Raw genomic sequence first — 55,859 nt, 5'->3', positions numbered from 1 at the left:
CGTAAGCCACAGATGCGGTCGAGCCGACCACCTGCCCGTTCAGCATCACGGCCTCACCACCATGGCCGTCTTCGACACCGTCGGGTTCGATCTCCAGATAGGCGCAGACCCAAGGCAGATCGGTGTTGAGCGTCTTGTCCTTGCCTAAGTACTCTTTGTCCTGCCGGGCAAAGCGCAACACATCGGCCTCGGCCAGTGTGACCTCGTTGGTCAGCTCACCTGCACCTTTGAACCCTTTTTCCATCCGCAGGGAGTTCATCGCGAATGAGCCATAGTCGGTGATGCCATGCACCTCACCTGCGGCCCAAAGCGCGTCGTAAACGGCAAGGGTGTTTTCGCGGGGGATGTGCAGTTCCCACCCCAGCTCACCCGCATAAGACATTCGGAAAGCCCAGAGTTTGTGGCCTGCGACCTCGATCTCTTGCGCGGTGAGCCATTTGAACCCGGCGTTGGACAGGTCCACATCGGTGCAGGCCGTCATCACGTCGCGGGCGGCGGGGCCATTGACTGACAAAGCAGCCCAGTCGTTGGACCGCAGGATGATCTCGGCATCCTCTCCATCACGCTGCTGTTCAAGATGATCCAGCAGGCGCTGCTCAAAGAAGGCGGCACAGACGAGGTAGTACCGCCCCTCGTCCAGCTTCACGACCGTTGTTTCCAGCTCGATCCGGCCCCGGCGGTTGAGCATGTGGGTCAGCGCAATCCCCCCGACCTTTTGTGGCAGGCGGTTGGCTGTCAATCGATCCAGCAGTGCCTTGGCATCCGGACCCGCAACCTCGACCTTGGTGAATGCCGAAATGTCCATGATGCCGACGGCCTCGCGCACGGCCTTGCACTCACCCGCGACCATGTCGTGCACCGCGTTGCGCGTGAACGAATAGTGATCGCGCTGCTCGACGCCGTCTTTGGCGAACCAGCGGGGACGTTCGTGACCATAGACCTCTTCATAAACCGCGCCTTTGTCCTTGAGCCGGTCATAGAGCGGCGAGGGTTTGATCGGGCGCCCCGCAAGGCGGTTGAAATGTGGGAACGGGATTTCGTGGCGCAGGCAGTAGTCTTCCTTGGCCTTGGTGACCTGCCAATCCTTGGTGGCATAGCTGCCGAAACGGCGCGGATCGTATTCGCGCATCGAGATGTCGGCAGATCCGTGCACCATCCAGCGCGCCAGCTCGCGTGTCAGGCCCGGGCCCCAGCCGATGCCGATCTGAGTGCCGCAGCAGCACCAATAGTTGCGCACACCCGGCGCAGGGCCGATCAGCGGGTTGCCATCTGGTGGATGCGAAATGGCACCGTGCACGTCGCGGGAAATCCCCAACTCAGCAAAGATCGGCATACGGTTCAGGCTCTCTTCGAGCCAGGGCATGACACGGTCATAGTCAGCTTCAAACAACCAGTTTTCATAGTCCCACGGGCATTCATCCAGCCAGACCGCGTTCGGGTTGGCCTTTTCGTAAATGCCGATCAGGCCGCGTTTCTGCTCCATCCGGATGTAGCCCGAGACCTTTTTGTCGTCGCGGATGACGGGGAGTTCCTTGTCCAGCCCCTCGAATTCGGGCACGGGGTCGGTGACAAAATAGTGGTGCGTCATCGAGGTCATCGGCAGTTGCAGGCCGGACCATTCGCCCATCTGACGGGCATAGGTGCCGCCCGCATTCACCACATGCTCGCAAGTGATGGCGCCCTGCTCACTTTCCACCACCCATTCACCGGTCGGTCTTTGAGTGATGTTGGTGGCGCGGCAGCGGCGGACGATCTTGACGCCCAGCGCGCGTGCACCTGCCGCCATCGCCATCGTCACATTGGTTGGATCAACGTGACCGTCATCTGGCGTGTACAGCGCACCCAAAACCCCGTCGAGGTTGTAGAACGGGTGCAGCTCGGCCACCTTCTCGGGCCCAACAAGTTCAATGTTGAAGCCCAACGACCGGCCCACAGACAGGGTGTGGCGCAGCCAATCCATCTCATCCTCGGTATATGCCAGGCGGAACGAACCACAACCATGCCATGTCACGGCCTGCCCTGTCTCGACCTCTAGCGCACCGGAATAGAGTCCGATGTTGTAGTCCACGCATTTGCCCAGACCAAACGAACTGGTCGAATGGGTGATCTGTCCGGCGGCGTGCCAGGTCGAGCCTGATGTCAGCTCCCCCTTCTCCAGCAAGACGACGTCGGTCCAGCCTTCGTGCGCCAGGTGATAGGCAAGACCCACACCCATGACCCCCCCACCCACGATGACAACGCGGGCGTGCGACGGCAGTTTATTCTCGGACATGATTTTTCCACTTCATGCATCACGATTCTGCTCGACAGGCTAATTCCACATTTGTACCATCGTCAATCATGAATGACACAAATGTATCATCAATCGTTCTGAACCGGCTGACCGAGGAATGGGATGCCCTGACGCCCGAGGCGCAGAAGGCCGCGCGTTACGTTCTGGAAAACCCCACGGATGTGGGGGTTTCGACCGTGCGCGAGATTGCCGAAGCCGCCAATGTGAAACCCAACACCTTTGTGCGCATGGCCCGCCAAGTGGGTTTTGATGGGTACGAGGATTTCCGCGCCCCATTCCGCGACGCGATCAGGCGGGGGACCGTGTCCTTCCCGGATCGCGCTCGATGGCTGCAGGATATTGGGAAGTCCGGCGAGCTTGGCGGGCTGTATGCCGATATGGTGGGCGCTGCGATCCGCAATATCGAAGAGACATTTGGTGGGATCAGCGAAGAAGCCCTGAAGGCGGCCGCGACGGACATTTGGAATTCGCGACAGATCTATACCCTGGGCGTAGGCGTCAACAACTCGAACGCGCGCAACTTCACTTATCTTGCCTCAACAGGAATGAAGCAGTTTCACGCGATCCCGCGACCGGGGTCCACGGCAATCGACGATTTGGCCTGGGCGGATGAGCAGGACGTGCTGATCGCCATCACCTGCCATCCGTATCGCACCGAGGTGATCGAAGCGATCAAGCTGGCACGCGAGCAAGGGATGACAGTGGTGGGTCTGTCAGACAGCCCGGCGAGCCCAGTGATCTTGAACGCCAATCACGGATTTGTCGTTGCTGCCGACACGCCGCAGTTTTTCCCCTCGTCCGTGTCGACAATCGCACTGTTGGAAACGCTGCTGTCCTTTGTGATCGCCGTCTCCAGCGACGAGATCGTCGAACGGGTCGAGCGGTTTCATCGTCGTCGCCATCAATTGGGCCTATATGCGGAGGAGCCTGAATGAACGCACCCCTGACGCAGTCTCTGGACGCGCGCTATTATACCGATCCTGCGATTTTCGAGCAGGAAATGCAGGGTCTTCTGGCCCGCACCTGGCAGTTTGCGGGCCATATCGCTCAGGTCCGCGAAATCGGGGATTACTTTGCCTTCGAGATCGCGGGCGAGAGCCTGTTCTGCATCCGCGGCCGCGATGGTGAGATCCGAACTTTCTATAACGTCTGCCAACACCGCGCGCATGAAATGGTCACCGGTGCGGGCAATACGCGTGTGGTCGTGTGCCCATACCACTCGTGGACCTACGAGCTGTCAGGCGAGCTGCGCGCAGGGCCCAACATCAAGTCAGTGCCGGGATTTGACCGCTCGGCCATTTGCCTGACCTCGGTCCAAACCGAAGTGTTCAACGGCTTCATCTTCGTCAATCTTGATGACGATGCGGCACCTATGGACGACTGGTATCCCGGCGTGCGCGAAGAAATCCGCGCCTATGTGCCCCACATCGACGCGCTTGAACCGTTGGAATGGGTCGAGGTTCCAGAAAACTGTAACTGGAAAGTCAGCATCGAGAACTATTCGGAGTGCTATCACTGCCCGACCAACCACCCCACCTTTGCCGAAGGTGTGGTCAAACCCGAGACCTATGACATCAAACCCGACGAGGGTGGCGGCTATGTCCTGCGCCACACCACCGAGTGTCAGGCCCTCGACAAGATGACCTATCCCATCGACATGTCGGTGCCCCATGCGGGTGACTATCAGTCGTGGTTCCTGTGGCCGATGTTTTCGTTTCAATGCTATCCGGGCAATGTGCTCAACACCTATCACTGGCGCGCCCAGGGCACCGATCACTGCACTGTCTGGCGCGGTTGGTTCACCGAGGGCGGGTCGGAAAGCGCGGTCATCCGGCAACTTGCAGTACAGGACCGCGAAACCACTGTGGAGGAAGACATTCACCTTGTGGAATCGGTCTATCGCGGCCTTAAATCGCGAGGGTATCGTCCGGGTCCGCTGGTACTGGACCCATCGGGTGGCGTGATGTCCGAGCATTCCATTGCCAGGTTACAACAATGGATGCGTGAGGCTGTCGACCCATAGCCGGGCATCAGCAACCGGGGGCGCTGCCCGTTGTCCGACCACCGCTCCTTTGACGCAACGCCCGCCCAGCGATAGAACACCACGGCTTGCAGGGAACGACCCAAACCGGGCCATCTGACAACCGCCCAACAGCCAAGACCGATACGGAGAAATTATGGCCGATTTGTTCAACGAAGATCTGTTCCTCAAAGGCCTGGAACAGCGCAAGGGCACTCTGGGTGCCGAATACGTCGAAAAGAACCTGGCCGCGGCCGATGACTTCACCCGCCCCTTTCAAGAGGCGATGACCGCCTGGTGCTGGGGCTTCGGTTGGGGCGATGACGTGATCGAGCCCAAGACACGCTCGATGATGAACCTCGCCATGATCGGCGCACTTGGAAAGATGCATGAGTGGGAGATTCACTGCCGCGGCGCGCTCAACAACGGTGTCAGCAAAGAGGAAATCCGGGCCATCATCCATGTGATCGGCATCTATTGCGGGGTTCCACAGTCGCTGGAGTGTTTCCGAGTGGCTCGCAAGGTACTGGAAGAAGCCGGACAGCTTTAAACCTAAGGCCTGAGCTGTTGACTTAAGCTCGCATTCAAACGTTAGAATGCCTCCAGTTGATCTGGAGGTACTTTCATGAAGATATTTCGCAGTCTCCTGATAGCGGCCGGTCTGACATGTTCTTTGTCGTCCATTGCCGCAGCCCAGGACAAACCCAACATCGTCTTCGTCTTTCTGGACAATTTCGGCTGGGGTGAACCCGGGTTTAATGGCGGCGGTATTATCCGCGGAACCGAGACACCTTCAATGGATGCGCTGGCCGCCGAAGGCCTGCGGTTGACCAATTTCAATGTCGAAAGCCAGTGCACCCCGTCGCGCGCCGCCACGATGACAGGCAGATACGGCATTCGCAGCGGCAATCACACAGTGCCACTTGGCGGCGGTGTTTACGGTCTGGTGCAGTGGGAAATCACGATGGCCGAGATGCTGAAAGAGGCTGGTTATGACACCGCAATGCTCGGCAAATGGCATCTGGGCTGGACCGAAGGGCGGTTCCCAACAAGTCAGGGTTTCGACGAGTTTTATGGCGTCGAAACAACGGATGTCACGGTTTGGCGCACACTTAGTGGATTTGCCGAGGCCGACATGGAAGCCCCTGTTGTCATGCAAGGCGTGGCCGGGCAGCCAGCCACCGTGGCCCGGGATTATGACATCGAGTATCGCGGCCTTATCGATGGGGACCTGACCGACAAGGCCGTCGACTTCATCAACCGCAAGAGCGAGACAGACGATCCGTTCTTCCTGTATCTGGCCTATACCAACACGCACTATCCAAACATCCCCCATCCAGAGTTTGACGGTGAAACCGGGAATGGTGTTTGGGCGGATATCCTGCTTCAGACCGATACCTATGTTGGTCGTGTGACCGAGGCCTTGGAAAAGGCTGGTGTCAGCGACAATACCGTCGTGATCTTTACTGCAGACAACGGCCCAGAGGCATTGCCGGTCGGAAGTTCCAACGTGTCCCCCACGCCTGCCGTGCAAGGAACCGCTGGCCCATTCCGTGGCACCCTTTTCACCAGCCTTGAAGGCAGCATGCGCGTCCCATTTGCGATCAAGTGGCCCGGCAAGATCCCTGCCGGATCGGCCAGCAACGAGGTGGTGCATTCTATGGACTTGTTTCCGACCCTCGCCGCCTTTGCCGGGGGCAAGGTTCCACAAGACCGGGCCTTTGACGGGATCGATCAATCTGCGTTTTTTCTGGGCCAACAGAAGAATTCGAACCGGGACGGCGTGATCGTTTACATGGGAGAGCAGATCTTTGGCGTGAAGTGGCAGGATTGGAAAGTTCTGTTCAAGGAAAACGCGACGATCTTCAGTCCGACGGAAACCTCTGACACCCCTCGGGTCTACAATCTGCTGAACGATCCCGGTGAACGCGATAACGTGCTGTTCCCTTACACCTGGGTTGCTGAAAAAGCTCTGCCACAACTGGGTGAGCATCTGGCTACGTTCCAGAAATACCCCCCCATCGCACCGGGAACGCCAGATCCCTACACGCCACCTTCGGACTGAAGAACGCAACATACGACGCCACCTGAATGTCCGAAGGCAACATAAGCTCTGAGATTTTGAGCTATCAGGCCTTCAAGCTTTGGCTCGCCCATTATGTTCCGATCGACCGGGACATTCTGCATGTCTTGCTCGGCATGCTGTGTTGATCTCGGTCCTCGCATTGTCCCGGCGCAAGCCGGGGCTGCGACCTGGCCTGCAGGCGCTGGCGATTTCATTTGCTTTGGCCGTGGCAATGGAAGCGCTGGACCTGCGCGACGATTTGAAAACGTTGTCCCGCTGGCGATGGCAAGAGAGTCTGGCTGACATATTGCGCACGATTGCAATCCCACTGCTGGCCTGCGGATGGATGTGGGCGTTTCGGCGAAACGGTCGCCGCTGACCCACGCCAGGCGTTCATGACATCCATATGTTACCATTTTTACCGACTTTCTAAAAATGTGTTACATTTTACTTGCCGCGAATCATATTCACACGTATTACCCGACCAAGCGGTCACCTTATGGTGCAGACAACAATTGGAGACTATTCTGAATGGACGCCTTCATCTGCGACGCACAACGCACCCCAATCGGACGCTACGGCGGGGCCCTGTCCGGGGTTCGGACCGATGATCTGGCTGCGCTGCCAATTGCCGCCCTGATGGAACGCAACGTCGATGTGGACTGGGCCAGTGTTGACGACGTGATCTTTGGCGACGCCAACCAGGCTGGCGAAAGCAACCGCAACGTGGCGCGGATGGCCGGGCTGCTGGCGGGTCTGCCAATCGATGTCCCGGGCACCACAGTGAACCGCCTGTGTGCCAGCGGCATGGACGCGGTTGGCATGGCCTCGCGCGGGATCAAGGCCGGTGACTATGACATGGTCATCGCCGGTGGCGTCGAAAGCATGAGCCGCGCGCCTTTTGTGATGCCCAAGGCCACCAACGCCTTTAGCCGCGCCAACAGTGTTTATGACACCACCATCGGCTGGCGTTTCGTGAATAAGAAGATGCACGCGATGTATGGCACCGACACGATGCCGCAGACCGCTGACAACGTGGCCGACGACTTTGGCGTCAGCCGGGCTGACCAGGATGCCTTTGCCGCGCGCAGCCAGGCCCGTTGGGCTGCGGCTGATGCAGCCGGTGTGTTCAAGGACGAAATCGCGCCCGTCACAATCCCGCAGCGCAAGGGTGATCCGATCGTGTTCGACACCGACGAGCACCCCCGCCCCGGCTCAACCATTGAAAAGCTGGCAGGGCTCAAGGGCATCAATGGCCCCGACAAGACCGTGACCGCAGGCAACGCCTCGGGCGTCAATGATGGCGCAGCGGCGATCCTGATGGCCAACGAAGCTGCAGCGGCCAAGAACAGCCTCAAGCCGATGGCCCGCGTGGTGGGCATGTCGGTAGCGGGCGTGGCGCCGCGCATCATGGGCATCGGCCCGGTGCCTGCCTGCCGCAAGGTGCTGGCCCGCGCAGGTCTGACCATCGAGCAGATGGATGTGATAGAATTGAACGAAGCTTTTGCCAGCCAGGGTCTTGCCACCCTGCGTGAGCTTGGCGTGGCCGATGATGCACCCCATGTTAACCCCAACGGTGGTGCGATCTCGATCGGGCACCCGCTGGGTATGTCGGGCGCACGTCTGGTGCTGACGGCGGCCTATCAATTGCAACGCACGGGTGGGCGCTATGCGCTGTGTACCATGTGTGTTGGCGTCGGTCAGGGTGCTGCCCTGATCCTGGAACGAGTTTAAGGAGGGAACTGCCATGTATGCACAGATGGTCAAATCCGAAGCGTCACAGGAAGATCCTGAAAAGCTGGCAGCCTTTCAGGCCCGCATTGACGCAGGCGAAAAGATCGAACCCAAAGACTGGATGCCGGTCGGGTACCGCAAGACACTGATCCGTCAGATCGGTCAGCACGCCCATTCCGAGATCGTCGGCACCCTGCCCGAAGGCAACTGGGTCACCCGCGCGCCCACATTGGAGCGCAAGGCGATCCTATTGGCCAAGGTGCAGGACGAGGCGGGCCATGGCCTCTACCTCTACTGTGCGGCCGAAACACTGGGCGTCACCCGGGACGAGGTCACCGAAATGCTGCTGGACGGTCGCATGAAATACTCGTCGATCTTCAACTACCCATCGCTGAACTGGGCCGACATCGGTGCCATCGGTTGGCTGGTGGATGGCGCGGCGATCATGAACCAGGTGCCGCTGCAGCGGACTTCTTACGGTCCCTATTCCCGCGCGATGATCCGCATCTGCAAAGAAGAGAGCTTTCACCAGCGTCAAGGCTATGACGCCATCCGCGCCTGTGCCGAGGGCACGCCTGCGCAGAAGAAAATGGCTCAGGATGCGCTGAACCGCTTCTGGTATCCGTCGCTGATGATGTTCGGCCCACCGGACGGGGACTCGGTGCATTCGGAACAGTCGATGGCGTGGAAGATCAAGATCAACACCAACGACGAGCTGCGCCAGAAATTCGTGGACCAGACCGTGCCGCAAGCCGAATTCCTTGGCCTGACCGTCCCGGACGAAAATCTGAAGTGGAACGAAGAGCGCGGGCATTATGATTTCAGCCAGCCCGACTGGTCCGAGTTCTTTGACGTGATCAAGGGCAACGGCCCCTGCAACGTCGACCGTCTCGCCGACCGCAACAAGGCCTGGGACGACGGTGCCTGGGTCCGCGAAGGTATGCTGGCCCACGCCCGCAAAAAGGCTGCGGCCAGGGTGGCTGCCGAGTGAGGCACCTCGCCCAGATCAACGTTTCGCGTCTGAAGTATGACGTGGACGATAGACGGGTGCAGGATTTTGTTCGGGGGATCCGCCGGGTGAACCACCTGGCGGACCGCAGCCCGGGGTTTCAGTGGCGATATGCGGACGACAATGGTGTCGCCATGCAAACTACGGTTCCGGGGCAACCGAACATGATCGCCAACCTGTCGGTCTGGGACAGCATTGAGGCGCTGGAAACCTTTGTCTGGGGCACCGTGCACCGGCAATTCTTTGACCGCCGCGCCGAGTGGTTTGATCTGCTCGACACGGCCCACGCCGCCATGTGGTGGGTGGACACGGGGACGGAACCCAGCCTGCAAGAGGCTCTGGACTGGCTCGACCACCTGCGCGCCCACGGCGACACAGATACCGCCTTTGGCTGGGCCTACCTGCCCGAGGCAACGCGATGGCGAGCCACATCCGGCACAAGCGCCACCGCCTGAACAGTTTGAAACAGATCGTCGGTCACGCGACCGGCAAGGCGCGTTGCGCCGAGCCAGGAGGAGTACTGAGCTATGAACAACGAATGGCCCCTTTGGGAAGTTTTCATCCGCGGCCAGCACGGCATGAGCCATCGCCACGTGGGCAGCCTGCATGCACCCGACGCCGAAATGGCGATCAAGAACGCCCGCGACGTCTATACCCGTCGCAACGAAGGCGTGTCGATCTGGGTGGTCGAGGCCGTGAACATCGCCGCCTCGTCGCCGTCGGACAAAGGCCCGCTTTATGAACCCAGCGAAAGCAAGGTTTACCGTCACCCGACCTTCTTTGACATTCCTGATGAAGTGGGGGCCATGTGATGACTCGCAACGAGGCTCTGTTCGAGTTCCTCCAGCGTATGGGGGACAACACTCTGATCCTGGGTCACCGGATCAGCGAATGGTGCGGGATGGCCCCGGTCCTGGAAGAGGACATCGCGCTGTCGAATACCGCATTGGATTTCATTGGTCAGACCCAGTTCTGGCTGGGCTATGCGGGCGAGGTTGAAGGTGAAGGTCGTGATGCGGACCGTCTGGCGTTTCACCGCGACGCCTGGGATTTCCGCAACGTGCTGCTGGTTGAAATGCCGAACGGCGATTTTGGCCAGACCATCATGCGCCAGTTCCTGTTCGATGCCTGGCATTCGATCTACATCGCGCGCCTGCTGAAAAGCAGTGACACCCGCGTGGCCGAGATTGCCGAAAAGGCCAGCAAGGAAATCGCCTATCACCTGGAACGCTCGGCCGACACGGTTGTCGCGCTTGGTGACGGGACCGAAGAAAGCCATGCGCGCATGCAGAAGGCGCTGGACTATCTCTATCCCTACGTGGGTGAGATGTTCCTTTCCGACGAAGTGGACGTCGATATGGCAGCAGCAGGTGTAGCCCCGGATCCAAGCAGCCTGCGCGAAGAATATGACGCGCTGGTGCAGAAGGTGTTGGACGAGGCCACGCTGAGCGTGCCCGGCAATCGCTTTGCACAAAAGGGCGGCAAGACCGGCACCATGCACACCGAGCATCTGGGACACCTGCTGTGCTCGATGCAGTGGCTGCAGCGGGCCTATCCGGACGGAAACTGGTAACGGACCATGGAACAGCCAAGCGTCAAACAGGTTTGGGAATGGCTGGATGCCGTTCCCGACCCCGAGATCCCTGTGATCTCGCTCGTGGATCTTGGCATCATCCGGGACGTCGCGTGGCAAGACGACACGCTGACCGTCACGGTGACGCCAACCTACTCGGGGTGCCCCGCCACATCCGTGATCAACATGGACATCGAGACAGCCCTGCGGGACCACGGCATCGAAAAGCTGCAACTCAAGCAGCAGCTTAGCCCGGCCTGGACCACCGATTGGCTGACCGAGCGCGGCAAGGCCCGACTGGAAGATTACGGGATCGCCCCACCGCAACCTGCGGGCGGTCCAGAGCGGTGCCCAAACTGTGGCAGTAAAAACGTGCAAAAGGTCAGCCAGTTCGGCTCGACCCCCTGCAAGGCGCATTGGCGCTGCACCGACTGCCTGGAACCGTTCGACTATTTCAAATGCATCTGAGCCCCAGATAAGAGGAGACGCCCCATGGCGCGCTTTCACGATCTGACCGTCACAGACGTTCACAAAACCATCCGCGACGCTGTCGTGGTCACGCTGCAGCCCGTCAACGGCGCAGCCGAAGAATTCGATTTCACCCAAGGCCAATACCTGACCTTCCGCCGCGATTTCGACGGCGAAGAGCTGCGCCGGTCCTATTCGATCTGCGCCGGTAAGGACGAAGGTATCCTGCAGGTGGGCATCAAACGTGTCGACGGGGGTGCCTTTTCGACCTGGGCCAATGAAGAGCTGAAGGTGGGAGACACCATCCAGGCCATGCCGCCCATGGGGGGCTTCTTTACCGCGCTCGATGCGGATGCCAGCAAACACTATCTCGGCTTTGCCGGCGGCTCGGGCGTGACCCCGGTTCTGTCGATCCTGAAGACCACCCTGGCGCGCGAACCCAAGGCGCGGTTCACGCTGGTCTATGCCAACAAGGGCGTGAACACGATCATGTTCCGCGAAGAGCTGGAAGACCTCAAGAACCTCTACATGGGCCGCCTGAACGTGATCCACATCCTGGAAAGCGACGCGCAGGACATTGACCTGTTCACCGGTCTGGTGACACAGGACAAATGCGCCGAGCTGTTCAAGCACTGGATCGACATCAAGACCGTGGACACCGCATTCATCTGCGGGCCAGAGCCGATGATGCTGGGCATTGCCGCTGCGCTGCGCGATCACGGGCTGGACGATGCCCAGATCAAGTTCGAGCTTTTTGCCAGCGCCCAGCCGGGTCGCGCCAAGCGCAAGACTGTTTCGGGTGATGCTGCGAGCAGTGCAAACCAGACCAAGGCAGCCATCACGATGGACGGCTCGACCCAGACGATCACCCTGCCCAAGGACATGTCGATCCTGGACGGTGCGCTCGAAAACGCGATGGACGCACCTTATGCGTGCAAGGCAGGAGTTTGTTCAACATGTCGCTGTAAGGTGCTCGAGGGCGAGGTCGAAATGGTCGCGAACCATGCGCTGGAGGACTATGAAGTCGAGAAAGGCTATGTCCTGTCCTGCCAGGCCTTCCCGCTGACGGACACCGTCACAGTCGACTTTGATCAGTAAGGAGAGGGATCATGGCAGAAGATATGACAATCGAAAGCTACCTGGCCGCCGGCGGGGTGCTGACCAATCCCACCAACGTGCCACCGCGCTATCGCGCCGAGCTGATGAAACTGATGGCGACCTTTGTCGACAGTGAACTGGCAGGCGCGGCAGGTTTTGCCGATGTGATCAACGCAGGCCCCGGCATCAAGGAACGTATTGCCGCTGCCAAGATCGTGCTGGAAAAGACCGACAATGCCGACCGTGTGCTTCGGATCATGGGTGATTTCGGCGCGGATGCAGATCGCTATGCAAACAATCACCCTTGGACCACACGTTTGGAACGGGACGCAGACATCGGAACCTCGCGTACGGACCACGACATGCGTTTGGCGGTGTTCAACTACCCGCTTGACGGCTGGGTAGACGCAGTGGCGATGAATCTACTGATGGGCCGGGCAGTAGTCATCCAACTGACCGAGTTCTCGATGATCTCGTACCAACCGCTGGCCGAAGCGTTCCGCACGATCACCCCGATCGAAACCCGTCATGCGGAACTGGCTGCCGAAGGTGTGATCAAGCTGATCGAAGAAGGTGAAACCGCTGCCTTGCAAGCTGCCGTCAACTACTGGTGGCCTCGTGTAGCTGCAAGTTTTGGCTCCAGCTCATCCACCAAGGCCGAGAGCCTGAAGGAAATGGGCCTACGCAAGTCGACCAACGCAGAGCTGAAAACCCGTTGGGAAGCAGAAGCGACCACGTTGCTTGAGAGCTTTGGCCTGGACGTCCCGTCCTGAGCATTGGCTTTTGCAAATTGGATTAGAATGGCCGCAGCTTTGTCTGCGGCCGCTTGCATATTCACTTTCGCCACATTGACAGGGTGTCATCTCCTGCAACATAAGATCGCATACTAATTTTCGACATTTAGTCCTTTGGTTCCAGAATAGTGAAACCCTCTACTCAAAATCTGACTATGGTGCGGAAAGTTGTGCGTCCTGCGCTGCATTTTTGTCGGCACTACACGCAGCATGTTCTGGTCCACATGGTGTATTACGCCCGCCTTCTCAAAGGAGGGGAACGATGGCGCCCAATCCGACCGAAAAACGCGCAGATGCATTCGATTGCTCCCGATCTGCCCGAGATTTTGTTGGTGGACTACGATCTTTTGACAACGCCTGTCGTCGGGCAGCATCCGGTGCTGTCACCACCAGAGGGATGGCATCCGCAAACGTCGTTGTCCTTGGAGGAGGCCCTGCCTTTCCCCTGGTCCAAGACCTACACGGATGAATATGGGCAGCTGTTTCAGCCCGTCGTTTTCTGGCGGAACGCCATCGCGCTGGACGAATACCTGAAATCTGAACAGGATCCAGCCCGGCAACTGGCCGCCCTTACACTGGCAAACCTGCTGCTGGAACGGTTGCGCGCTTTCACTGTTCGCGATGGTGATGCGGCATTTATCGAAAATCGCTTTGCCCTGAATTCGACGTCACCCGCGTTGGACGCGCCTTGGGTCAGCGCCATCTCAAACGCCTTTGCGATCCTTGGTTGCCTACGTCTTTCCAAACATCTTGCCGTGGACGAGGACCTTTTGATGTACGGCCGCGCGTTTCAAGGGATCCATACCCAAGGAGGTGTTGCTCCGGGTCGTTGGATTTCATTTCGGGATCGTGCCGGATATCTTTGGTTCGATGAATACCCTCTGCCCAACGGGCGCGCTACGCGGGTTCAAAACGGTCATATTTTTGCGGTTCTGGCGCTGCATGAACTTTCGCTGAACTTTCCAGGACGGGATTTCGGAACTCTCACGCGGGCCGGAGCAACCACAATCGAAGCAACCGTCGCGTGCTTCCGTCGTCCAGGCACCTATAGCCGGTACGCTCTGGGACGTTGGTTCGAAGGGGATTACTTACCGGGTCGGGCCATTCGGCAGCTCTATCAGCTTTATGAACTGACAGGGGCACAACGTTTTCTGAGCTACGGCGATCTATTGTTGAAGGATACGCGTTCCGACCTATCCCAAACCTATCTGGATACTGTCACGTTCGCACGAAAGGCCGCCCTGCGGCGGCGCCCGCAATCCGTGTCAGAGTGAGCCGACGCCATTCAACGTGAGTTTGGTCACCAGATCGGCATAGTCCTCGCGCGCCTGCGTTCCCGCGCCGGTATTCCACATGTAATACCAGTTCAGCATGCCGAATATCGACATTGTAGTGGACCGAAGCTTGCCAGGGCTATTTTCAAAGGTACCGGGGGCAACTTGGCACAGGATGTCGCTTAGGTAGTCAACCATATCACGCTGATAACCGCGTAAAACCTTTTGCTGTTCTTCAGGCAAAGCGGACATGCCGCTGATCTGAACACGGTGCTCGTCGTCCACACCCTGATAGGCCAGCAAGATCTCGGCAATCACCATGCGCAAACGGGCCGCGTCATCCAAGCCGGACAAATCGATACCGCAAATCAGATCCCGCAGTTCGCGCAGATAGATTTCCAGGATGTCATACAGGATGGCATCCTTGCTGTCGTAGTAGTGATAGATGTTCGCCTTTGATATCCCGCATTCCCGCGCCAATTGGGTCATTGACGCGCGATCGAACCCCTCGCGCGCAAAGACGCGCGCGGCGGATTTCAGGATCTGAGCCCGTTTCTGATCATGGTCTTTTGCAATCGTGCGGGCCAAATTCTATTCCTTGTCTCGGTTGTCGACGACGCGCTTGGCTTTGCCTTCGGAGCGCGCCACCTCTCCGGGATCGCCTACGATGATTTCTGTTGAAACGCCCACGATGTCCTTGATCCGCTTGCTCAGCATCCGCGCGGCGGCGGTCTTGCTGAGCTCGTCAGCCGCATCGGGGTTGGCTTCGACAAAGACCCGCATAGCATCCATGCGCCCGGATTTGTAGAGTTCGATCTGGAAATGCGGGGCCAGCCCGCCGGTGGCCATCAGCTGTTCTTCGATCTGTGTCGGGAATACGTTGACCCCACGCAAGATGATCATGTCATCAGAACGGCCGGTGATCTTCTCCATCCGCCGCAGCGAACGCGCTGTGCCCGGCAGCAGTCGCGTCAGGTCGCGGGTGCGATAGCGGATCATCGGCAGGCCCTCTTTGGTGAGCGTGGTAAACACCAGTTCGCCCATCTCGCCATCAGGCAGCACTTCGCCAGTTTCGGGATCAATCACCTCTGGATAGAAGTGATCTTCCCAGACGTGCAGTCCGTCTTTGGTTTCGACACATTCGTTCGCGACGCCCGGCCCCATGATCTCGGACAGCCCATAGATATCAACTGCATGCATGTCGAATGCCTGCTCGACCTCATTTCGCATCGCGTTGGTCCAGGGTTCGGCACCGAATACACCGACCGACAACGAGCTTTCGCGGGGGTCCAGGCCCATCTTGTGGAACTGCTCAAGGATGTTGAGCATGTAAGACGGGGTCACCATGATGCCGTCGGGCTTGAAGTCGTTGATCAGGCCCACCTGCTTTTCGGTCTGGCCGCCGCCCATGGGCACCACAGTCGCGCCCAGACGTTCGATGCCGTAATGCGCGCCCAGACCGCCCGTAAACAGGCCATAGCCATAGGCGTTGTGCACCATGTCGCCCTTGCGCAGGCCCGAAGCCCGCAGCGAACGCGCCAGCAAATCGGCCCAATTGTTGATGTCATTGGCTGTGTAACCCACGACGGTCGCCTTGCCGGTGGTGCCGGACGAGGCGTGCAGGCGGATGATCTGTTCGCGCGGGACGGCAAACAGGCCAAATGGATAGTTGTCGCGCAGATCGTTCTTGTATGTGAACGGGAACTTGGCAAGGTCCGACAGGCTTTGCAGATCGTCGGGATGCACGCCCGCCTCGTCGAACCGCTGCTTGTACATCGGTACATTGTCATAGGCGTGGCGCAGCGACCACTTCATCCGCTCCAGCTGTTTAGCGCGGATCTCGTCGATCGAGGCGATCTCGATCGGGTCCAGGTCGGCTTTGTTCGGGGTCAGGTCCTTCATGGCGTCCTCCACACCTTAATCTTCATCAAACAGGGAGCCTTTGATCGCCCGGGAAAAACCCCGGAATTCGGCGATCTGTTGGCCGTCCTTATTGGTCACAGTTACATCATAAATTCCGCTGCGCCCGGTCAGGCTCAGCTCGGTTGCGGTGGCAATCAGCCGGTCGCCCAGGTGTCCGGGCGCGATGAAGCTGATCACATTGTGTTGGGCAACAGTCGATTGGTTGCGACTGTTGCAAGCAAAAGCAAAGGCGCTGTCAGCCAGCATGAAGGTCACGCCGCCATGACAAATACCATGTCCGTTACAGTGATGCGCCTCGACGGTCATCTCAAGTGTCGCGGTCGCCTCATCAATATGGGTGATTTCCATCCCGGCCCATTTCGAGGCCTGATCCCCATCCCACATGGCCTGGGCGGCGCGTTCGGCGCGGGTCTTTGGTGTCATTGTCACTTGCCTTGAAACTTGGGGCTTCGTTTTTCCAAAAACGCGATGACACCTTCGGCGTAATCCGCGCTTTCGCCACAGGTTTTCATGGCATCGGCTTCCATTTCAAGGTGCTCGATCAGATCATCGGTCGCGGCCGCCTGAATGCACTGCTTGGTCAGGCCCATTCCCAGCGTCGGGCCGTTTGCGAACTGTTCAGCCAGCGCGCGGGCCTCGGACATCAATTCGTCGTCCGGAAGGGCCTTCCAGATCAGCCCCCAATCCTCGGCCTGTTTCGCAGGAAGGGGCTGCGCCGTGAAAGCCAGCCCCTTGGCGCGCGCCTCGCCCAGCAGGCGCGGCAGATGCCACGAGCCGCCAGTGTCCGGGATCAAGCCGACCTTGGAAAAGGACTGAATGAACTTGGCGCTCTCGCCCGCCAGCACCATATCGCAAGCCAAGGCGATATTGGCCCCTGCCCCCGCTGCAACGCCGTTGGCGGCGCAGATGACGGGGAAGTTCAGCGACCGAATGAGTGTGACCAATGGCGCATAGAATGTCCGCACTGTGTTGCCCAGATCAGGGGGGCCGTCCATCTTTGACGGGTCGCGATCGCCCAGATCCTGACCCGCACAAAACCCACGACCAGCCCCGGTCAGCAGCACCGCACGAGCACCAGAATCGCGTGCATTTTCCAGCGCAGAGCGCAGCGCATAGTGCATTTCGTCGTTGAAACTGTTCAGGCGATCTGGACGGTTCAGGGTGATTTCCACCCAATTTCCATGGTCTTGCGCAAGAATCGTATCGCTCATGTCAGGCCCGCTTTGCAGATGTTTCTACAAAACAGTTGCATTAACCGAACGGTTGGTCAATAAATTTTTTGAATATGACGAATCTCTGACTTTGAGGACAAGGCACATGACGGACAGCACGGTTGTTACGGTCACGCAAGAGGGCGACATCGCCTGGGTTGAGATTGACAATCCCCCGGTGAACGCAACCTCAACCGCGGTGCGTGCAGGCCTGGCCGCCGCCGTGCATCAGGTCCAAGGCGCGCGTGTTGCCATCCTAACCTGCGCTGGTCGCACCTTTGTGGCAGGCGGCGACATGTCCGAGTTTGACTGTACGCCCGAGGAGCCGCACCTGCCTGATGTGGTGCAGATGATCGAGGACAGCGAAACGCCCTTTATCGCGGCGATGCACGGCAACGTTCTGGGTGGCGGGTTCGAGATCGCCATGGGCTGCGCCTGGCGGATCGCTGCACCCGGCACCAAGTTTGGCCTGCCCGAGGTGAATGTGGGTCTGGTCCCCGGTGCAGGTGGTACGCAACGCGCGCCACGCCTGATCGGGATGCAGGCCGCCATAGACATGGCATGCTCGGGTAAGATCCTGATTGCCGAGAAGCTGCTGGAACTTGGTGGGGTGGACCAGATTGCGCAGGGCGATCTGAATGATGCTGCCCGCGCTTTTGCCCAAACCCTGCCCGAACGCCCTGTGAAAGTGCGGGACCGCACAGTCGCGGCATTGCCGTTGGACGAATATACCGCAACCGAAGCTGTTTTGAAAAAACGCGCTAAAGGTCAGCACTCTCCGGTTCTGAACCTCGAGGCGCTGCAATGGGCTGCGCTGCCGTTTGAACAGGGTCAGCCGGTCGAGCGCACCTTGCACCTGAAGCTGCGCCACTCGGTCGAAAGCCGCGCTTTACGCTATGCGTTTTTTGCCGAGCGCGCCGTCAGCAAACCCAAGCTGATCGACGGCGTTGAACCGCACCCGTTGAACCAGATCGCCATCGTCGGTGGCGGCCTGATGGGCGCGGGGATCGCCATGGCCTGCCTAAGCGGAGGTTTGTCGGTGACACTGATCGAACGGGACGCCGGTGCTGCTGACGCGGCAAAAACGCGAGTGTCCAGCTTGATCGAAGGTGGCGTGAAACGCGGGAAGTTTTCGACAAATCACCACGCCGAAATGCTTACGCGCCTGACAACAACAGATAGCTACGCAGATGCTGCAGACGCCGATCTGGCGATCGAGGCCGTGTTCGAGGATCTGGACGTAAAACGCGATGTGTTCCGCCAACTGTCAGCGGTCATGGAGCCGGATGCGATCCTGGCGACCAACACGTCATATCTGGACCCGAGACTGATCTTTGACGGCGTCCCCAACCTGTCCCGCTGCCTCGGCCTGCACTTTTTCAGCCCCGCGCATGTGATGAAACTTCTCGAGATCGTCAAAACACCCGACACCGACCCGCAGGTCATCGCCACGGGTTTTGCCCTGGGCAAACGTCTACGCAAGGTCTCGGTCCTGTCAGGCATCTGCGACGGGTTCATTGGCAACCGGATGCTGGCCGCTTACCGGCGCGAGGCGGAGTACCTGCTGGCCGATGGGGCCTTGCCGTATCAGGTTGACGGGGCCATGCACGCCGCTGGACTGCCCATGGGGCCGTTTGAACTGCAGGACCTCACCGGGCTTCAGATTGCTTGGGCCAACCGAAAACGTCAGGCCGCAACACGTGACCCGAACGAAAGGTACGAGCGCATCGCTGACACGCTCTGCGAAATGAATCGCCTGGGCCAGCGTAGCGGTAAGGGTTGGTATCGCTACGAAGACGGATCGCGCACGCCGATCCGCGACGTAGAGGTCGAAGAACTGATCGTTGCCTACTCAAAAAACAACGGTTTGACTCGCCACACTTTCACTGCCGAACAGATCTCGGACCGGCTGTTGGACGTGCTGGCGCGTGAGGGTCAGCAGATCGTAAGCGAGGGAATCGCCGAGCGCGCCGAAGATGTGGATGTGGTGAAACTTTTTGGCTACGGGTTTCCGCGCTGGCGCGGAGGACCGATGTTCCTGGCCTCATCCAAGCAGGAAAAAGCTGCATGAAATCTGCATCTTAACGAAATCCTGAACACACCAGATACACCCCAAATCGGAAAAATGAACCGATCATAAGACCACCCACAATGCGTTGATGGTTACAAAAACAACCATTATCCGCGTTCATCAACACCATTCTGCGAGGGAGGAAACCCAATGGTAAAATTCACGAAACTGAGCACTCTGCTGGCCTCGGCGGCCTTGGCCGTATCTGGCGCGGCAGCGTTTGCAGCCGACTACACCCTGACGATTTCAAGCTGGGCACCGCCGACCCACGGCATCAATGCCAAGATGTGGCCCAAGTTCGTCGAGATGGTTGAGGAAGCCACCGACGGCAAAGTCACAGCCGAGCTGAAACTGGGCATCGCCCCGCCCCCCGCGCAGATGGACCTGATCCAGGACGGCGCCGCTGATGCCTCGATCATCTTCCACGGTTACCAGCCCGGCCGCTTTGTCACCACCAAGCTGATCGAACTGCCCGGCTACGAAGGATCGGCCGAGGCCGCTTCGGTGGCTTACTGGCGCGCCTACGAGAACTACCTGTCCAAGGCCAACGAGCACCGCGGCGTCAAGCTGATCGCGCTGCACACACATGGCCCCGCGCAGCTGCATTCGAACGCGGCCGTCACCGACATGAGCCAGATCTCAGGCCTCAAGGTGCGGATCCCCGGTGGTGTGGGCGGCGACGTTGGTGCGGCCCTGGGTGCGACCGGCATCAAGGTTCCGGCGCCCAAAGTCTACGAAACGCTGGCCTCGAACGCCGCGGATGGTGTTGTCATGCCGTTTGAATCCCGCAAGGGTTTCAAGCTGACCGAAGTTGCCAAGAACGTCTATGAGGTTCCCGGCGGCCTGTATCGTGGCTCGTTTGCCTTCATCATGAACGAAGACACCTTTGCCGACCTGCCCGCCGACATCCAGGCCGCGCTGGACGAGAAGGTCTTTGGTGAACCGCTGAGCCGTGAGATCGGCAAGATCTGGGACGAGATCGACGGTATCGGCCGCGAAGCAACCCAATCGACCGATGGCAACGCGATCAACGCGGCTTCGGACGCGGATCTGGAGAAGTTCAACGCCATCGCCGAAGAGGTGCGCGCCAAAGTTCTCGCCGAAGTCGCTGAGGCTGGCATCGATGCGCAAGCCGCATACGACCAGATCAAATCGGACATGGCTGCAAACTAAAGCGGTTCGATGTTGGCCCGGCGCCTTTGGTGCCGGGCTTGTTGCCAGTTTTCCTGTTTGACCCGAAATCGCTCAACGCCAGTCCTTGGGGCGGCGGGTCTTGCCGCCCCACCCTTCGGACCCCTGCAAAGGAGCCCACATGTCTCCCCTTCTCAAGCTCGCCCGCAGCGCCAGCATCGTGCCCATCGTGGTCGCTTGCATCGCCCTGTTCATCCTGATGATCATGACGTTTGCCGATGTCATCCTGCGGTCGGTGTTCAATTCACCCATTGAGGCCGCAACCGAACTGACCCGTATCCTGATGGCCGTTCTGGTCTTTTCTGTGCTCCCCATTATCTCGGTCCAGAACGGGCACATTGCTGTTGACCTGACCGACGGTCTGTTCAACCGCTTTCGCCTCAGCCGTCTGCGCGACGGGCTGCTCAACGTCTTTTGCGGCGCGATCCTTTATTGGCCGGTTCAGCGCGTCTGGATCCTGGCGGAGCGTGCGCGCGACTATGGGGATGTGACCGAATATCTGGCGATCCCTGTTTTCTACGTCGGCTGGTTCATCACCCTTACTGTCGCCGTTTCGGCCATCGCGATGATCATCAATGGCCTGATCCTTCTCTTTGCCCCCAACCTTCTTGCGGAGCCGACCCAATGACCGCTGCCCTGATCGGATTTTTCCTTGTCCTGGTGCTCGTGCTTGTGCGGATGCCAATCGTTTTCGCCATGGGCCTTGTGGGGACACTTGGCTTTGCCTACGAGCGTGGCGGCTCGATCTTTGACGAACGCGGCCTCAAGGCAGCGATGTCGATGGTTGGCCGTCAGATCACCGATACCGCGCAGGACTATGGCCTGTCGGTTGTACCGCTCTTCATCCTGATGGGTCTGTTCGTAAACAAAGGCGGCATGGCGCGCGAGCTTTATGCAGTATCGAACGCCTTTCTGGGTCACATGCGCGGTGGTATTGCCATGGCAACAGTTGCGGCCTGTGGTGGCTTTTCCGCAATTTGCGGCTCTTCGCTGGCCACTGCAGCCACCATGTCAAAGGTCGCGATGCCGGAAATGCGCCGCTATGGCTATTCCGACGAGCTGTCGACCGCGTCTATCGCGGCTGGCGGTACGCTTGGCATCCTGATCCCGCCGTCAGTGATCCTGGTGATCTATGGCCTGCTGACCGAGACCTCGATCGGCAAGCTGTTCATGGCCGGCATCATTCCCGGTATCCTGGGCATCCTGTTCTACCTGTTCGCAGTTCGCTGGACCGTTTGGCGCAACCCGGATTCGGGCCCTGCTGGTGAACGTGCCAGCTGGGCTGAGCGGTTCAAGGCGCTCGGCTCGGTCTGGGCGGTACTGCTGTTGTTCTTCCTGGTGATCGGCGGGCTTTATGGCGCGTTTGATTTCGAGCCGCTGAACCTGACCTTCTCGCCAACCGAGGCGGCAGGCATGGGCGCTGCAGGTGCGTTCTTGATCGCACTGTTCCGGGGGGGGCTAACCATCGGGTCGACCTTTGAGGTTCTGAAAGAAACCACCTTCACCGCAGCAGCGCTGTTTGCAGTTCTGATCGGGGCGCAGATCTTTTCGAACTTCATCAACCTAGCGGGTCTGCCCGAAGCACTGATCGCCATGGTCACGGCTTATGACGTCGCGCCCTTTGTGGTCATCCTGATGATCCTGGGCATCTACATCATTCTGGGCTGCGTGTTTGAATCGCTCTCGATGCTGCTGTTGACCGTGCCGATCTTCTTCCCCCTGGTGACATCGCTCGGCTATGATCCGATCTGGTTCGGCATCGTCGTTGTTGTGGTGACCGAAATCTCGCTGATCACACCACCGGTGGGGCTGAACGTCTTTATCCTCAAGGGCGTTGTGGGCGACGTGTCCACCGGCACGATCTTTCGGGGGGTGACCCCCTTCTGGATCGCGGACATCTTCCGCCTTGCCCTGATCGTTCTGGTTCCCATCGTGGTGCTCTATCTGCCTCAACAAATGGGCGCTTTGGGCCACTGAAAAAATTGGCCGGATGCCATCGCGTCCGGCCTATTCCCGCTTCGGCGGATTTTTTTGACTCAATTAATTGACCGATCATTCGGTTAATCATAACATGAGAAAAACCGGGCGCGACTCTGCCTGATCGACACCAAGGAGACTTCCGATGAGTTTGCAGCAGATTTCCAGCTTTGCCGCCGGTGAATGGATCGCACCAGGAACCGGTGCCCGCACCATCGCTTCGGCCATCACGGGTGAGGCATTTGCCAGTGCCGGGAACAGCGCGCTCGATGTTCAGGGCATGCTGGATTACGCCCGCAACGTTGGCGGACCTGCGTTGCGCCAAATGGGATTCCACGACCGTGCCAAGATGCTCAAGGCCCTGGCCGGTGCATTGGGCGCACGCAAACAAGAGCTCTACGACCTGAGCTTCAACACAGGCGCCACGCAAAGCGACCACATGATCGACATTGATGGCGGCATCGGCACGATGTTTGTGTTTGCGTCCAAGGGCCGCCGCGAAATGCCCGACGGGCAGGTTTATCTGGACGGCGATGTCGAACAGCTTAGCCGCAATGGCACCTTTCTGGGTCAGCACATCTGCACCCCACTGCACGGTGTTGCAGTCCACATCAACGCCTTCAACTTTCCGGTCTGGGGCATGTTGGAAAAGCTCGCCCCCACCCTGCTGGCGGGTGTGCCTGCGATCGTGAAACCGGCGACCAACAGCTGTTATGTCACGGAACTGGCGGTCAAGATCATGCTCGACAGCGGCATCCTGCCCGCCGGTGCTCTGCAACTGGTCTCGGGCGGTTTGGGCGACATGCTGGACCGCCTAGGCATGCAGGATGTGGTCAGCTTTACCGGTTCTGCCGACACCGCGCTAAAACTGCGCCAGACGCCTGCGATCGTGAACAACGCGGTGCGCTTTGTGTCGGAACAGGACAGCCTCAACGCCTCGATCCTTGGCCCTGATGCCGAGCCCGGTACACCCGAGTTTGATCTGTTCGTCAAAGAGGTCAGCCGCGAGATGACCGCCAAGGCGGGTCAGAAATGCACCGCCATCCGCCGCATCATCGCGCCCGAAACCTCTGTCCAAGCGGTGATCGAGGCCCTGTCCGCGCGCCTGTCGAAAACTCTGATCGGCGATCCGCGCTTGGAAACCACCCGCATGGGTGCCCTGGTGTCGAACGGGCAGAAACAGGACGTTCTGGAAAAGGCAGCGATCATCGCCCAAGAGGCCGAGCGCGTCTTTGGCGATCCCGAAAACTTCTCTGTCGAGGGCGCGGACAAGGACAAGGGCGCGTTCCTGCCGCCGATGCTGTTCCACTGCGCCGACGCGGACAAGGCAGAACGCATTCACGACACCGAGGCCTTTGGGCCCGTGTCCACCATCATGGGCTACCGCGGTCTGGACCATGCGATCAACATCGCCAACCGTGGCCAAGGCTCGCTGGTGACATCCGTGATCACCAACGATGCGGATGTGGCACGCGGCGTGGTGTTGGGATCGGCGGCCTACAACGGCCGGATCTACATCAACAACCGCACCTCGATGAAGGAATCGACCGGCCACGGCTCCCCCCTGCCGCACATGGTTCACGGCGGCCCCGGCCGCGCAGGTGGCGGCGAGGAGATGGGCGGCGTGCGCGGTGTGAAACACTATATGCAGCGTACCGCCATCCAAGGCTCACCCGAGATTTTGAGCGCCATTGGCGGCACATGGGTGCCCGGCGCGCCCGAGGTTGAAGGATCAGCACACCCCTTCACCCGCAAGTTCGGCGAGCTGTCGATTGGCGAAACACTGCACACCGCTTCGCGCACTGTCACAATGGACGATATCGAGCTGTTTGCGAACTTCACCGGCGACACCTTCTATGCGCACATGGACGACGACGCCGCCAAACGGAACCCGTTCTTCCCCGGTCGTGTGGCGCATGGTTACCTGCTGCTCAGCTTTGCGGCTGGTTTGTTTGTCGAACCAAACGAAGGTCCAGTTCTGGCGAACACCGGCTTGGACAACCTACGGTTCATGAAGCCGGTCAGCGCTGGTGACAGCATCAAGGTGCGCCTGAGCGTCAAGAAAAAGACCCGCCGCACGGATGAATACGGCGAGGTGCGCTGGCACGTGACACTGACCAATCAGGATGACGAAATGGTTGCAGAATATGAACTGCTGACCATGAACGCTTACTAAGTCAAATGGCGCGCGGATTGCCTCTGCGCGCCTTTTCTCAAGCCATGGCCGTGGCCTCGATCTCGAACAACAGACCGGGGACAGCCAGCCGCGTGACACCCAAAAGGGTCATCGGCGGCACAACCTTATGCGGACCAAACCGCATCCCCATCAGATCAAAGTTCTTCAACGCCTCGTCCACATCCGTGGCATAGACCCCTAGCCGGATGATGTTACTCAGGTCCATCTCGGCGTCTGACAAAACCGCCTCAAGATTATCCAGCGCCAGGCTGATCTGAGCCCGCATGTCACCCGGATGCTGCGGTGCGCCTGTCGCATCCACAGCGGTCTGCCCCGCGCAGATCAACTGGCGTGTGCCACCTTGGATCATTTCGGCCTGGTTGTAGCCCAGGTTAAGTGACCAATCCCACGGATTCACGGGGGTACGTTTCATTTCGATGCTCCTTGTTTCGCGTTGCTGAAACCCGGATAAATCAAAATAGTGCCAAAAAATGTCACCATTAATGCTATGATTGCCAAATGAATATTCGCACCCGCCATGATGCCATCGTGCGCAGCCTGCGCCGCAACGGGACAGCTACGGTTGATGACCTGGCTGGCGAAGTTGGCGTTTCTCGTCGTACTGTCCTGCGCGATATCAGTGCCCTGCGGGATGAAGGGTTTGTCATCCATTCCGACGTGGGGCGCGGCGGCGGCTTGCAGCTTGATCCGCAATCCTTGCAAACCACCGCACGACTGTCCGTACCCGAGGTCTTTGCCCTGTTGATCAGCGTGGCGGCGATGCGAGCGGCGGGAAACCTGCCTTTCTTTGACCTGGCCGACGCCGGATTGGCCAAGATCGAAAAGGCGTTGCCTTCTGACAAGATCAAAGAGCTGCGCGCTTTTCTGGACCGTTTGTACATAGGGCAACTCTCGCCGCTGCAGGATCTGTCCGGCATGGGCGTGATGGATCCGGACCTGTTACCTGTGTTTCAAAGCGCCTTTCTGGATCGCCACCTTATCCGGTTCGACTATCGTGACGCCAACGGTCGGAAAACCAAGCGAGAAGTGGAGCCGCAAGCCATGCTGATCCTACCGCCGCTTTGGTACCTGGTGGCATGGGATCCAAATCGTTCGGACTTCCGGCATTTTCGCATGGACCGGATCAGCGCGCCACAAACCATCGATGCCACCACCTTTAGACTCCGCCACGTGCCATTCGAAGACGACGTTTGCCCGTTCGCCGAATTGGGCTCTTAGAAACCTTGCGCGCCCTTTTTGCGTGGCCTTGCTGCCGCTTGCGTCGTAAACTGACGCCATGACAGCTCAAGACCAATGGTTCGACAGTGCGATCACGCATCTGGCGGACCCTCAGAACCAGCGCGTGTGGTCGATCATCGTCTCCCTGTTCGGTGATCTTGCGCAAGGCCCCGACGACCGGATCAGCGGTGCCGCACTGACCCGCATCATTCAGCCGATGCATGTCAAACCCGAAGCTATCCGTGTGGCGCTGCATCGGCTGCGCAAGGATGGCTGGGTCGACAGCGCCCGTTCTGGCCGCTCAAGCGTGCACCACCTGACCGAGTTTGGCCGGATGCAATCTGCGGCCGTCACGCCCCGGATCTATGACCGTGATCCAAAAGTTCCGCAGGATTGGCACCTGCTGATTTCCGAAGGCGGTGGCGCGCTGGATGACCTGTTGCTGACCGAAAACTACATCAGCATCGGGCGCAGCGCGGCCCTTGGGTCGGGTGCAGTTCCGCCAAACTGCGATGACCTGGTGCTGTTCGATGTCACGGCCCGCAATGTGCCTGGGTGGCTCAAGTCCCGTCTTTGCCCTCCTGATCTGATCGAGGCCTGTAGCTCGCTGTCGGATGCAGTAAAAACTGTCCGTGACACCCGCCCCGCCGAGCTGGACCTGACCGCAGCTCAGGTTGCGACCCTGCGCACTCTGATCGTGCACCGCTGGCGACGGGTCGTCTTGCGCAACCCGGACCTACCGCCGATGTTTTTCCCCGATGGCTGGCGCGGAGGAGATTGCCGGACATCCGTCTTTGCGCTTTTGGATACGCTGCCCAAACCGGAGCTGAGCGCATTGAACGCGCCGGCGTGAGCCTTAGTACGATCTGCAACGCACACTCGATAATCGGCCCCCAATCAAACCCAAGGCTTGCACTGACGCACGCCCTGTCCGAAAGATGGCGCACGCTAGGAGTTTGACCTGATGTCCCTACTTGCTGCGATCTTGCTGACAATCCTGATCCTTGTGGTCGGGTTGCCGCTCTTTTTCTACCTCTGGACCAAAAGGCTGGCCCGTATGGGCGAGCAGCTGGTGCCCCAGGCCGGAGACGTCATACCGGTGCGCGGTGGCGGCATTCACTATGTCGAGATGGGCAACCCACGCAAACAGACGCTTGTCATGATCCACGGACTGTCAGGGCAATTGCAGCATTTCACCTATGCGTTGGCACAGGATCTGGCGCAGGATCATCATGTCATCGCGCTGGATCGCCCCGGCTGTGGGTATTCCCCCCGCGATGACGATGCGCTGGCGGAATTGCCCGAACAGGCACGCATGATTGGTGAGTTTTTCGACAAGAAGGGAATCAAGGATCCGGTACTTGTTGGACATTCCTTGGGCGGCGCCGTCTCATTGGCCATTGCCTTGCAGCGCCCGCGCGACATCGCCGCGCTGGCCCTGATCTGCCCTCTGACGCATCCTGTGGACAGCGCGGCTCCGGCATTCAAACCGCTGGAAATCCGTTCACCCCGCGTGCGCCGCTGGATTGGCAACACAATCGCGGTGCCCATGGGCAAGCGCGCCGCGGCAGAAACGCTGCGCATGGTATTTGCGCCCGAAAGTTGCCCCGAAGATTTCCTGGAAAAAGCCGGAGGCGCGCTTGGTCTGCGTCCGCAAGCCTTTGTCACCGCATCCGCCGACTTGGTCTGGGCCGAGCAATCCATTCGCGCGCAAGCCGATCAATACCCGCATCTGCGCACCCCGGGCGGCGTCCTGTTTGGTGCCAGGGACCCCATCGTTCCCGCCAAGGATCACGGCCCAACAATGACGCAATACGGGCTGAGCTATCAGTCACTTGAAGGGCGCGGCCACATGATTCCTATCACAGACCCGGATGCCTGCTCTGAATTCATTCGCGGCATTTCCGTCATGGCGCGCATTCCAGCCACGCTGGTGAAGTAATCAATAGGGGTTCTTGGGCCCCCGGTCCGATGACAGGCTGTCCTGTCGCCTTTCCACCAGCATCTCGATCGCGTCAGCCAGATGAACGCGGCCGATGTTGTGGTCGCCACGCGCCACACGCAAGCGATGCGCTTCGATCAAAACATCCGCGTGACTGCACCCCATTGGCGGCTCGAACACATAGCTGGCAAGTTCGATCAAAAGCCCCATCGGCTCGGTGAAATAGATCGAGTTCATGAACCCGCGATCCTTGACACCCGAATGCGAGATCCCGCGCTCATCCAAACGCACGACGGCTTGCTCGAACGTCGCCTGGCTGACGGCAAAGGCCAGATGATGCACGCAGCCGGGATCGGTGGGCGTCCGATCATGCACAGGCTGGCGCTTTTCATTGGTAAAGATCGTGATCAAGCGGCCGTCACCGGGATCGAAATACAGATGCCCCTCGTCCGGATTGTCCAGATTGGGTTGATCAAAGATGAAAGGCATGCCCAGCACGCCCTCCCAGAAATCAAGCGAGATTTGACGGCCCGCACCTGTCAACGTGATGTGATGAACACCCTGTACCTGTAGTTTGCGCATTGTCCCCTCCGCGTGCTCCCTGAAGCGAAGGTAACGCAACTGACGCATCAGGCAAAATCAATCACGGGCGTTCATGCCACCGGCGGTTCCCAAGGGGTGCGCCCGACCATCCGATCCGCCTCGGCCGTCAGGTCGTTCATCTGTGTCTCCAGCGACAGTCGCAGTTCTTCGGTTTGTTCGTCGGTCGCTTTGCGCGGTACTTCATGCTGCCACTCCTTGCACAAGAATACACCTTCGTTCCCCCAGACACGCGGTAACAGCATCCGATCCCAGCTGTTGGCCTCCCGCCCGTGTTTGACCGAATAGGTCATGCAGAACACCCGCTTTCCGGTCGTCCGCGCCCAGATCAATGGCACGGTTGACAACACACGTTCCGGCCCACGCGGGCCATCCGCAGCGATGCCGATGGATACCCCCTGCTTGGTCATCCCCAGCACCTCGCGTGACAGGGCAACGTGGCGCTTGTGACTGGACATCGCGATCGTATCCATGCCGAGCAGATGCTGCACACGCCCCACCATGCTGCCTGCGCGGGCGGCCGACGTGATCGTGCAAATACGACCCTTGTCCAGCGGATAAAGGAATGGCGACATGACCAGACGTTGATGCCACAGAACCACGACAACCGGTTCCCCAGCTTCGGCCAGCCTGTCGAGCTCTTCGAACCCGATCCGTTGCCATTTGGTGCTTCGATACGCCATACGAGCGTATCCCGCGATGCGCCGCGCCACCCAATTGAGTACGGCCTCGCTGTCTGCGATTTTCTTGCGCAGGCTCACCTTGGTTCCTCCTGTCAGGTTCCTTTGGTGATACTGGAACCACCCATCCGTGCAACTCGTTTCTGAACCATATGCAGTTTCGACCACGAAATGAAAAAAGCCTCTTGAGTCCCGCGCGCGGCTGGCATATCTCCATCGCCACGATAGGGGTATAGCTCAGTTGGTAGAGCGACGGTCTCCAAAACCGTAGGTCCCGGGTTCGAGCCCTGGTGCCCCTGCCACCAAATCCATCACTTGAAGAAACAACAACCGCTGTTCAAAACCTTGGGTGCGTTGCCTTGTGGTGTTTGCTTGGAACTGGGCAGCTTGTAAGCGACGAACGTGCTCGTTTCGGCTCTTGTTGACGGGCGGTTAGTGTTGTGACGTAACGTGGTGGTTCTGCCTATCGGACATAGGCTTAATCTCAATTCACCAATTACAAATGCGACATAGGCAGAGGGTGAAATCGCACGCCTTTGCCCCCAACCTTTTCAAACGCGTCTTTAAATCGGTCCGACACGACCAATTAACCATTCACCGCCTCGCGCCAGATCACGCCACCTTTGGCAACACGGGCATCGATGGTGGGAAGGCTGCTACGTACCTCGAGAAATGTGCGGCCATCGCCCAGCGTATATGGCTTGATCTGCGTCTTTTCGCGATCATAGGTGTCGCGCTCCTCTAGAAAGTTCGCATAGACATGGCCATGGTCGGTGATTTCGCGCCCATGCGTACGGTCGATGATGGGACCGGCGGGAAGAGTTTCGAATTTGCCAGGGATCAGCTCGTTCAGCATCGCCTGCACTACGGGCGAAATCATCACAGGGCCACTGGTGCTGTCTTTGAAGATCACGGGCGAAAAACTTCCCCAGAAATCAGGCAGCTCCAACAGCTTTGGATTTATGAGCACATACATCCGCTGCAATTCACGTTCGGTTTCTTCGGTCAACCGCCAGTCGGGCATATAGGTAACACCGCCATAGAGGCTGATGATTTGACCTGGCTCGGGGATCGCCGGAGTGTTTTTGTCCGGGGAGAGTTGATAGTTTAGGCTTGGAACGTCTTTCCTGAAGTCGGGAAACAGTTTGTAGCATTTCATCTCTTGTCTCCCTGCAGCGCGAGGCCGTGGTTTTGCGTGTCGGACATCGCTTTCCAACCCTTCGCGTCAACCGTTGGAACATGCAAGAGCCGCCCGTTGATACTGGGCTGTCTCAATGATGCCTGTTGAAAATTTTCTTGCTGCTCGCAAACGATTAATCATATTCTAATGTGAGAATTAGTGAGAATCAGAATATGCGTTTTACCAGAAGACGGTTGCTCAGCACGGGCGCAGGTTTGGCGGCCCTAAGCCTGGCCCCTGCCCGAGTTTGGGCCGAACTTGCACTTGGCGATGCCAAGGTCACGACGGTCAGCGACGGGTCGTTGATGCTGCCAGGTGATTTCATCTTTCAACACATGCCCGAGGCCGAGCTGGCAACAGTGTTGCAAGAGGCGGGCGTCGCTCGTGACCGGCTAGAGCCCGAATGCAACGTGACCCTCTATCAGGGCGGTGGGAACACGGTTCTTTTCGATGTGGGCTCGGGCCCTGACTTCATGCCGACAGCCGGCAGTGTCGTCGACAGCCTGGACGCCATTGGCGTCGCACCTGATGACATCACGCATGTTGTCTTTACCCATGCCCACCCCGATCACATCTGGGGGCTGCTGGATGACTTTGACGATCCGGTCTTCGCCAATGCAAACTATATGATCGGTCGGGACGAGTGGGATTACTGGTGGGACCCCGACACCGTCAACACCATCGGGGAAGCGCGCGCGGCCTTTGCCGTTGGCGCCAAACGGCGGCTCGAGGCCATCGAGGACCAGATCGAACGCTTTGATGATGGGCAGGAAATCCTGCCGGGGATCGCGGCCGTTGCCTCATACGGGCATACGCCGGGGCACATGAGCTTTGAGATCCGCAATGGCTCCAACGCCGCGCTGATTGCCGGGGATGCCATCGGCAACCATCACGTGGCGTTTCGCAAACCTGACTGGCCAAGCGGCTCGGATCAGGATGCGGCGCTTGCCGCGCAGACCCGTGCGCGGCTGTTCGACCGGTTGACCGCAGATGACATGACCCTGATCGGCTTTCACCTGCCAAACGGCGGCATCGGGCGCGCAGAACAGGCTTCAGACGGTTACCGTTTCACACAGGACATTTAAGACATGAGAACACTTGCCCTTTTGCTGGCCGCCAGCATCGCCGCGCCATCGTGGGCGGACGAGGATATCGCCGATCAGTACCCCGGCTCGATGCTGTATTCCAAACCGGTCGAGGTGATCCCCAACGTCTGGTCCGCCATCGGGGCCACTGCGCCGCCGACCTATGAAAACGCGGGCCACAACAACAACCTGAGCTTTGTGGTCACAGGTGATGGCGTCGTGGTGATCAATGGCGGTGCTGCGCATGGCCTGGCAAAGGCCCTGCATGACGAGATCAAGGTGATCACCGATCAGCCGGTAAAAGTCGTGGTCAATGAAAACGGCCAAGGGCATGCGATGCTCGGAAATTCCTATTGGTCGGAACAAGGCGTCCCGATCGTGGCCCACACGGATGCCGCCCATGAGTTCGAGGAGTATGGTGCGCAGATCCTGCAAGGCATGCAGCGTTACAATCAGGACAAGGCCGAAGGGACGTTTCTGGCCGAGCCGACCGAGACCTTTGACGAGGAGTACATCATCGAGATGGGGGACTACCGGCTTGAGGTACGCTACCTTGGCCCGGCACACAGCCCAGGAGATGTCTCTGTCTGGCTGCCCGAACAAAGCCTGGTGATTGCCGGTGACATGGCGTTTCACGAGCGGATGCTGCCGATCTTTGGCGACACGATGACGGCTGACTGGCTGGAAACCTGGGACGCCGAGTTTGAGCCCCTGAACGCCACCTATGTCATCCCCGGTCACGGCCATCCGACAAACATGGATCAGGTGCGACGCTACACCAAGGACTACCTGGTCTATTTGCGCGCCCAGATCCGCGAGCATATCGACAACGGTGGCGAACTGGCCGATGCCTATTACGTCGATCAGACCCCCTACAAGCACCTCGACACCTACGACGAACTGGCAACCAAAAATGCTGGTCGTGTCTATGAGCAGATGGAGTTCGAATAGCGCCAATTGAGCCACATCAAGGCCGTTGGGGCCGCGATGTGGCATCCGTGTCGGAACGGAACAAGGTCGCCAAATCATGCTGGAAACCCTGATCGACCAATACGGAGAAGGCTGGCTTTTGCTGGGTGCAGGCGCAATTGTTGGTCTGATTTTTGGCGCCGCCGCATACCAGTCGCGCTTTTGTCTGCGCGCCGCCTGTGCCGAAGTTGCCGACGGTATCTTGGGCCCCAAACTGGCGATCTGGCTAACAGCTTTCCTTGCCGCTCTGGCCTCGGTTCAACTGGCGATCTTGGCTGGTGTCCTGGATGTTTCCAACGCCCGGCAAATCGCTGCCACAGGCAGCCTGTCAGGTGCGATCCTGGGCGGGCTGATGTTCGGAACGGGCATGATCCTGGCGCGAGGTTGCGCAAGTCGCCTGCTGGTTCTGTCAGCCTCGGGCAACCTGCGCGCCATTGTGACAGGCCTGGTTCTGACGCTGACAGCACAGGCTTCGCTGCGTGGTGTCTTGTCCCCTCTGCGAGAGGATCTGAGCACGCTCTGGACCATTCCGGGCGGTCCTGACCGGGCGTTGTTTGACCCGCAAGGACCAATGTTCTTTGCCGTGGTCGCCCTTGCCACGCTTGCCTTCCTTGCAGCCCTTTGGTTCGGGCGTAAACGTGGGTTGTCAGCCTTGGAGTTGACGTCCTCGACCGTTGTCGGCCTTGCGGTGTGCGGCGGTTGGGTCATGACCTATGCGATCGCGAACACCTCGTTCGAGGTCGTCGCGGTGCAATCCGTCACCTTTACCGGCCCCTCGACCGATACGCTCATGGCACTGATCAACGAAAGCTCAATCCCCTTGACCTTTGGTCTGGGTCTGGTGCCGGGTGTCTTTTTGGGCGCCATGGCGATAGCCCTGTTCAAGGGCGAGGCCCGCATTCAACGGTTCGAGGCGGACTTGCCGATGGAGCGGTATCTGATCGGTGGAGTTCTGATGGGGTTCGGCAGCATGCTGGCGGGCGGTTGCGCCGTGGGAGCAGGCATGACCGGTGGCGCGATTTTCGCGCTCACCGCATGGGTCGCGGTGTTTTCCATGTGGGTTGGCGCTGTAACCACCCACACGGCGCTGAACCTCGCGGCCAGGCGTCGCAACGCCTGACTACTGTGCAGCCAGCGGCTGACGGGCCAGTTCGCACTGCGCCCAAAGAGCTTCCAACGCGTCGATCAACACATCGATATCCGCGTCAGAATGCACCGGTGATGGCGTGATCCTGAGACGTTCAGTTCCCTTTGGAACCGTTGGATAGTTGATCGGCTGGATGTAGATCCCGTAATCCCGCAGCAGAATATCCGAGATGTATTTGCACTTTACCGGATCACCCACCATCACCGGAATGATGTGACTGGGGTTCTCCAGATGCGGCAAGCCAATAGCATCGAGCTGCTGTCGCACCTGCGCCACGCGGGCCTGATGCGCCTGCCGCTCGACATTGCTTTGCTTGAGATGCCGAACCGAGGCCGCAGCACCCGCAGCAATCGCAGGCGGCAACGCAGTGGTGAAAATAAAGCCCGACGCAAAGGAGCGCACGAAATCGCAAAGCTCGGCCGAGGCCGCGATATAGCCACCCACAACACCAAAGGCCTTGCCCAGCGTGCCCTCGATCACCGTCAAACGATGTGACAGCCCCTCACGTTCGGCGATCCCACCACCGCGGGCACCATAAAGACCGACGGCGTGCACCTCATCCAGATAGGTCATCGCCCCATAGCGATCCGCCAGATCGCATATCTGTGCGATGGGGGCGATGTCGCCATCCATGGAATAGACGCTTTCAAAGGCGATCAGCTTGGGACAATTGGCAGGCAAAGCTGCCAACTTGGCCTCCAGATCGGCAACATCATTGTGTTTCCAGATCACCTTTTGCGCGCGGCTGTGACGGATGCCTTCGATCATCGAGGCGTGGTTCTTTTCGTCCGACAAGATCACGCACCCGGGAATGCGCGCCGCCAAAGTGCCCAGCGCGGCCCAGTTCGATACGTAACCCGAGGTAAAGAGCAAGGCCGCCTCTTTGCCGTGCAGGTCCGCCAGTTCCGCTTCAAGCTCGACGTGGGCATGGGTGGTGCCGGAAATATTCCGCGTCCCCCCTGCCCCCGCACCGCTACGATCAATTGCCTCGTGCATGGCGGCCAACACCTTGGGGTGTTGGCCCATGCCAAGGTAATCGTTCGAACACCAGACCGTCACATCACGGTTCAGGTCGTGGCTTTTGGCGCGGGGAAAGGCTCCGCGTTGCCGCTCCAGATCGGCAAACTGGCGATAGTTGCCTTCTTCGCGCAACTGGTCCAGCTCGGCCCGAAAGAACCTGTCGAAATCCATCACTGATCAGCCGCCTCGGCGACGATCTTGGCCAGCAGATCCTCGACCTTTTTCATCGGCCCTTCGGGATAGGGTCGATAACCGATCATCACTTCGCCCTCACGCTCGGCAACGAAGATGCCATAGGGGCAGTGCATGATGTTCATCGGGTCGGCCTCCATCATCTCGCGCGACAAGACCGCCGAGCAGAATAGAAAGACATCAGCCGCCGCAAAAATCTCGGCATCGCTGCCCACATCCGCGCCGGTGCGGTTCATCATCTCGCCGACGTGGCTGACATAGTCGATCACCAGCCCCTCGCCCACGATGGCACTTTCGACAGCAAATGTCGCGTCGTCAAAAGAGCCGTCAAAGGGGACTGTAACGGGCCCTTCGGCCCAAGCCGCCGACGCCAACCCCATCGACAGTGCAAAACTCAACGCTTTCATGTTCTTTCCTCCTGTTCCGTCTCCAAACCTTGGCATCCCTACCCGCCCCAGTCCTTGAGCCATGTCAGAGACCGGGGCAGCTGGGTAAGATCAACCAAGCATGTCGGCTGTGATGCCCGAATACCAACCTTCAGATTCCTGATAGGTTGCCTTGCGCACATCCGCGCTTTCGCCGGTTTGCGAGATAAACCCATCGACCTTGGCGATCTTGTCTGGTGTGGCCTCATACGTGGCACCCACCTTGACCCCGTCATCGGCGGCAATCAGCGACCAGCAGGTGTTCGAGAATTTGGCCGGGAAGACCTTGGAACCTGTCAGTGCACCGCGAACGGCATTGGCACAGACCTTGGCCTGGCTGTTGGCGGAAAAGCCCGATTTCGGCATGTCGCCCTGCTGCGAGGCATCGCCCAGCACGTAGACATCCGGATCCGCCTTGGTGGACATGTCGGCGGCATTCACTGGCGCCCAATTGCCATCCGTGACACCGGCGATATCCGCAATGCGGCCTGCTTTCATGGCGGGGATGACGTTGCAGACGTCAACCTTGGTCTCTTCGCCATCAATGGTAACGGTCATGGCGCTGGCATCGACACTTACATTACCGCCGCCGAAATCCTCACCGATCCAATCGACCATGCCTTCGTAGTGGTTGGACCAGCCTTCCTTGAACAGACCCATTTTCGAGAACTTCGGCTTTGGGTCGGCCACGATGATCTTGGCCGTTGGATTGTTGTTCTTCAGGTAATGCGCCACCATCGAAATGCGTTCGTACGGTCCCGGCGGGCAACGATAGGGGTTCGGCGGCGCAACCATGGCAAACACCCCGCCCTCGGGCATCGCCATCAGCTGCGCTTTGAGCAGTTCGGTCTGCGATCCGGCCTTATAGGCATGCGGCATCGCGTTTTGCGTGGTGATGTCCCAGCCGGGTACCGACATGTCGACAAAGTCGATACCGGGACTGAGGATCAGCTTGTCGTATTTGATCGACGCACCACCCGCGAGAGTCACCGTCTTGGTGTCGCGATCAACACCCACGGCCCAATCGTGCACAACATTCACGCCGTTTGCCGCCAAACCACCATAGCTGTGGCCCAGATCGCTCATCTGTTTGAAACCACCCAGATAGAGGTTCGAGAAGAAGCAGGTGTAGTAGGTTCGCGTCGGCTCGATCAGGGTCACGTCGACCGCGCCCTTGCTGTCCTTGGCGATATAGCGCGCGGCTGTTGCGCCACCTGCTCCGCCACCAATCACAACAACGCGGGGTTTTCCGTGACCGTCCGCCAAGACCATCGGAGCAGCCATCGCAGCGGCTGTTGCCCCCATAAACATGCGTCTGTTCAGTGTCATTTCGCGTTCTCCTCCCACTGGAACCTCAGTTGTCGAGGTTCTTAAAGTATGCCGCCAAGGCGGCGATCTCCTCTTCGTTCAACCGTCCCGCGATCATTTGCATGACAGGATGTTTGCGTTGTTTGTTCTTGTAGGCATGCATGGCCACGACAAACTCATCCTCGGGCCAATAGACGATCGACGGAATACCATCATCACCCCCGCTGGCCTGATGGCAGGTCGTGCATTCGCTGCTTAGATATTCCCCGTATTCCGGGTCGCCCTGGATCGCCAGAATCACCGGGTCGATGTCGTGATCCGTTGGGGTCGCTGTCGGATCAGCCTCTGGGATGTTGGCCGGATCATCAGAAAACGTCCGCAGGTAGGCGATCACGTTCTTTCGGTCGGTCTCATCCTTGAGCCCACGATAGCTCATCCGGGTTCCCGACGCATATGAGCGCGGATTTTCCAGAAAGGCATCCAGCGTTTCGGCATGCCATTCCAACCCGCTGGCCCCGGCCCGCTGAAAGCTCTTGGAATACTTGAAATCCTCAAGTCCCGCAGCGGGTCGGCCAAAGAGTCCGTTCAGATGCGGGCCGATGCGATGCGTCGCCCCGGCCCCGACCTGATGACAGCCCTTGCACTGGGAATAGACCTTGGCGCCGGCCTCTGGATCACCAAATTCATCGGCTGTGGCAGGTGACCCAAGCAGAGCCGCCGCAACCGTTGAAAGTAACCAAGAGTATCGCATCATGGATCAGTTCCCAAACGTCGCCAGGTAGGCGTTGATCGCTTGCTGGTCGCTATCCTTTTTGAGGCCCGAGAACGACATTTTGGTGCCCTTCATGTACGCCTTTGGCTTGGACAGGAACTCGGCCAATGAGGCCTCATCCCATACGCGGCCTTCTTCCAGTGCAGTTTTGAACGTGTTGGAATACTTGAACCCATCCACCGAACCAAAGGTGCGCCCGAACAAGTCGTTCAGATGCGGGCCGGTCTTGTTCTTGGCCCCGTCGCCAACCTGGTGGCAAGCCTTGCACTTTTTGAAGACCTTTTTACCCGCTTCGATCAAAACGTCGCCGTCATCAGCCTTTGCAGGCTCTGGTGCGGCCTCAACCGCGGCTTTGACCGGTTTCGGCGCAGCCTCGGGGATAAACGACGGCCCATCTGACGAGAAGCTTGGGAGCCCTTCGACCTTGGCCGGGTTCATCATGGAATTGGTGCCGCCTTCAGGCGGGGTTTCCACCAAAAAGACCGAGCGCATGGTAATTTCTACCGCGTCCTTGCAGTTGTCCATGCACGGCTCGACCCGCCAGGTCGCGTATTCAAGATCAGGGCGATCGTCGATGACAAAGCCGTCTTTGTTGTGCATGTCAAAGTTGGCCAGGTTCTCGTTGCTCAACTCAAACTCATCATCGATCAGATCGTTGGAGTACAGGATGTATGCGACGATCGCATAGGTTTCATCCGGGGTCAGAGTACCTGCCTCGCCAAAGGGCATCGACCGATAGACATAGTCATAAACCGTCGACAGATGCGGCCAATAAGAGCCCACGGTTTTGACCGGATCTTCGTCCGCCAGCGTGTCGAAGCCACCGGCCAGAACCGGCCAATTGTCGACGCCTTCGGCAAAATCACCGTGGCAGGACGCGCATTTGTCGGCAAAGACCTCTTCCCCGTCAAAGGCGTTTCCACTGCCCACCGGCAGGCCCCGCCCGTCGGGCAGAACGTCCACATCCCAAGCGGCGATCTCTTCGGCCATGGCCACGCGGCCCAAACCATAGGCACCTTCCATTTGGGGTGCCGGTGACGTCAGGTTGGTGCCCTTGGCAGCCTGTTCCTGCGCCTCGGCCACGGCAAGTTCCAGCGCCGTGGCGCGCTCGGCTTCGGCCTTGGCCTTATCGCTGGCAGAGGACACGCGTGCCTCAGCCTTTTCAACGCGATCTTCGAGCAGCGCAATGGTGTCGGCGCCATAGTTGCGGGACGAAAACCCGTAAGCGGCCCCAAGCATCAGGGCAATCCCGCCAATTGCGGGGAGCACGAGGTTAGGAGACTTCGACATTCTCGGCGATCCCTTCTGCGTTCACGTACCAGGTCTGGATACAGTTGTTGTGGTAGACAGAGTTTTCCCCGCGCTGTTCGCGCAGTTGGTCCTTGGTCGGCTGGACATAGCCGGTTTCATCCATCGCTCGCGATTGCAGCAGCATCGGCGCGCCGTCCCAATCGGTATCCAGATAGAAACGGGTCAGCGCCTTGGTGTCGCCCTGCTTGCCCAGGCGCGCGGTTTCCCACGTGATGCCACCATCCTTGGACACATCAACACGGGTGATCTGTCCGTGGCCTGACCACGCCAGGCCGGAAATGACCATCGGCCCCTTGCCATGGGTGATCGGCATCTGCGGGCTGGGAGAGGTGATGACCGATTTGGCATCCATCACCCAGGTCCATTTGCGCGCGGTGCCGTCCTCATACACGTCGGTGTATTTCGAGGTTTCTTCGCGGCTTTCCACGGCAGCATCGGTCACTTCGACCCGGCGCAGCCATTTGACCCACATGTTGCCTTCCCAACCGGGCACGACCAGGCGCACAGGATAGCCATGCTCCATCCGCAGCGCCTCGCCATTGGCTTTGAACGCCACCAGCACATCGTCCAGTGCCTTTTCCATCGGGATCGACCGACCGTTGGATGACGCATCAGCGCCTTCGACATAGACCCATTTGTCTTTGAAATCGCCCGCAGCGCCAAGCCCGGCTTCGTTCAACAGCGCACGCAGCGGAACGCCGGTGTATTCCATGTTGTGGATCATGCCGTGGGTGAATTGCACGCCATTCAGCTGCGCCCCTGCCCATTCCATGCCGGTGTTGGCCGCGCATTCGCAGAAGTAGACATGGTTCTCGCGCGGAAAACGTTCCAGATCCTCGTAGGTGAACACCAAGGGTCGGTCGACCAGACCGTTGATCATCAGGCGATAGTCGCCTTTGGTCAGCTCAATAGCGCCGGAATGATGACGCTCGAACGCACAGCCCTGCGGTGTAATCGTGCCGTCCAGTGCGTGAATGGGGGTAAAGTTGATCGACGAAATGGGCGAGGCAGTCAGCCATTCCACATTGCGCCGGATCACGTCCGCCTCAAACCGGATCGGCAGGCCGTAGGGGGTTTCATCGACCCCCGCGCCCGTGATCGAGGCCCAGTCCTGCAACTCGGTAATGAGCGTGTCAGGCGATTGCGCCCCCGCTGCACCCGCCACAGATCCAGCCGCAACCGCAGCGCCCCCGCGAAGAAAAGCCCGACGAGAGGGTTTGAACATGTCAGCCATGGATGTTTCTCCTTGGTTTCTTAGGGCCGGATATAGGCGTAACCGTCTTCTTGCAGTTCGATCAGCCGCACCACGCCCGAGGGCACCACAGAGGCTTCGCTTAGAAGGGTAACGTCTTTGCCCGCCTTTTCGCTCATCTTGCGATGGGTATTGCCGCAGGCCGCAAAACTTAGGTTGTCCATCTCCAGCGACATCGTGGAGATGCGGTCAGCGACCGGACTTTTGCCGTCGACAAACATATTAAGGCCGGGACCGTACGCAACCAATTCCACGATCACTTCATCGCCGATGGATTTGTAGTAGTTCGAAACGTTCTGCACATTGTTGAGGGCCATGTTCATGACCTTTGGGTCATTTTCGTCAACATGCACGGCCACCTTGTGTGTCACCCCCTCAGCTGAGGCGAGACCAGCGGCCAAGGTAATTGCAGCAGCACTCAGAAAAGTTTTCATTTTCTTCTCCCTTAAACTCCGACGACTTCGACACTGTTGTTTTCTGTCACCGTTACGGTGCCCAGCTTGGCGATATGATTTTCCACCACATCCCAGATCTGCGGTCCTTCGGTGCCTTCGTTGACCGAGGCCCAACCAGCCACGACAAATGAACGTGCCGGGTCAATTGGCTCTCCGGTTTTCAGCAAGGTCATGTTGGAAATCCGCGAGCCCTGCGGCTGACCCACATCGACGCGGTAACCAAGACCACCGGTGCGCACCATGTCGCCGCCCTGCTGATAATAGGGATCAGGGTTGAAGATGTTGTCGGCCACGTCTTCGAGCACGACCTTCAGGAACTCGCCCGTCATCTCGGTCCGGTACGCCTCGCCATAACTCATGGATGTGACGTTCCAGATGTCCTCACGCGTGATATCCTGACCGGGTACCAGCGACGGCCCCCAGCGCACACCAGGGCTGAGCGCGATCTCGGCCTCACGCTCGGACAAGAGCGCATCGCAGATCAGGTCATCCCAAGTGCCGTTGAAGTTGCCACGGCGGTACAACAGGCTGTCGGTCTGGCCGATCACCTCGGTCATCTGAGCCAGGTAGGGCGCGCGCTGTTCGTCAATCAGGGCGGTCATTTCAGCGTCCGGCGTGATCACGTCCGAGAAGATCGGGATCAGCTTGTGGCGATAACCCATCATCCGGCCATCGCGCACATCGAGATCGACCCGCGATACGAATTTGCCGTTCGATCCTGACGGAACAATGATCGTATTCCCGACCACCGCCGGTTCCGGCAACGCATCGTGGGTGTGGCCGGACAGGATCACATCAATGCCCGGCACCACGCTGGCCATCTGCTTGTCCACGTCAAAGCCATTGTGGCTGAGCACGACGACGCAATCGGCACCTGCGGCGCGGACCTCTTCGACCATTGCGGCCATGTTCTCGTCCCGGATGCCAAACGAGTATTCGGGGAACATCCAACGCGGGTTTGCGATCGGCATATAAGGGAAGGCCTGACCGATCACGGCGATCTTGGAACCGCCACGCTCAAACATCTTGTAGGGCGGGAACAGGTCTGTGGGTTCGTCCCATTCCGCGTCAAAAATATTCTGGCCCAGCGCCGCAAACGGCAAGCTTTCAACCAATTCGTTCACCCGCTCGGACCCCAGCGTGAATTCCCAATGGAAAGTCATGGCATCAGGGTTCAGGGCGTTCATGACGTTGACCATGTCCTGCCCCTGGGTGTGATAGCAGGTGTAAGATCCATGCCAGGTGTCACCACCGTCCAGCAAAATGGCGTCCGGACGGTCCGCGCGGATCGCCTTGACCACGGTGGCCACCCGATCCAGCCCGCCAACGCGACCATACATGTCCGCCAGCGCCGAAAAGTCGCCCGAGCTGAGCGCATAGTGGCTGGGGGAGCCATCCGCGATGCCGTAAAGCTTGCGGAAGTCAGCCCCGGTTACATGCGGTACGGCTCCCTTGTTGCCACCGACACCCAAGTTGACCGAGGGTTCGCGGAAATAGATCGGCTTGAGCTGCGCGTGAATGTCGGTGATGTGGATCAGCGAGACATTCCCGAAGGTTTCAAACTCCAACAACTGATCCTGTGTCAGCCGCTGCTGCGCCGCCAAACGCGCCCAATTGCCAAAACCCGACGCCCCGACAATGGCCGAAGCCGCCATGCCAACCTGTAGGAAATCTCGCCGCGAAATCATGTGCACCTCTTTCATTACATATGCGCATGTATGAATTTATTATGTGGAAAAGAGCCCCGCACCAAAAGGCACGGGGCAACAGTCAGGTCAGTTACGCACCGACGGGGTTTCGACAGACAGGCCCTGCCCGCGCGATGCGAGATAGAGCTCGAGCGCCTTGAACTCATCGCCACCCTCTTTGAACGGGGTTGCGCGGATGTTCTTCATACAGCCCTTGAAACGACCATGGATCGAGTTCAGCTTGGCGTTTTTCAGACGATAGGTCGGGAAACCGTTGACCTGCCCCTGGCTCAGATGGTCCGCACGGATCATCATGCCATAGTTGTCTTCGTGGCAGTTCGAACAGGCCATATCCAACTGGCCCACGCGGGTGTAGTAGAGCTCTTTGCCCTTTTCCCAGAACGGTGCCGCATCGCCGTCGATGGCCACATTCATCGGCATGCCACGGGATTGAACCCCGATCAACGCCGTCATTGCGGTCATATTGCCCTTGGACCATTTCCAAGGCTCGGCTTCCATGCGTTCAGTCCGGCATTCGTTGATCAGATTTTCCATCGTGACCAACTCGCCATCGTCAACGCGCGGCAATTGCGTGCGCAAACCCGCGAAATCCGCGACATCTTCGTGGCAGGACGAACACGCCTTGCCTGCCGCGCCGTCCACCTTGTCCCACAGGTCCTCGGCCTGCTCGACAAAGACAAACGCGGGATTGTCGAAGTCATCCATTTCCAGCGCCTGCGTTTCCACAGAACGGAAGCGCCAACCCGAATAGATCGTGTCGACGTTTTCCATATGCGACGGTGCTGCAATTTCGGTCACCATTGCCTCTCCGTCGATGGACAAAGAGTTGCTGTCCTGTGCGGCGGCAGATGTGCCTAGGCTTATGAGTGCAAATGTAGCCCACAGTTTCTTGGTCATTTCGGTCCCTCCTCCCTGGCGAGATCGTCCGTTTTTCTTACTGGACTTTGATCTTCTTGCTTGTGTCGTAGACCGAGCCGTCGTCGTCGTACCAGGTGAACTTGAACTCACCGGATTCGGGCACGGTTGCCTCAAACTGGAAATAGGGGTTGGTCGAGATCGCCGGTTCCAGCGTTACGTCGATCACGCTCTCGCCGTTGAACTCGGCCGTGAAGCGGTTGATGATCGAGCGCGGAATGACGTTGCCATCATCGTCCTTGCGCTGACCGCTTTCCATCTTGTGGCTGATCAGGGTCTTGATGGTGATCGCTTCGCCAGCAGCAGCCGACTTGGGGACTTTGACGCGGGGTTTTACACCAGATGCCATGTTGTTTCTCCTCGTGTTCCGGGTCAGCCGCCGCAGCCGCCGATGGTTACCTTGACGTTGGCCGATGCCTTCTGGAACGAGCCGTCTTCCATCTTGGCGATCGCAACTACGTTCTGCGTTGATGCCAGACGGATGCGGGTCGATGCGCTGCGCGATGCGGCCAGAGGACCAAAGTTGAAGGTCGCAACGTTGGGAACCGGGTTACCGTCCGCAAAGAGCGTGATCGCGACCGCGCCTGGTGCGTCCACTTCGATCGGAACGGTATTGCCGTTTTCCGCGATTTCGGGGGCTGTGATGGTGATTGCACCTTCGCCCAGCTCTGCACCGCCGGTCAGTTTGGCGATTTCATCGTCGGTCAGCGAGGCGAATGCAGGCAGCGACCCCATGGCCGTTGCCGCAACTCCGGCCGAGCTCAGGATCAGCAGATTGCGCCGAGTTAGTTTCATAATGTTCTCCTAGGTTCGGGGGCTTCAGCTGTCTTTCAACGTCATCAAGTAAGCAATGATGTCTTCGACCTGCTGCGCCGAAAGGATGCTTTGGCCTGCGAATTTATCCAGCGGACGTTCATAGCCGCTATCGATGTAGAAGGCGGGCATGATCGTGCCCTCAAAGACCATCTTGGAATTGGATACGATGCCGCGCAGCTCTGCCTCGGTCCAGCGTTCACCGACGCCATCCATCATGGGGCCAACTTCGCCGTGGAATCCCTCTTCCGGCATGTCAGAGTTTGCGTGGCATGCCAGGCAATTCCCCTGCTTGCGATTTGCAAAGACCTTTCGACCGTTGGTCGCGTCGCCTGCCTGTCCTGTCAGCGAGGCGTTCACCACCCCGTCTTCATAAACAACGTCCGCAGGCTTTACGTCGCCGGCTGCAACCGCAGTCGCGCCAAAAGCGGTGCAAAGCGTCAAGATGAGTGCGCGTTTCATGTATCCTCCCTCAGACGATTCTTATCCGTCGTGCATTGCACACTAATGCACACTGAGGCGTCATCGCAATATCAAATTCAACTACATGAATTTTTATATCTGTTCGCACGTGCAGAATCTGGCGAAATTTTGTTTCGCGCTTGCAGAAAGTCGTCACCCTTTCTGCTCTTCCAGCTTGCGTGCGTGATACTTTTGGAAAGGTTCGCTTTCTTCGTACCCCTTTTCAACCACCCAATTCAACATGTTGAAAGTCGTTCCCTTGCCGAATGCTCCTGGCATATTGGCGACAGCGGCCTGGGCAGCAGTAACGGTATCAGGCACCTCTTGCGGCAGGAAATAGATGTTGGGTGTGAACAAGGCACCCCAGCGTTTCACCATGTCCTTTTCCGGCAGTGCGGTGCCATCGAAATCTGTCACTTCGACATCGCCGAACATGTTGATCTGAACCACAAAATAATTGGCCTCGATGTAGTCGGCGATCTTGTCGACGACAAAGACCTCTTCGTGCATTTTCTTGCAATAGATGCACCCCCGTTGCTCGATGATCAGCATCAGACGTTTGCCTTCGGCATTCGCCTCATCCAGATCTTCGCGCAGGTCCTTGAAGGTGTCGCGCATCCATGGCGCCTTGTGCAGGCCGTCATCGCCAACCTCGGCGGCGGCCAATGGCATTGCGATCAGGGTCGCTAGGGCAAGAACAATAGCTCGAAACATGGTTTCCTCCTACAAAGTCAGCCAATGGCGCTGAACCACGGAATGTGCTCCAGCATCCACTGCGCGATCAGATTGATTGAGTTGGTCGCGATCAAAATACCGAACAGCACCAGCATCCCGCCCATGATTTTCTCGACCGTGCCCAGATGGCGACGGAATCGGGACATCCACGACATGAACGGTCCGATGAACAGCGCCGCAACCACAAATGGCAGGGTCATCCCCAGCCCATAGACAAACAAGAGCGTCGCCCCCTGCGCGGCAGAATCCTGCCCCGCAGCCGTAAACAGAATCGCAGCCAGCACAGGGCCGACACAAGGCGTCCAACCAAAGGCAAAAGCCAGCCCGATGACGTAGGCCCCGATATAGCCAACATTGCTGGTGTCACCCGCATCCGCGCGGAACTGGCGATACAGAAACCCGATGCGGACGACGCCCAGAAAATGGAGACCCATCGCAATGATCAGAGCGGCAGCGGCCCACCGTAGAATGTCGAAATACTCGCGTACCATCTGGCCAAAGGCGCTGGCCGTGGCCCCCAACCCCATGAAGATCGTAATCACCCCAAGCGCAAAGCAGCATGCGGCCAGAAACGCCCGCCGTCGCACGTCTGATGTGATCGCTGAATCGGCCGAAATCTGGTTCATGCCCACGCCCGCCAGATAGCTCAGATAAAATGGCACGATGGGCAGAATGCACGGCGACAGAAAGGACAGCAGCCCGGCAATCAAAGCCCCAAAATACGTGACGTCGAACATGGTGCCTCTCAAATCGCCAAGCTTGTAATATTCAAACATAGGATTATGATGTATTGCAGTGACTCGTCAATTGGGGAACCACGTGAAACTGTTGGGCGCCTTTCTTATCGCAACCTTGGGCTGGCTACCTTTGGCCGCCACGGCTGACACCTACCTGCTAATGGCGGAAGAGGATGGCTGCTATTGGTGTGCCAAATGGAACGAAGAGATTGCCCACATCTACCCCAAGACGGTCGAAGGCAAAACAGCGCCGCTGAGGCGCTATGACCTGCACAGTGAAACGCCCGACGTCTCCTTTGTGCGCCGCGTCCACTTCACCCCGACCTTCATCCTTGTTCAGGATGGGGCCGAGGTCGGCCGCGTCGAAGGATACCCGGGCGAAGACTTCTTTTGGGGCCTACTCAATCAGATGTTTGAACAGGCAAGAATCCCCCTGGACACAACAGGATGAGTGCCATGACACCTGAACCCCGCCCCGACACTATATCGCGCCTGCCCGTATTCGATCCCAACATGTGCGCTGAAGATATGGAGCGCATGATGCAAAACGCACAACAGGCCTCGAACTTCCTCAAGGCGATCAGCCACGAGGGGCGGTTGATGATTCTCTGCCATCTCGCAACCGGAGAGAAGTCGGTCACCGAACTGGAAGAGCTGCTGTCCGCCCGCCAGGCTGCGGTGTCACAGCAGCTATCGCGCTTGCGGCTAGAGGGCTTGGTCACCCCCCGACGCGATGGCAAAACGATCTACTATTCCTTGACAGACGACCGCCCCAAACAAATCATGGAAGTGGTCTATGACCTCTTTTGCAGGCAAGACTGATCCAAGACCATCGCTGGTCTGCCTTTGGAGAGGAGGCCGCACATGTTCGAATCACTGCTCGAAAATTTGGGAGAGGCCAATACAGCGGCCCTGATCGGCTTGATCGGGGGCCTTGCCTTGGGCTTGGCAGCGCGCATAGGCCGGTTTTGCACCTTGGGCGCGATAGAAGATGTTCTTTACGGCGCCGACGACCGTCGTCTGCGCATGTGGGGCATCGCCATCGGAGTCGCCATAATTGGGGTGCATCTTGCGATGTATCATGGCGCGATGGATGTGGCACAGACCACCTATCTGGATCGCGTCTGGAGCCCTATGGGCACAATCATCGGCGGGCTGATGTTCGGCTATGGCATGGCGCTCAGCGGCAATTGCGGCTACGGCGCTTTGGCCCGGCTGGGGGGCGGCGACTTGCGCGCCTTTGTGATCGTCATTGTCATGGGCCTCTCGGCCTATTTCGTCATGTCCGGCCCCCTTGCGCATACACGAGTCATGATCTTTCCGGTCGAATTCAACGCCGAAACGCCACAAGGTTTCAGCGCCTATGCCGAGAAATTCTGGGGCATTTCGCCCCTTATCACCGGGCTGAGCATTGGTGGCGCCATTCTTGCCTTTACCCTGTCCAGCGCCGCAATTCGCGCCTCCCCTAAACACATCTTCTGGGGCACCGTCGTGGGGTTGGCCGTGGTCTCGGGATGGGTCGGCACCTATTGGGTCGCCCACACCGGATTTGACGCGGAACCCATCGAAACCCACAGTTTCGTCGCCCCCATTGGCGACACCATCTATTACGGTATGACCGCCTCGGGGAACACGCTGTCATTCAGCGTCGGTTCGGTTGTGGGCGTCATCCTGGGCGCCTGCCTTGGATCGTTCTCCAAAGGGCATTTCCGCTGGGAAGCCTGCGAAGACCCTCGTGAACTGCGCCGCCAGATCTTGGGAGCCGTCATCATGGGACCGGGGGCGATTCTCGCCGTTGGATGCAGCCTGGGCCAAGGCGTCTCGGCCTTTTCCGTGCTGGCCTACAGTGCGCCAGTAGCGTTTGTCGCGATCTTCGCAGGCGCTGCCATTGGATTGAAGCAACTGATCACCGGCTTTGCTCCGGCTGAGTAGAACATCCCAAGGCCGCCTGTGACCGACACATTCGACACTCGCGCCAATCAAACCATGGCGCGCCACACCAAAGCGCGCCGTCTGCTGAAGGCGTACAATGCATCGGATGCCGAAGAGCGGGATATACGCACGCAGATACTGTCCGACCTGCTCGGCACCTGCAGACCAGGCGCTTGGATCGAACCGCCGTTCTTTTGCGACTATGGCGACAACATTCACCTGGGTGCAGGCGTGTTCATCAACTTCAACTGCACCATGCTGGACGGCGATCAAATTCACATCGGCGAAGGCACCCTCTTGGGTCCGTCGGTGCAAATTTACGCCACCACCCATCCAATCCGCGTCGAGGACCGTATCTATACCTAAGATGGCCTGCCGAAATATCGCACATCCGCCCAGCCTGTGACGATCGGCAAACATGCCTGGATCGGTGTCGGGGCCATCATCTTGCCCGGGGTTGAGATCGGTGATGGTATCACTGTTGGCGCGGGGTCGATTGTGACACAGTCCCTGCCCGAGCGGGTCTTTGCGGCGGGGAACCCATGTCGGATTGTGCGAGAGCTCTAAGTGATGAAAAGGGCCGCTCCGATTGGAGCGGCCTTCTTTTTGGTCTCACCGGTGTGGCTTTCGGGGGTTTTGCCTGAGGCAAAAGCCCCTGTCGCCACTGGCCAGAGTTTTCTAGGGAAACACGACCTTACTCCGTGATTTTCGACGCTCTTTGGGCGGACGTCTCGGGATCATTGAATTCAAACGAAAAAGGGCGCCCATTTGGGCGCCCTTTTCCTTCTGATCATTCGCAAGAGCGAATTATTCAGTGATCTTCGACACGACGCCGGCGCCGACGGTGCGGCCGCCTTCGCGGATGGCGAAGCGCAGACCCTGCTCCATCGCGATCGGTGCGATCAGCTCAACGTCGAACTTCAGGTTGTCGCCAGGCATAACCATTTCGGTGCCCTCGGGCAGGTTCACGGTGCCGGTGACGTCAGTTGTACGGAAGTAGAACTGAGGACGATAGTTCGCGAAGAACGGCGTGTGACGGCCACCCTCTTCCTTGGTCAGGATATAGGCTTCGGCTTCGAACTTGGTGTGCGGCTTGACCGAACCCGGCTTACACAGAACCTGGCCACGCTCAACGCCGTCACGGTCAACACCACGCAGCAGGGCACCGATGTTGTCGCCTGCTTCACCGCGGTCCAGCAGCTTGCGGAACATTTCAACGCCGGTGCAGGTGGTTTTCGAAGTGTCGCGGATGCCGACGATTTCGATCTCGTCGCCAACATTGATCACGCCACGCTCGACACGGCCGGTCACAACGGTACCACGACCCGAGATCGAGAACACGTCTTCGATTGGCATCAGGAACGGCTGGTCAACAGCGCGCTCAGGGGTGTCGATGTAGTCATCAACAGCCGCCATCAGCTCCTTGATCTTCTCTTCGCCGATTTCGGGCTTGTTGCCTTCCATCGCGGCCAGAGCCGAACCTGCAACGATCGGGATATCGTCGCCCGGGTAGTCGTACGAAGACAGCAGCTCGCGGATTTCCATTTCCACCAGTTCCAGCAGTTCTTCGTCGTCAACCTGGTCAACTTTGTTCATGAAGACGACCATCTTCGGGATGCCAACCTGGCGGCCCAGCAGGATGTGCTCGCGGGTCTGGGGCATCGGGCCGTCAGCAGCGTTCACAACCAGGATCGCGCCGTCCATCTGCGCCGCACCGGTGATCATGTTCTTCACATAGTCAGCGTGGCCGGGGCAGTCGACGTGTGCATAGTGACGTGCCTCGGTCTCATACTCGACGTGTGCGGTCGAGATGGTGATGCCGCGTGCTTTTTCTTCCGGCGCGCCGTCGATCTGGTCGTAGGCTTTGAAGTCGCCAAAATATTTGGTGATTGCTGCGGTCAGCGTGGTCTTGCCGTGGTCAACGTGGCCGATCGTGCCGATGTTGACGTGCGGTTTTGTACGCTCAAACTTTTCCTTTGCCATTCCTCAGGCGCCCTTTTGCGATTTGGGGGACCCTTGGTCCCGGTTTGCATCTGCGCGCGCGGGATATTTGGTTCCAGAGGGAAAATCAAGAGCATCCTGTACTCTGGATCGACCTTGAGATGGTTTTACTGCCGCTGTTGCTATTCCGTGGCCGGAGCAGGCTCGGCCCGTGCGTTGAACCAGCCGTTTTCAGCGTGCTGCTCGGCAATCCACTCTTCGATGGCGTCGGCAATATTCAATGACAAACCCGCAATCTGCTCTTCCTTGGTGCGGCTGTGCCCGGATCCCAGAATCGCACTCTGTCCGGTGGTATCCTCAAAGATTTCCATCTGCTGTTTCTTGGCGAGGAATGTCTCGTTAGCCACGTCATAGACAAAGACATTCACCACCACGACGCTCTTGGGATTGACCAGGACAGGAACGCCGGGAGGCGCCAGCATGTACCCTTCGAGCGAGACGGCCACATCATATTCCTGCCCACCTTCATAGCGGCGCAATCTTGTTTCCATCGCGTTTTCCATCGGCGCATTCCATTCCGAGGGCTCTGCGCTGCGCGACAGCGGCCATTGTTTGGCCTTGTCGGTGTAGACGTGAATGACCCGAGCGCTGAATGCACCCAAGTCTTCGGGAGCCTCGTTCAGCTGAGTCGAGCCGCAGGCGGCCAAAAAAGACACGCAAGCGAGAGAAAACAGAAGTCGGATCATGGATAGCGTCTCGATATGCCTATGTTTGGGACGGTGTATCGCAGCGCGGTTGCCGATGCCAAGCAGCATCGGCGCTTTTCCTCGCACCTGCATTCAAAACGTCACGAAAACTTGTAACTGCGTGGGAAACCATAGGGCGGACGCTTGCCAACGCCAGCCCGTTTGGCCAGCCATTGCGTCATATCCGGTTCGTGCCGGGTTTTGTCTCCACCCATCGGCCAGCTAAGCCCGTCATCCCAATTGAACGTGGTGATGTCCGACAACCCACCGTCCAACTCCAGCGCCCCCTGCTTTCCGCGTGCCATATTGTACTTCTGCAGGCGCACCCCTTTGCCGCGCCCCATCTCGGGCAGTTCCAAGGTTGGGAACACGAGCAGCTTGCCGTTCTGGGACACGACGGCGACATGATCACCCATCACCGGCTTGCAGATCATCGCACGTTCGTCTTCGCCCTTGACGTTCAGCACCTGTTTCCCGGTGCGGGTCTGGGCCACCACATCCGGCTCCGGCACCACAAAGCCGTTGCCCGCATTCGAAGCCACCAGCAGCTTGCGTTCCGGGTTATGGATCAAAATGTCGACGATCTCGGCCTCATTGGGCAGATCAACCATCAGTCGCAAAGGCTCACCCATGCCGCGCCCACCAGGCAGGTTCGCGGCACTGATCGTATAGAACCGGCCATTGGTGCCAAAGACCAGCAGGCGGTCGGTTGTTTCGGCGTGGAAGATAAACCGTGGCCCGTCGCCGTCCTTGAACTTCAATTCGCGCTTCAGGTCGATGTGGCCGGTCATCGCCCGGATCCACCCCATCTGTGAACAGACCACTGTAATCGGCTCGCGGTCGATCATCGCCTCAAGCGGCACCTCTTCGATGGCCCCGGCCTCGGCAAAAACGGACCGGCGCGCGCCGCCTTCGTAATCCTTGCCAAAGGTCTTCTTGGTTTCTTTGAGCTGCTCGGCAATCTTGGCCCATTGCAAGGCCGGATCCGCAATCAGGTCTTCGAGGTTTGCGCGCTCTTCCATCAGGGCGTCACGCTCGCGGACCAGCTCCATCTCTTCGAGACGGCGCAAGCTGCGCAGACGCATGTTCAGGATCGCGTCGACCTGAACCTCGCTCAGCTCACCCTCCCCTGGAAGGGGTGAAACATAACTGGCCTCGTCCATTGCACGGACATGTTTGATGCCCCAATCCTCGCGCATCAGCGCGGCCTTGGGGTCGTCATCATAGCGGATGATGTCGATGACACGGTCCAGGTTGAGGAAGGCGACGATAAAGCCTTCCAAGACCTCCAACCGGTGGTCGATCTTGGCCATCCGGTGGCGCGAGCGGCGCAACAGCACGTCCTGTTTGTGGTCAAGGAAGGCGCGTAGTACCTCTTTGAGCGAGCAGACCTTGGGCGTCACACCGTCGATAAGGACGTTCATGTTCAGGCTGAACCGCACTTCCAAATCCGAGTTGCGGTAGAGCATGTTCATCAAGACGTCCGGGTCGACGTTTTTTGAACGCGGTTCTAGCACCACCCGAATGTCGTCCGCAGATTCGTCACGCACATCGGCGAGAATCGGGATCTTCTTGGTCTGGATCAGCTCGGCGATCTTTTCGATCAGCTTGGATTTCTGCACCTGATAGGGGATCTCGGTGACAACAATCTGCCATTGGCCCCGCCCCAGATCTTCGACCTCGTACTTGCACCGCAGGCGGAACCCACCGCGCCCCGTCCGATAGGCTTTGGCGATTTCTTCTTGCGGCTCGACAATGACGCCCCCGGTCGGGAAATCCGGCCCCGGAACATAATTCAGCAACGTGTCGTCGCGCACATCCGGCACTTTGATCATGTGCAGGCAGGCGTCGCAAAGCTCAGCGATATTATGAGGCGGGATGTTCGTTGCCATCCCGACCGCGATGCCGCTGGCGCCATTGGCCAACAGGTTCGGGAATTCGGCCGGCAAAACCACCGGCTCGGTCAGGCGCCCATCGTAATTGTCGCGGAAATCAACGGCGTCTTCGTCCAAGCCCTGCAACAGCGCCTCGGCCACAAAGGTCATCCGTGCTTCGGTGTATCGGCTGGCCGCCGGGTTATCGCCGTCGATGTTGCCGAAATTGCCCTGACCGTCGACCAGCGGATAGCGCACGTTGAAGTCCTGCGCCAAACGCGCCATCGCGTCATAAATCGCGGCGTCGCCATGCGGGTGGAAATCCCCCATCGTGTCGCCCGAAATCTTGGCGGACTTCAGAAACTTGCCGTTCGACGCCAACCGCAAGCGGTTCATCGCATAAAGGATTCGCCGGTGAACCGGTTTAAGCCCGTCGCGCGCATCCGGCAGGGCGCGGTGCATGATCGTGCTCAGCGCATACGTCAGATAGCGATCACCAATGGCTCGGCGCAGTGGCTCGGCCACTTCTCCGGCACCTTCGGGGGACTTCATGTTGGGGTCGTCGATAGTATCCGTCATAGATGATGTGATACGCCGCCTGCGGGCGCGGGTAAAGCAAGCAAGGGTCATTTTACTGGGGACAACTCGGCAAATCCGCCACAGGGGGAGGATTACCACCTGCTTCCCCGAGATTTCGACTCTCCGCCGGCGATATGGTATTCTGCATCGATAAGCTGCTGTCGATTTCTACTATTGATTCACCTTTTGCCTGTGGGGGAGGCGCGCCATGCGCTTTGTTTTGGTATCTTTTGCATTTCTGGGCTTTGCATTCTACGAGCTCAGCGGAGGCGCCGACTTCGAGCCGCGCGGTGTCCGTCCGGACGAACCCGAAAAAGTGGCCTACAGCCCGGCGCCCAAACCAAAACCCGTTGCCGAACCGGTAACGGCCGTCGCACTGGTGGCCAAACCCGTTCTCAAGCCGCGTCAGAACAAGGTAGAAGCGCCCGGACCCGTTGAAGAACCTGAACTAACTGCCGAAGAAACCGCAAAGCGCCTTGCCCAGATCAAGCCTGGTCTACAATCGGGACTGAACAGTTTCGGTCAAAACGTCGGTGCCAGCCTTACATTGGCCTCGCTGGAACAAGGCGCGGTATCCTTTCAGACAAACACCGAATCCGAAGCGCCCCAAGTTGCGGCGCCCGAAGAACCCAAGGCCGACATCCGCGAGGTCCTGGGCACCCGCGTGAACATGCGCGACGGGCCCGGCACGATCTATCCTGTCGTTGCTCGACTGAACATCGGCCACAAGGTCGAAGTTCTGAGCGAATCCGGCACTGGGTGGTTGCGCCTGCGGGTTTTGCCCGAGCAACAGATGGGTTGGATCGCGGCATCGCTTGTCAGCAAAAAGTCACCCTGATCCCTACCTTGCATTGATTCGTTCGCTGCGATCGGCATAGCTGCCCGCAAACTCAGGCGAGGAACGACATGCAAAAAACCATCCTGATCACAGGTTGCTCATCCGGTATCGGTTACGACGCGGCCCTGGGCATGCGAGAACAGGGGTGGCGCGTGTTCGCCTCGTGCCGCAAACAGGCCGACTGCGACCGGCTGCGCGAAGAAGGCTTTGACAGCCCTCTGATCGACTACACCGATGCCGCATCCATCGCCTCTGGCCTGCAAGAGGTTCTGGACGCCACCGGCGGCAGCTTGGACGTTCTGTTCAACAACGGGGCACACGGATTTCCCGGTGCGGTCGAGGATATTCCGACAGACGGGTTGCGACATATCTTCGAGACCAATTTTTTTGGCTGGCACGAACTGACCCGTCGGGTCATCCCGGTGATGCGCGATCAAGGGCGTGGGCGGATCATCCAGTGTTCCTCGATTCTTGGCCTTGTCGCATTTCCATGGCGCGGCGCCTATGTCGCCACCAAATACGCGCTCGAAGGGTTGACCGACACCTTGCGACTGGAACTGCACGGTTCCGGAATTGAGGTGTCACTGATCGAACCCGGCCCAATCACATCCAAGCTGCGGGAAAAGGCGATCCCGATTTTCGAACGCTACATCGACTGGGAAAACTCGGCCCTGCGCGAGAAATACGAAAGCTCTCTGCTCAAGCGCCTCTATCACAGTTCAGGCCCGGACACCTTCGAGCTCCCCGCGTCTTACGTTACCAAGCGCCTCGTTCACGCGGCGACCGCTGCGCGCCCCCGCCCGCGCTACTACGTCACGACACCCACTTACATCGGTGGTTTCCTGCGGCGCATCCTGTCCACGCGGGCCACTGACCGCATCCTGACGCGGCTCTGAGACAAAAAAACCTGTTCGCTTTTGTCCCATCCGCCGCTAGATGACCGGCTAGAGTTCACCTTTTTTGCTGTGAGGCCGCAAATGGAAAACCTGGTTTTTGTCGTCATGCTCGGGGCCATGTTTGCCGTCGTGCTGGTCTTGGCCATCGGCATCGGGGGGTTTGGTGCAGGCGGCAAGTTCAACGCCAAATACGCCAACAAGATTATGCGCCTGCGCATCCTGTTTCAGGCAATCGCTGTGATCCTGATCGTTCTTTATGTCTATTTGCGCGGACAAGGAGGCCAATAGATGGTCGTTCTCAACAAGATCTACACCCGCACCGGAGACAAGGGTGACACCGCCTTGGGCAATGGTGACCGTGTCGCAAAATTTTCGGACCGCGTAACCGCCTATGGCACCACCGATGAATTGAACTCCTTTGTTGGGGTCGCCCGCCTTGTGGCCGAGGAAGACATCGATGCAGCCCTGTCGCGCATCCAGAATGACTTATTTGATTTGGGCGCCGACCTTTGCCGTCCCGACATGGAAAAAGACGCCGAGGCCGAGTATCCGCCCCTGCGCGTGACCCTTGATCAGGTCGACCGCCTTGAGGAAGAGATTGACGTCATGAACGATGCGCTGGATCCGCTGCGCAGCTTTATCCTGCCGGGTGGTTCTGCCCTGGCGGCGCACTTGCACGTCTGCCGCACAGTTGCCCGTCGCGCCGAACGCTTGGCCGTGGAGTTGGGAGCGCATGAGCCTGTGAACCCTGCGGTGGTCAAGTACCTGAACCGACTCAGTGACTGGTTCTTTGTCGCCGCCCGTGTCGCCAACAATGGCGGCAAGGACGACGTGCTCTGGATTCCGGGCGCGAACCGCTGAAACCTGCATATCAGTTGCGACAAATTGGCCCCTCCCGCGTCCAAGCGACTCGGGTGGCGTCTGTACATGAGCGAAATTTTCTTGCGTTTAGCGCTCACGAAATGACGAAACGCGACGTCGATAGACGCTGACGTGACGATTTTGCCCTGTTGCGATCTGACCCAAGGCGCTATCTAGCCGGGGAGAGCATTGGTGGAGTCGCGTTGCGGCTTGCCGTTTTTGTAAGGAGCAAACGCAAAAATGAAGGTACTTGTGCCTGTCAAGCGCGTGATTGACTACAATGTGAAGGTTCGCGTTAACGCGGATGGTAGCGGTGTCGATCTCGCCAATGTCAAAATGTCGATGAACCCGTTCGACGAGATTGCAG

At 58.8% G+C, this 55,859-nt stretch carries 59 protein-coding genes, 1 tRNA gene and 1 pseudogene (1 of these 61 running past the window's edge); 35 read left to right on the top strand and 26 right to left on the bottom strand.

The features are described from left to right. Window positions 1-2,272 carry the 5' portion of an FAD-dependent oxidoreductase gene (locus TRM7615_RS12825; protein ID WP_108788122.1) on the bottom strand. 182 nt of this gene lie to the left of the window's left edge, so only the first 2,272 of its 2,454 coding nucleotides appear in the window; the start codon lies at window positions 2,270-2,272; the stop codon falls past the left edge of the window. A gap of 68 nt (window positions 2,273-2,340) precedes the next feature. Between TRM7615_RS12825 and TRM7615_RS12820 the strand changes: the two genes are divergently transcribed. From TRM7615_RS12820 to TRM7615_RS12755, 13 genes are all read left to right on the top strand, one after another. Then, a complete protein-coding gene (locus TRM7615_RS12820) occupies window positions 2,341-3,228 on the top strand; it encodes a MurR/RpiR family transcriptional regulator (RefSeq protein WP_108788120.1) in 888 nt (295 codons plus the stop codon). Continuing rightward, window positions 3,225-4,316: an aromatic ring-hydroxylating oxygenase subunit alpha gene (locus TRM7615_RS12815; RefSeq protein WP_108788118.1), complete on the top strand. Its 1,092-nt coding sequence runs from the start codon at window positions 3,225-3,227 to the stop codon at window positions 4,314-4,316. The genes TRM7615_RS12820 and TRM7615_RS12815 overlap by 4 nt, the downstream gene beginning before the upstream one ends. A gap of 154 nt (window positions 4,317-4,470) precedes the next feature. Then, the gene (locus tag TRM7615_RS12810) at window positions 4,471-4,863 is read left to right on the top strand and encodes a carboxymuconolactone decarboxylase family protein (RefSeq protein ID WP_085794390.1); all 393 of its coding nucleotides are present in this window, start codon (window positions 4,471-4,473) and stop codon (window positions 4,861-4,863) included. A 75-nt stretch (window positions 4,864-4,938) separates the two neighbouring features. Next, entirely contained in the window at window positions 4,939-6,378 is a 1,440-nt protein-coding gene (locus tag TRM7615_RS12805; RefSeq protein ID WP_108788116.1) for an arylsulfatase, read from the top strand. 531 nt (window positions 6,379-6,909) lie between these two features. Then, window positions 6,910-8,112, top strand: a complete 1,203-nt coding sequence (pcaF, locus tag TRM7615_RS12795) for a 3-oxoadipyl-CoA thiolase (protein ID WP_108788112.1) — start codon at window positions 6,910-6,912, stop codon at window positions 8,110-8,112. 13 nt (window positions 8,113-8,125) lie between these two features. Further along, window positions 8,126-9,103, top strand: a complete 978-nt coding sequence (gene paaA, locus TRM7615_RS12790) for a 1,2-phenylacetyl-CoA epoxidase subunit PaaA (protein WP_108788110.1) — start codon at window positions 8,126-8,128, stop codon at window positions 9,101-9,103. Beyond that, entirely contained in the window at window positions 9,100-9,576 is a 477-nt protein-coding gene (locus TRM7615_RS12785; protein ID WP_108788108.1) for a DUF3291 domain-containing protein, read from the top strand. Before paaA ends, TRM7615_RS12785 begins: the two co-directional genes overlap by 4 nt. A 72-nt stretch (window positions 9,577-9,648) precedes the next feature. After that, a complete protein-coding gene (paaB, locus tag TRM7615_RS12780) occupies window positions 9,649-9,933 on the top strand; it encodes a 1,2-phenylacetyl-CoA epoxidase subunit PaaB (protein ID WP_108788106.1) in 285 nt (94 codons plus the stop codon). After that, complete coding sequence (gene paaC, locus TRM7615_RS12775) at window positions 9,933-10,694, top strand: 1,2-phenylacetyl-CoA epoxidase subunit PaaC (protein WP_108788104.1); 762 nt, start codon at window positions 9,933-9,935, stop codon at window positions 10,692-10,694. Before paaB ends, paaC begins: the two co-directional genes overlap by 1 nt. 6 nt (window positions 10,695-10,700) lie before the next feature. Then, complete coding sequence (paaD, locus tag TRM7615_RS12770) at window positions 10,701-11,162, top strand: 1,2-phenylacetyl-CoA epoxidase subunit PaaD (RefSeq protein ID WP_108788102.1); 462 nt, start codon at window positions 10,701-10,703, stop codon at window positions 11,160-11,162. A gap of 24 nt (window positions 11,163-11,186) precedes the next feature. Next, entirely contained in the window at window positions 11,187-12,260 is a 1,074-nt protein-coding gene (locus TRM7615_RS12765) for a 2Fe-2S iron-sulfur cluster-binding protein (RefSeq protein WP_108788100.1), read from the top strand. Window positions 12,261-12,271: 11 nt separating this feature from the next. Next, entirely contained in the window at window positions 12,272-13,033 is a 762-nt protein-coding gene (locus TRM7615_RS12760; RefSeq protein WP_108788098.1) for a Phenylacetic acid catabolic protein, read from the top strand. A gap of 314 nt (window positions 13,034-13,347) precedes the next feature. Further along, entirely contained in the window at window positions 13,348-14,328 is a 981-nt protein-coding gene (locus TRM7615_RS12755; RefSeq protein ID WP_165821427.1) for a D-glucuronyl C5-epimerase family protein, read from the top strand. On the opposite strand, the gene TRM7615_RS12750 is transcribed toward TRM7615_RS12755, so the two are convergent. The 4 genes from TRM7615_RS12750 to paaG are packed head-to-tail and all read right to left on the bottom strand — an operon-like array spanning window position 14,320 to window position 17,462. Then, window positions 14,320-14,916, bottom strand: a complete 597-nt coding sequence (locus TRM7615_RS12750; protein WP_108788094.1) for a TetR/AcrR family transcriptional regulator — start codon at window positions 14,914-14,916, stop codon at window positions 14,320-14,322. The two genes, TRM7615_RS12755 and TRM7615_RS12750, sit on opposite strands and share 9 nt — an antisense overlap. A 3-nt stretch (window positions 14,917-14,919) precedes the next feature. After that, the gene (paaK, locus tag TRM7615_RS12745) at window positions 14,920-16,230 is read right to left on the bottom strand and encodes a phenylacetate--CoA ligase PaaK (RefSeq protein WP_108788092.1); all 1,311 of its coding nucleotides are present in this window, start codon (window positions 16,228-16,230) and stop codon (window positions 14,920-14,922) included. A gap of 15 nt (window positions 16,231-16,245) precedes the next feature. After that, on the bottom strand, window positions 16,246-16,674 hold the full coding sequence (gene paaI / locus TRM7615_RS12740) for a hydroxyphenylacetyl-CoA thioesterase PaaI (protein WP_108788090.1): 429 nt from the start codon (window positions 16,672-16,674) through the stop codon (window positions 16,246-16,248). Between the two features lie 2 nt (window positions 16,675-16,676). Then, a complete protein-coding gene (paaG, locus tag TRM7615_RS12735; protein WP_108788088.1) occupies window positions 16,677-17,462 on the bottom strand; it encodes a 2-(1,2-epoxy-1,2-dihydrophenyl)acetyl-CoA isomerase PaaG in 786 nt (261 codons plus the stop codon). Between the two features lie 106 nt (window positions 17,463-17,568). Between paaG and TRM7615_RS12730 the strand changes: the two genes are divergently transcribed. The 5 genes from TRM7615_RS12730 (at window position 17,569) to paaZ (ending at window position 24,877) form a co-directional block, all read left to right on the top strand. Then, window positions 17,569-19,533 carry an FAD-dependent oxidoreductase gene (locus TRM7615_RS12730; protein ID WP_108788086.1) on the top strand — a complete coding sequence of 655 codons (1,965 nt, stop codon included), beginning with the start codon at window positions 17,569-17,571 and terminating at the stop codon, window positions 19,531-19,533. Window positions 19,534-19,683: 150 nt separating this feature from the next. After that, window positions 19,684-20,706: a TRAP transporter substrate-binding protein gene (locus tag TRM7615_RS12725; RefSeq protein WP_108788084.1), complete on the top strand. Its 1,023-nt coding sequence runs from the start codon at window positions 19,684-19,686 to the stop codon at window positions 20,704-20,706. A gap of 139 nt (window positions 20,707-20,845) precedes the next feature. Further along, window positions 20,846-21,352: a TRAP transporter small permease gene (locus TRM7615_RS12720; protein ID WP_108788082.1), complete on the top strand. Its 507-nt coding sequence runs from the start codon at window positions 20,846-20,848 to the stop codon at window positions 21,350-21,352. Further along, window positions 21,349-22,701 (top strand): TRAP transporter large permease, encoded by a 1,353-nt coding sequence (locus tag TRM7615_RS12715; RefSeq protein ID WP_108788080.1) that lies wholly within the window; start codon window positions 21,349-21,351, stop codon window positions 22,699-22,701. Before TRM7615_RS12720 ends, TRM7615_RS12715 begins: the two co-directional genes overlap by 4 nt. Before the next feature lie 145 nt (window positions 22,702-22,846). Then, window positions 22,847-24,877: a phenylacetic acid degradation bifunctional protein PaaZ gene (gene paaZ / locus TRM7615_RS12710; protein WP_108788078.1), complete on the top strand. Its 2,031-nt coding sequence runs from the start codon at window positions 22,847-22,849 to the stop codon at window positions 24,875-24,877. A 37-nt stretch (window positions 24,878-24,914) separates the two neighbouring features. On the opposite strand, the gene TRM7615_RS12705 is transcribed toward paaZ, so the two are convergent. Next, window positions 24,915-25,310, bottom strand: a complete 396-nt coding sequence (locus tag TRM7615_RS12705; RefSeq protein WP_108788076.1) for a RidA family protein — start codon at window positions 25,308-25,310, stop codon at window positions 24,915-24,917. A gap of 86 nt (window positions 25,311-25,396) precedes the next feature. On the opposite strand from TRM7615_RS12705, the gene TRM7615_RS12700 reads away from it, so the two are divergent. The 3 genes from TRM7615_RS12700 to TRM7615_RS12690 all read left to right on the top strand — a co-directional run bounded on the left by TRM7615_RS12700 (window position 25,397) and on the right by TRM7615_RS12690 (window position 28,058). Beyond that, window positions 25,397-26,116, top strand: a complete 720-nt coding sequence (locus tag TRM7615_RS12700) for a helix-turn-helix transcriptional regulator (protein WP_108788074.1) — start codon at window positions 25,397-25,399, stop codon at window positions 26,114-26,116. 58 nt (window positions 26,117-26,174) lie between these two features. After that, complete coding sequence (locus tag TRM7615_RS12695; protein WP_108788072.1) at window positions 26,175-26,969, top strand: PaaX family transcriptional regulator C-terminal domain-containing protein; 795 nt, start codon at window positions 26,175-26,177, stop codon at window positions 26,967-26,969. Between the two features lie 111 nt (window positions 26,970-27,080). Beyond that, complete coding sequence (locus TRM7615_RS12690) at window positions 27,081-28,058, top strand: alpha/beta fold hydrolase (RefSeq protein WP_108788070.1); 978 nt, start codon at window positions 27,081-27,083, stop codon at window positions 28,056-28,058. Here the strand turns inward: TRM7615_RS12690 and TRM7615_RS12685 are convergent, their stop codons facing one another. Together TRM7615_RS12685 and TRM7615_RS12680 are read right to left on the bottom strand one after the other, a co-directional pair. Beyond that, on the bottom strand, window positions 28,059-28,640 hold the full coding sequence (locus tag TRM7615_RS12685; protein ID WP_108788068.1) for a VOC family protein: 582 nt from the start codon (window positions 28,638-28,640) through the stop codon (window positions 28,059-28,061). A gap of 71 nt (window positions 28,641-28,711) precedes the next feature. Further along, on the bottom strand, window positions 28,712-29,419 hold the full coding sequence (locus tag TRM7615_RS12680; RefSeq protein ID WP_108788066.1) for a lysophospholipid acyltransferase family protein: 708 nt from the start codon (window positions 29,417-29,419) through the stop codon (window positions 28,712-28,714). Between the two features lie 145 nt (window positions 29,420-29,564). On the opposite strand from TRM7615_RS12680, the gene TRM7615_RS12675 reads away from it, so the two are divergent. Further along, window positions 29,565-29,640: transfer RNA gene (locus TRM7615_RS12675), tRNA-Trp, on the top strand. Window positions 29,641-29,924: 284 nt separating this feature from the next. Here TRM7615_RS12675 and TRM7615_RS12670 read toward each other — a convergent pair. Further along, window positions 29,925-30,497: a hypothetical protein gene (locus tag TRM7615_RS12670; RefSeq protein WP_108788064.1), complete on the bottom strand. Its 573-nt coding sequence runs from the start codon at window positions 30,495-30,497 to the stop codon at window positions 29,925-29,927. A 194-nt stretch (window positions 30,498-30,691) separates the two neighbouring features. Between TRM7615_RS12670 and TRM7615_RS12665 the strand changes: the two genes are divergently transcribed. From TRM7615_RS12665 to TRM7615_RS12655, 3 genes are all read left to right on the top strand, one after another. Beyond that, window positions 30,692-31,603, top strand: a complete 912-nt coding sequence (locus tag TRM7615_RS12665; protein WP_108788062.1) for an MBL fold metallo-hydrolase — start codon at window positions 30,692-30,694, stop codon at window positions 31,601-31,603. 3 nt (window positions 31,604-31,606) lie between these two features. Continuing rightward, entirely contained in the window at window positions 31,607-32,554 is a 948-nt protein-coding gene (locus tag TRM7615_RS12660; protein WP_108788060.1) for an MBL fold metallo-hydrolase, read from the top strand. 76 nt (window positions 32,555-32,630) lie between these two features. Beyond that, a complete protein-coding gene (locus TRM7615_RS12655) occupies window positions 32,631-33,692 on the top strand; it encodes a YeeE/YedE family protein (protein ID WP_108788058.1) in 1,062 nt (353 codons plus the stop codon). Here the strand turns inward: TRM7615_RS12655 and hemA are convergent, their stop codons facing one another. From hemA to TRM7615_RS12585, 14 genes are all read right to left on the bottom strand, one after another. Then, window positions 33,693-34,910, bottom strand: coding sequence for a 5-aminolevulinate synthase (hemA, locus tag TRM7615_RS12650; protein ID WP_108788056.1), 1,218 nt, complete (start codon window positions 34,908-34,910; stop codon window positions 33,693-33,695). After that, on the bottom strand, window positions 34,910-35,338 hold the full coding sequence (locus tag TRM7615_RS12645) for a DUF302 domain-containing protein (RefSeq protein WP_108788054.1): 429 nt from the start codon (window positions 35,336-35,338) through the stop codon (window positions 34,910-34,912). Before TRM7615_RS12645 ends, hemA begins: the two co-directional genes overlap by 1 nt. Before the next feature lie 90 nt (window positions 35,339-35,428). After that, entirely contained in the window at window positions 35,429-36,685 is a 1,257-nt protein-coding gene (locus tag TRM7615_RS12640; RefSeq protein ID WP_108788052.1) for an NAD(P)/FAD-dependent oxidoreductase, read from the bottom strand. Between the two features lie 25 nt (window positions 36,686-36,710). Continuing rightward, on the bottom strand, window positions 36,711-37,415 hold the full coding sequence (locus tag TRM7615_RS12635) for a c-type cytochrome (protein ID WP_181892919.1): 705 nt from the start codon (window positions 37,413-37,415) through the stop codon (window positions 36,711-36,713). Window positions 37,416-37,421: 6 nt separating this feature from the next. Continuing rightward, window positions 37,422-38,726, bottom strand: a complete 1,305-nt coding sequence (locus TRM7615_RS12630) for a c-type cytochrome (RefSeq protein WP_108788048.1) — start codon at window positions 38,724-38,726, stop codon at window positions 37,422-37,424. Then, on the bottom strand, window positions 38,710-39,981 hold the full coding sequence (soxC, locus tag TRM7615_RS12625; RefSeq protein WP_108788046.1) for a sulfite dehydrogenase: 1,272 nt from the start codon (window positions 39,979-39,981) through the stop codon (window positions 38,710-38,712). Before soxC ends, TRM7615_RS12630 begins: the two co-directional genes overlap by 17 nt. A 20-nt stretch (window positions 39,982-40,001) precedes the next feature. Further along, window positions 40,002-40,433 (bottom strand): DsrE family protein, encoded by a 432-nt coding sequence (locus TRM7615_RS12620; protein ID WP_108788044.1) that lies wholly within the window; start codon window positions 40,431-40,433, stop codon window positions 40,002-40,004. 11 nt (window positions 40,434-40,444) lie between these two features. Beyond that, window positions 40,445-42,142: a thiosulfohydrolase SoxB gene (gene soxB, locus TRM7615_RS12615; RefSeq protein WP_108788042.1), complete on the bottom strand. Its 1,698-nt coding sequence runs from the start codon at window positions 42,140-42,142 to the stop codon at window positions 40,445-40,447. Window positions 42,143-42,229: 87 nt separating this feature from the next. Further along, a complete protein-coding gene (gene soxA / locus TRM7615_RS12610; RefSeq protein ID WP_108788040.1) occupies window positions 42,230-43,060 on the bottom strand; it encodes a sulfur oxidation c-type cytochrome SoxA in 831 nt (276 codons plus the stop codon). Between the two features lie 37 nt (window positions 43,061-43,097). Then, the gene (gene soxZ, locus TRM7615_RS12605) at window positions 43,098-43,427 is read right to left on the bottom strand and encodes a thiosulfate oxidation carrier complex protein SoxZ (RefSeq protein WP_085794353.1); all 330 of its coding nucleotides are present in this window, start codon (window positions 43,425-43,427) and stop codon (window positions 43,098-43,100) included. Between the two features lie 23 nt (window positions 43,428-43,450). Beyond that, the gene (soxY, locus tag TRM7615_RS12600) at window positions 43,451-43,873 is read right to left on the bottom strand and encodes a thiosulfate oxidation carrier protein SoxY (RefSeq protein ID WP_108788038.1); all 423 of its coding nucleotides are present in this window, start codon (window positions 43,871-43,873) and stop codon (window positions 43,451-43,453) included. A 24-nt stretch (window positions 43,874-43,897) separates the two neighbouring features. After that, complete coding sequence (soxX, locus tag TRM7615_RS12595) at window positions 43,898-44,353, bottom strand: sulfur oxidation c-type cytochrome SoxX (RefSeq protein ID WP_108788036.1); 456 nt, start codon at window positions 44,351-44,353, stop codon at window positions 43,898-43,900. A 153-nt stretch (window positions 44,354-44,506) separates the two neighbouring features. Then, window positions 44,507-45,067, bottom strand: a complete 561-nt coding sequence (locus TRM7615_RS12590) for a thioredoxin family protein (protein ID WP_108788033.1) — start codon at window positions 45,065-45,067, stop codon at window positions 44,507-44,509. A gap of 17 nt (window positions 45,068-45,084) precedes the next feature. Further along, window positions 45,085-45,825 (bottom strand): cytochrome c biogenesis CcdA family protein, encoded by a 741-nt coding sequence (locus tag TRM7615_RS12585; RefSeq protein WP_108788577.1) that lies wholly within the window; start codon window positions 45,823-45,825, stop codon window positions 45,085-45,087. Window positions 45,826-45,907: 82 nt separating this feature from the next. Here TRM7615_RS12585 and TRM7615_RS12580 point away from each other — a divergent pair, with 82 nt between their 5' ends. Genes TRM7615_RS12580 through TRM7615_RS26240 form a run of 5 tightly spaced genes read left to right on the top strand, consistent with a single transcriptional unit; the run spans window position 45,908 to window position 48,324 of the window. Further along, complete coding sequence (locus tag TRM7615_RS12580; protein ID WP_181892858.1) at window positions 45,908-46,276, top strand: thioredoxin fold domain-containing protein; 369 nt, start codon at window positions 45,908-45,910, stop codon at window positions 46,274-46,276. A 5-nt stretch (window positions 46,277-46,281) separates the two neighbouring features. Beyond that, complete coding sequence (locus TRM7615_RS12575; protein ID WP_108788573.1) at window positions 46,282-46,647, top strand: ArsR/SmtB family transcription factor; 366 nt, start codon at window positions 46,282-46,284, stop codon at window positions 46,645-46,647. 54 nt (window positions 46,648-46,701) lie between these two features. Then, window positions 46,702-47,757: a YeeE/YedE family protein gene (locus TRM7615_RS12570; RefSeq protein WP_108788571.1), complete on the top strand. Its 1,056-nt coding sequence runs from the start codon at window positions 46,702-46,704 to the stop codon at window positions 47,755-47,757. 18 nt (window positions 47,758-47,775) lie between these two features. Further along, window positions 47,776-48,123 carry a maltose acetyltransferase domain-containing protein gene (locus TRM7615_RS25760; protein WP_207775233.1) on the top strand — a complete coding sequence of 116 codons (348 nt, stop codon included), beginning with the start codon at window positions 47,776-47,778 and terminating at the stop codon, window positions 48,121-48,123. Between the two features lie 36 nt (window positions 48,124-48,159). Continuing rightward, window positions 48,160-48,324 carry a DapH/DapD/GlmU-related protein gene (locus TRM7615_RS26240; RefSeq protein ID WP_207775232.1) on the top strand — a complete coding sequence of 55 codons (165 nt, stop codon included), beginning with the start codon at window positions 48,160-48,162 and terminating at the stop codon, window positions 48,322-48,324. Window positions 48,325-48,564: 240 nt separating this feature from the next. Here TRM7615_RS26240 and tuf read toward each other — a convergent pair whose 3' ends face one another. From tuf to parC, 3 genes are all read right to left on the bottom strand, one after another. Beyond that, window positions 48,565-49,740: an elongation factor Tu gene (gene tuf, locus TRM7615_RS12560; protein ID WP_108788031.1), complete on the bottom strand. Its 1,176-nt coding sequence runs from the start codon at window positions 49,738-49,740 to the stop codon at window positions 48,565-48,567. Window positions 49,741-49,880: 140 nt separating this feature from the next. After that, the gene (locus TRM7615_RS12555) at window positions 49,881-50,513 is read right to left on the bottom strand and encodes a hypothetical protein (protein WP_235824086.1); all 633 of its coding nucleotides are present in this window, start codon (window positions 50,511-50,513) and stop codon (window positions 49,881-49,883) included. Between the two features lie 32 nt (window positions 50,514-50,545). Then, window positions 50,546-52,897, bottom strand: a complete 2,352-nt coding sequence (gene parC / locus TRM7615_RS12550) for a DNA topoisomerase IV subunit A (RefSeq protein WP_108788029.1) — start codon at window positions 52,895-52,897, stop codon at window positions 50,546-50,548. A gap of 208 nt (window positions 52,898-53,105) precedes the next feature. Here parC and TRM7615_RS12545 point away from each other — a divergent pair, with 208 nt between their 5' ends. The 5 genes and pseudogenes from TRM7615_RS12545 to TRM7615_RS12525 form a co-directional block, all read left to right on the top strand. Further along, on the top strand, window positions 53,106-53,735 hold the full coding sequence (locus tag TRM7615_RS12545; RefSeq protein ID WP_108788027.1) for an SH3 domain-containing protein: 630 nt from the start codon (window positions 53,106-53,108) through the stop codon (window positions 53,733-53,735). Between the two features lie 68 nt (window positions 53,736-53,803). Beyond that, window positions 53,804-54,631 carry an SDR family NAD(P)-dependent oxidoreductase gene (locus TRM7615_RS12540; RefSeq protein ID WP_108788025.1) on the top strand — a complete coding sequence of 276 codons (828 nt, stop codon included), beginning with the start codon at window positions 53,804-53,806 and terminating at the stop codon, window positions 54,629-54,631. Between the two features lie 81 nt (window positions 54,632-54,712). Continuing rightward, complete coding sequence (locus TRM7615_RS12535; protein ID WP_108788023.1) at window positions 54,713-54,919, top strand: twin transmembrane helix small protein; 207 nt, start codon at window positions 54,713-54,715, stop codon at window positions 54,917-54,919. Next, window positions 54,920-55,492: a cob(I)yrinic acid a,c-diamide adenosyltransferase gene (locus TRM7615_RS12530; RefSeq protein ID WP_108788021.1), complete on the top strand. Its 573-nt coding sequence runs from the start codon at window positions 54,920-54,922 to the stop codon at window positions 55,490-55,492. It begins immediately after the preceding gene. Between the two features lie 240 nt (window positions 55,493-55,732). Next, window positions 55,733-55,859, top strand: a pseudogene (locus TRM7615_RS12525) (electron transfer flavoprotein subunit beta/FixA family protein); the annotation flags it as partial.

The organism is Falsiruegeria mediterranea M17, from assembly GCF_900302455.1.
GTDB classification, from domain to species: Bacteria; Pseudomonadota; Alphaproteobacteria; order Rhodobacterales; family Rhodobacteraceae; genus Falsiruegeria; species Falsiruegeria mediterranea.
The sequence above is the reverse complement of the archived record's forward strand: the minus strand, read 5'-3'. Positions and strand labels throughout refer to the sequence as shown.

Bases quoted from the DNA above. Each gene is read 5' to 3' on its own strand.
- TRM7615_RS12820 (WP_108788120.1), top strand. From the start codon at position 2,341: ATGAATGACACAAATGTATCATCAATCGTTCTGAACCGGCTGACCGAG.
- TRM7615_RS12815 (WP_108788118.1), top strand. From the start codon at position 3,225: ATGAACGCACCCCTGACGCAGTCTCTGGACGCGCGCTATTATACCGAT.
- TRM7615_RS12810 (WP_085794390.1), top strand. From the start codon at position 4,471: ATGGCCGATTTGTTCAACGAAGATCTGTTCCTCAAAGGCCTGGAACAG.
- TRM7615_RS12805 (WP_108788116.1), top strand. From the start codon at position 4,939: ATGAAGATATTTCGCAGTCTCCTGATAGCGGCCGGTCTGACATGTTCT.
- pcaF (WP_108788112.1), top strand. From the start codon at position 6,910: ATGGACGCCTTCATCTGCGACGCACAACGCACCCCAATCGGACGCTAC.
- paaA (WP_108788110.1), top strand. From the start codon at position 8,126: ATGTATGCACAGATGGTCAAATCCGAAGCGTCACAGGAAGATCCTGAA.
- paaB (WP_108788106.1), top strand. From the start codon at position 9,649: ATGAACAACGAATGGCCCCTTTGGGAAGTTTTCATCCGCGGCCAGCAC.
- paaC (WP_108788104.1), top strand. From the start codon at position 9,933: ATGACTCGCAACGAGGCTCTGTTCGAGTTCCTCCAGCGTATGGGGGAC.
- paaD (WP_108788102.1), top strand. From the start codon at position 10,701: ATGGAACAGCCAAGCGTCAAACAGGTTTGGGAATGGCTGGATGCCGTT.
- TRM7615_RS12765 (WP_108788100.1), top strand. From the start codon at position 11,187: ATGGCGCGCTTTCACGATCTGACCGTCACAGACGTTCACAAAACCATC.
- TRM7615_RS12760 (WP_108788098.1), top strand. From the start codon at position 12,272: ATGGCAGAAGATATGACAATCGAAAGCTACCTGGCCGCCGGCGGGGTG.
- TRM7615_RS12755 (WP_165821427.1), top strand. From the start codon at position 13,348: ATGCATTCGATTGCTCCCGATCTGCCCGAGATTTTGTTGGTGGACTAC.
- paaK (WP_108788092.1), bottom strand. From the start codon at position 16,230: ATGAAGGACCTGACCCCGAACAAAGCCGACCTGGACCCGATCGAGATC.
- paaI (WP_108788090.1), bottom strand. From the start codon at position 16,674: ATGACACCAAAGACCCGCGCCGAACGCGCCGCCCAGGCCATGTGGGAT.
- paaG (WP_108788088.1), bottom strand. From the start codon at position 17,462: ATGAGCGATACGATTCTTGCGCAAGACCATGGAAATTGGGTGGAAATC.
- TRM7615_RS12730 (WP_108788086.1), top strand. From the start codon at position 17,569: ATGACGGACAGCACGGTTGTTACGGTCACGCAAGAGGGCGACATCGCC.
- TRM7615_RS12725 (WP_108788084.1), top strand. From the start codon at position 19,684: ATGGTAAAATTCACGAAACTGAGCACTCTGCTGGCCTCGGCGGCCTTG.
- TRM7615_RS12720 (WP_108788082.1), top strand. From the start codon at position 20,846: ATGTCTCCCCTTCTCAAGCTCGCCCGCAGCGCCAGCATCGTGCCCATC.
- TRM7615_RS12715 (WP_108788080.1), top strand. From the start codon at position 21,349: ATGACCGCTGCCCTGATCGGATTTTTCCTTGTCCTGGTGCTCGTGCTT.
- paaZ (WP_108788078.1), top strand. From the start codon at position 22,847: ATGAGTTTGCAGCAGATTTCCAGCTTTGCCGCCGGTGAATGGATCGCA.
- TRM7615_RS12705 (WP_108788076.1), bottom strand. From the start codon at position 25,310: ATGAAACGTACCCCCGTGAATCCGTGGGATTGGTCACTTAACCTGGGC.
- TRM7615_RS12700 (WP_108788074.1), top strand. From the start codon at position 25,397: ATGAATATTCGCACCCGCCATGATGCCATCGTGCGCAGCCTGCGCCGC.
- TRM7615_RS12695 (WP_108788072.1), top strand. From the start codon at position 26,175: ATGACAGCTCAAGACCAATGGTTCGACAGTGCGATCACGCATCTGGCG.
- TRM7615_RS12690 (WP_108788070.1), top strand. From the start codon at position 27,081: ATGTCCCTACTTGCTGCGATCTTGCTGACAATCCTGATCCTTGTGGTC.
- TRM7615_RS12685 (WP_108788068.1), bottom strand. From the start codon at position 28,640: ATGCGCAAACTACAGGTACAGGGTGTTCATCACATCACGTTGACAGGT.
- TRM7615_RS12670 (WP_108788064.1), bottom strand. From the start codon at position 30,497: ATGAAATGCTACAAACTGTTTCCCGACTTCAGGAAAGACGTTCCAAGC.
- TRM7615_RS12665 (WP_108788062.1), top strand. From the start codon at position 30,692: ATGCGTTTTACCAGAAGACGGTTGCTCAGCACGGGCGCAGGTTTGGCG.
- TRM7615_RS12660 (WP_108788060.1), top strand. From the start codon at position 31,607: ATGAGAACACTTGCCCTTTTGCTGGCCGCCAGCATCGCCGCGCCATCG.
- TRM7615_RS12655 (WP_108788058.1), top strand. From the start codon at position 32,631: ATGCTGGAAACCCTGATCGACCAATACGGAGAAGGCTGGCTTTTGCTG.
- hemA (WP_108788056.1), bottom strand. From the start codon at position 34,910: ATGGATTTCGACAGGTTCTTTCGGGCCGAGCTGGACCAGTTGCGCGAA.
- TRM7615_RS12645 (WP_108788054.1), bottom strand. From the start codon at position 35,338: ATGAAAGCGTTGAGTTTTGCACTGTCGATGGGGTTGGCGTCGGCGGCT.
- TRM7615_RS12640 (WP_108788052.1), bottom strand. From the start codon at position 36,685: ATGACACTGAACAGACGCATGTTTATGGGGGCAACAGCCGCTGCGATG.
- TRM7615_RS12635 (WP_181892919.1), bottom strand. From the start codon at position 37,415: ATGCGATACTCTTGGTTACTTTCAACGGTTGCGGCGGCTCTGCTTGGG.
- TRM7615_RS12630 (WP_108788048.1), bottom strand. From the start codon at position 38,726: ATGTCGAAGTCTCCTAACCTCGTGCTCCCCGCAATTGGCGGGATTGCC.
- soxC (WP_108788046.1), bottom strand. From the start codon at position 39,981: ATGGCTGACATGTTCAAACCCTCTCGTCGGGCTTTTCTTCGCGGGGGC.
- TRM7615_RS12620 (WP_108788044.1), bottom strand. From the start codon at position 40,433: ATGAAAACTTTTCTGAGTGCTGCTGCAATTACCTTGGCCGCTGGTCTC.
- soxB (WP_108788042.1), bottom strand. From the start codon at position 42,142: ATGATTTCGCGGCGAGATTTCCTACAGGTTGGCATGGCGGCTTCGGCC.
- soxA (WP_108788040.1), bottom strand. From the start codon at position 43,060: ATGACCAAGAAACTGTGGGCTACATTTGCACTCATAAGCCTAGGCACA.
- soxZ (WP_085794353.1), bottom strand. From the start codon at position 43,427: ATGGCATCTGGTGTAAAACCCCGCGTCAAAGTCCCCAAGTCGGCTGCT.
- soxY (WP_108788038.1), bottom strand. From the start codon at position 43,873: ATGAAACTAACTCGGCGCAATCTGCTGATCCTGAGCTCGGCCGGAGTT.
- soxX (WP_108788036.1), bottom strand. From the start codon at position 44,353: ATGAAACGCGCACTCATCTTGACGCTTTGCACCGCTTTTGGCGCGACT.
- TRM7615_RS12590 (WP_108788033.1), bottom strand. From the start codon at position 45,067: ATGTTTCGAGCTATTGTTCTTGCCCTAGCGACCCTGATCGCAATGCCA.
- TRM7615_RS12585 (WP_108788577.1), bottom strand. From the start codon at position 45,825: ATGTTCGACGTCACGTATTTTGGGGCTTTGATTGCCGGGCTGCTGTCC.
- TRM7615_RS12575 (WP_108788573.1), top strand. From the start codon at position 46,282: ATGACACCTGAACCCCGCCCCGACACTATATCGCGCCTGCCCGTATTC.
- tuf (WP_108788031.1), bottom strand. From the start codon at position 49,740: ATGGCAAAGGAAAAGTTTGAGCGTACAAAACCGCACGTCAACATCGGC.
- TRM7615_RS12555 (WP_235824086.1), bottom strand. From the start codon at position 50,513: ATGCTGCTTGGCATCGGCAACCGCGCTGCGATACACCGTCCCAAACAT.
- parC (WP_108788029.1), bottom strand. From the start codon at position 52,897: ATGACGGATACTATCGACGACCCCAACATGAAGTCCCCCGAAGGTGCC.
- TRM7615_RS12545 (WP_108788027.1), top strand. From the start codon at position 53,106: ATGCGCTTTGTTTTGGTATCTTTTGCATTTCTGGGCTTTGCATTCTAC.
- TRM7615_RS12540 (WP_108788025.1), top strand. From the start codon at position 53,804: ATGCAAAAAACCATCCTGATCACAGGTTGCTCATCCGGTATCGGTTAC.
- TRM7615_RS12535 (WP_108788023.1), top strand. From the start codon at position 54,713: ATGGAAAACCTGGTTTTTGTCGTCATGCTCGGGGCCATGTTTGCCGTC.
- TRM7615_RS12530 (WP_108788021.1), top strand. From the start codon at position 54,920: ATGGTCGTTCTCAACAAGATCTACACCCGCACCGGAGACAAGGGTGAC.